A 53,844-nucleotide genomic window follows, 5' to 3' on the forward strand; every position below is an offset into this window, starting at 1 on the left:
CCGCAAACCCGCGGGCCGAGGCGAACACGCGCGGATCCGGCGTCTTGATCGTCAACAAGGCCGCGCCCACCGGTCCCACCGAAGGGATCGCCTTAAGCCGCCGGGCGAGGTCGTCGTCGCGCACGAACGCTTCGAGCTCCGCCTCGACCTTTGCAAGCGCCGGCGCCAGCGCGGCATATTGCTCGCCCTGCAGCGCGAACAGCTTGCGGGCGAGCGGCGGCAGGGCGGGGTCGCTCGCCACCTGCTCCAGCAGCGTCTCGATGCGGCACAGCCCCTTGGGCGCGATCAGCCCGAACTCGGCCGCATAGCCGCGGATCGCGTTGGCAACCTGGGTGCGCGCCCGGATCAGGCTGGCGCGCACGCCCATCAGCATCAGCCGGGCCTGTTGCTCGGGGCTCTTCTCCGGCACGAAGCGCATGCCAGGACGCCCGCCCGCCTCGCACAGTCCGGCCGCATCGGCCGCGTCGTTCTTGTTGCGCCCGACATAGGGCTTGGCGCGGTGCGGCGCGATCAGCCGGGGCTCATGGCCCCAGCTTCGCAGCCGGCGAGCCAGGTGGTGGGCGCCGGTGCAGGCCTCGATCACCACCCGCGCCGGCGGCAAGCTCGTGAAGAACGCTTCAAGCTGCCCGCAGCGCAGTTGCCTGCGCAGCACCGTCTCTCCGGCGGCATCAACCCCGTGGAGTTGGAAGAGATGCTTGGACGTGTCCATGCCGATGCGCGTAATCTCGTTCATTGGGCGGCTCCTTCGATGTGTTGGGACCATCATCTTGGCGCAAAACGACGCCGGATGGGGGCCGTCCACCCCAACGGAACCGGCGAGCCACGGCGGTTGCGGCATCTTTCGGGAGCGCGCCTCCTGCGCCCCCGGCCCGACCCCACATCTGCGCTCGCGCCGTCCGGGAGGGCGCCCCCCTCAGGCGGCGGCGAGCGCGGCGCGGGCGTCGGCGCGGATGCGTTCGACCATCGACTTGAGGCCGTTGGCGCGCTGCGCCGACAGGTGCTCCTTGAGGCCGATGCGGGAGAAGATCGCGTCGAGATCGGTCTCGGCGATCTCCGCGGCGCTGCGCCCGGAATAGGTGGCGAGCACGATGGCGACCAGCCCCTTGACGATATGGGCGTCGCTGTCGCCCTGGAACACCAGGCGCGGCGCACCGTCCGCGCCCTGCTCCACCGACTTGACCAGCCAGACCTGCGAGGCGCAGCCGCGCACCTTGTTGGCGTCGGTGCGCTCCTCTTCGGGGAATTCCGGCAGCATCCGCCCCAGCTCGATCACATAGCGGTAGCGGTCGTCCCAATCGTCGAGCAGGTCGAAATTCTCAAGGATGTCGTCGAGCGGCGGGATCATGGGCGGCCATCGGTCCTTGGGCGGTCTTTGGGCGGTCTTTGGGCTGTCTTCGAGCTGTCTTCGAGCGGAGCGCGAAGCGGAGCGCGAAGCGGAGCGCGAAGCGGAGCGGACTTTCGTGACCCGCTATATAGTCCCTGCGGCAAGAGATGGGAACCGGGGGGCAAGGGAAACCGATTTTGGGGACCAACCCCTCCGCGTCGGTGTGAGTATCGGAAGCAGCAGTCGCGCCACGAAGAACAGAGAGCCCTTCGTGGCGCAGCATTTGCCCGCCGAGTGCTGGTGATCTCACCTAAAAAGACGGGTATTGAGTTTGGCATAGGTTGGCAGAATTTCTCCGCCTCCACTCATTTCACGCAATCTCTTAACACCATCTTCGATCGATTCAACGCCAGCTTCGAACAGATATGGCATGATATCGACAAGCTTAGGCAAATCGAAAATCCGGTGTGTGGCCAGATAATCCAACGCCAATTCTCGCGCAGGCCCGCGGGACCAAACAACCGTCGCCGCCGAATTAGTGAAAAAGAACTGATCTGCTATGCCGTTTACCCAAATCCATGGGTTTAATCGCTCGACGATCCCCTCTTTGACTCGCCACATCGGAAGATAGTCGCGAGAGAAAATCACGACTGATCCGTCTTGCAGTGTCCAGAAGCCATAGGGAAGCCAGAGTCGAGACGGCACGAAATCCGCGAGCGGTGTGCCAGGCGTCACGACTTCATGATCAGCCCGTAAGCTCATTCCAGTATCGGATAATAGGTACGTGGGTTCGCCGGCTCGGCGAAGATAGGCAGGTGTATTCGCGCCGTTCGCCTTGTCTCTAACCACTGTTCCAGGTTTGCCGCTGCCTGGCGCCCCGAATACGCACTGGCGCCAGATTTTGGTGCAAAGGCTCAAATGGACTTCCAGCGGCCACGGCGCATCTTGAAGCAGGCGTGCCTTGGAGATCGCGTATTGAACATCGGCATAGGTCAGGCTCAAATCGTCGGCGAGGCCAACGATAATACGCACTGCATCGTCGATACTTGTCTCACGGAATACTGACGACGTAACCGGGTATGCGCTGATCGAAAGCTCATGCCAGTCGCGATAGCCGAGTACGCGCGCAAGCGCCTCATGCACGTCTGAGAGCTTAGGATTTGCTGACAAGCGGACGAGATTTTTTGCAGCCTGCTTGGGCCGCGCGAGGTCGGAAAATAGAACACGCATAGAACCACTCCACTCCGGCGGTGCTTTTGAGCAGGCGTGTCCACTAAGCCGCGCACCTGGAAGGGTTCCAATGCGGTGTTTTCAGTCTTCCTGCTCTTGAGCTTCGCCATTGTGGACGGCACGGCCGGATCAGCCATTGCCTTAGATATACGCGATTCGCGGGGGGGCAGGATATCAAGATTATCAATACAGCTTGCGGCCTTGATAACGAGGCGCATTCATAAAATTGAGCCGGCCAACCGGCGTCTTGATCGAAAGTTACTTTCGAGATCCTCTGACCCGATAGCAAAGTGATAGAATCCAGCCAGAACAAAAACCCCGCGGGTGAACAGGGCAGCAGTTCACCCGCGGGCGGCGGAAGGGTCCGCCTTCAGTTTGCGCAAAACGGCAAGAGACTTGCAGACAGTTCCGGACGGTGGGCGAGCCCGTCGGTCCGGGGATAAGTGGCCGGACAAGCGGTTCCGCCAATCCGGGGATATTCTCCGGGCGGCGGCGGCCGCACCGGCAATTTAGTCGGCCGGTCATCCGTCGGCCACCAGCCGGTCAGCGACGGAGCCGCCGGGACAGAGGCCGGCTCGTCTCAGCCCGGACCTGATCAGGCCGGGTGGTCGGCGCCCTTCGGCCGGGGCAGCGGCACCGGACCGTTGCCGGGAAGCTGACCCACAGACTGGCTCACCGGCTGACCCACAGACTGGCCCACAGACTGGCCCACAGACTGGCCGACGATCTGACCCGCAGCCGGACCGGTTGCCTGATTGCCGGTCTGTCCTGTTGCCTGATTGCCAGTCTGATTGGCTGCCTGATTGGCAGCCGGCTCGCCGGCGGCCGGGGCCGCGTTGCCCGTCCGGGCCGGGGCCGCGCCCTCGGCCAGGCTCCAGACCGGCTCCAGGTCGGCCGAGGTCAGCGTGCCGGTCGCGCCGGTGGTGAGTTCGCCGTTCTCGTCGAGGTACTCGTAGATCATCCGCGCGCTGACCTTGGCCTTGGCGCCGATCTGGGCGATCGCCTGGCCGCCGGTCTCACAGGTCTGCGGGTTGCGCTCGCAGAAGCCCGACAGGTCGCTGATCGTCGACTGGGCCGCGAAGAACGCGGCGACCGGGTTGATGCCGACGCCGTCCTTGCCGTCCTCGCCGGTGTCGATGGGCAGGATCAGCAGCACGAGCGCGATCCAGAATGCGCATCTGAGAAGAAAGAACATGGGTGCCGCCCTTGGCTGTCGTGTCATGTTCGGGAGCCGGTCGCCGAGATCGGTCGCCGGACCCGTTATGCCCGCAATCTAGCACGGACCCGCCAATGCCGGGTTGAGTCGCCGCTCTCAATTTTTCGCAATTTCGAGACGAGTTTTCGCAAAATTCGTCTCAAATTTTATCGAAATTCCCAAGCCCTGCCAAAGGCCCGCCAAGGGTCCGCCAGCGCGCCGAACCACCCTGCCGATCCACCGTGAAAACCTGAGGTTTCATGGTTCCTTAAACCGTTCCTGTGACCATTGCGGGCATGAGATCGACCCCCCGGCGCTCCGCCGGAAAGACAGGCCGGAAAAGGCAGGAATGATGCCAGTATTGCAGGATCGGCTGAGGCTTGCGGCAAGCCATGTCGATGCCCTGGTCCACCCGGACGCGGCCCGTCAGGCGGCCGCGCGCGCCAGCCATGGCGCCTTCATCCGCGGGCATCTGGCCTGCGGCGCGCTGGCGCTCGTCCTGCTGCCGCTGCTGCTCGCCTTCAATGGAATCACCACCCTTGCCGCCGCCCTGATTCTCGGCTGGCTGACGGCGCATCTGCCGCTCGCCATGTATGTCTCGCGCACCGGCGACCTGGCGCGGGGACAGATCGCCTCGGCAGTGCTGTTCGCGCTGAGCTTCGGCGCGCTCGCCGCGCTCACCGGCGGCGCCGCTTCGCCGGTGCTGCCGCTGCTGGTGCTGGCCCCGGTCGAAGCAGCGCTGTCCGGCCGCCGGCGCGCCGTCGTGCTCGTCGCCGCGCTGACACTGGCATTGGCGCTGGCATTGGCGCTCGGCCCCTCGCTGGCCGGCCTGACGCTGACTGAAGCGCCGGCCGAGATCGGCGGTTTTCTGCCGGTTTCCCTCGCCGTTGCGGCGGTTGCCGTGCTCTATGCGGGGTTGCTGGCGCTGCGTCTTGGCGCGGTGCTGCATCGCCGCGAGGCCGAGCTTCTCCAGCGCGAGGCATGGGCGTCGACGGGCGCGCGGCTTGGCGGCGAGGCGATGCTGCGGCATGGGCCCGGCGGGCGTGTGGAGGAGGTCGGCGAGGCCGCCGCGCGCCTCCTCGCCCTCGGCTCTGCGGCCGCCGCCGAGCGGGAGTTGACCGGCGACGGGCTGTTCGCCCGCATCCATGTCGGCGACCGGCCGGCCTATCTCAAGGCGTTGAGCGACACGGCGGCGGAGGGCCGGCCGCAGCACCTGCGCCTGCGGCTGCGCCGGGGCGCCAGCCGTCCGGGCGAGACCGGCCGCGCCGCCCATGCCGTCGTCGACATGACCGTCCACCCGGAGCCCGGCGGCGAGGCGGGCCTCGTCAGCGTGCTGCGCGACGTCACCGCCGAGGCGGCGCTGGCGGCCGAGCGCGACGCGGCGCTCGCCGAGGCCGAAAAGGCGCGGGAGGCGCATTCGCGCTTCCTCGCCATCGTCGGCCACGAGCTGCGCACGCCGCTGAACGCCATTCTCGGCTTCTCCGACCTGTTGCAAAGCGAGGCGCCGAACGCGGCCGCCGGTGACCCGCAGCGGGTGCGCGACTTTGCCGGAACCATCCACCAGTCGGGCAGCCACCTGCTGCATCTGGTCAACGACATGCTCAACATGGCGCGGATCGAGAGCGGCCATTTCGAGATCGCCGCCGAGCGCTTCGACCTGCGCACCTGCCTCGACACCTGCCGGCGGATGATGGAGCCGGAGGCGTCGCGGCTCGGCCTGCGGCTGTCGGCGGATCTGCCGCTGTCGCTCGGCGAGGTGCAGGCCGATCCGCGCGCCTGCCGCCAGATCGCGTTGAATCTGCTGTCGAATGCGCTGAAATTCACGCCGCGGGGCGGCCGCGTCGTGCTGTTTGCCAGATGCGAGCCGCAGGGCTTCGTCTTCGGCGTGCGCGACACCGGTATCGGCATCGCGCCGCAGGATCAGGAGCGGATTACCGAGCCCTTCGTGCAGGCCAGCGCCGGCCTTGCCCGGCTGCATGACGGCGCCGGCCTCGGCCTTGCCGTGGTCAAGGGCTTGACCAGCTTGAGCGGCGGGCGGATGACGCTGGACAGCCGCGAGGGCGAAGGCACCTGCGTCAGCATCGCCCTGCCGGCCACGCCGCCGGCGCCGCAAGCCTCAAGGGGGACAGTGGAGGAGGCGGCCGGGGGCGTCACAGGGAGAGCGACAGTTACGGACAGGCTCGCGGCAGCTCGGGGGGAGGCCGGCCGCGGCATCGGACATGACCTCAAGCGCAGCGCATGAGCGCAAGGAAGAAGACTGACAGCATGAGCCGTTCGCCCCGAAACCAGCCCGCCCCCGCCGCCCGGCGCGGGCGACGCCACGAACCGCTGGCCCCGCCCCGTCCCGCGACGTCGCAGGGGCTCGGCGCCGTGGCGCTCGACAATCCGGTGGCGGCCGGCGGCTGGCTGGTCATGGCGCTGACCGGCGGGCTGATCATCGCCAACGCGCTCGCCTTCCAGTCCGGCAGTCACCCAGCGCCGCTGTTCGCCACCCGCGAAAACCCGCAGACGGCGGCACCGTCGGAACCGGCCGTCACCCAGGCCCAGTTGGAGCGGGAACAACTGGTGCGCGACGTGCAGTTGGAGCTGCGCCGCCTCGGCATGTATGGCGGCTTGCTGGACGGGGTGAACGGGCCGGCGACCGAGCGCGGGGTGCGGGCCTATCAGCGCGCGCGCGGCCTTCCCGAGACCGGCGACATCAACACGGCGCTGCTGGCGCGCCTCGCCATGGACACGGGCGGGGCGAGCGACGGCCTGCCTCCCCTGCCCCCGCTGCCGCCGGAAACCGCACCCGGCCACTCGTCGAGCCAGCCTGCCCCTTCGCCGGCGTCCGACGCGGCCACCGGCACGGTTCGCACGGTCCGGGTAACGCCGCCGGTGCCGGCCCCGTCCGCGCCGCGCGCGCAGCCCGTCGCCACGCCCGCGGCTTCCGGACCGGTGCCACCGGCCCCGGTCGGCGGTCAGGCGCTCAGCGGCGAGCGCGCCCGCATCGCCCGGCTGCAGGCAGCCCTATCGGAAATGGGCTATGGTCCCCTCGATGTGGACGGCTTCGCCGGCGAGCAGACCGCCAATGCCATCCGCCGCTTCGAGCTCGACCGGGGCCTTGCCATCACCGGCCTGCTCGGCCCGGTGGTCGAGCAGGAGATCGGCAAGGTGCTCGGCCGGCCGCTTTAACGCCCCGTAGGGCCCCGATCGAAACCGGATGCCCCGCGCGAAAGGATCGCCATGCGACTGACTTCCGGTTTCTGGGTCTCCGCCCTGATCCGACGCTGCTTCGGCGAGAACGCCTTCGCCGGTGTCGTCTCGAAGGGCGCCGAGGAAGCCGGCGCCATCTACCTGGTGGTCGACCGGCGCGACGGCACCTGCGACCTCTACGGCCCTGCCCCGCAAAGCCTGTTCATGGACGCCCCCGTCGGCGACCGGCTGTTCGAGCGCCTCGCCGAGCGCGCCGAACGGGAGAGCGTCGAGGCCCGGCTCGCCTCCGAGCGGCGGATGGACCCGGACATCTGGGTGGTCGAGATCGAGGACCGCGAGGGCCGCACCTTCTGGGACGTCGCGTCCGATTGAGCGCCGATCCCTGGCCGCCGATCCCTGGCCGCTGGCCTCTATCCCCGCCCCTGCCTGCCCGCCGCATACTGCTTGCGACGGACGGGAGCGGGGCCGATGGGGAAGAAGTATACGGGCAGCAGCGGTGACGGGGACAAGCCGTTTTCGGACCTCCAGGCGCGGGTGGGCGCCCGGCTCGGCATGCCGGCGGGGATATCTCCCGCCGACGGGATCCGCTGGCTGGAGGGTGCGGCGGCGATGGAGCGGCAGCTCGGCCTTGCCCGCTCCTGGGCGCACGATCCCAACCGGCTGCTGGCCCTGCGGCAGGCCCTGGCCTTGAGCGCCGCGGCAGCCCGCCAGCACGGCCCCGGCGCCCCGCCGTGAGACCCGCGCTCGGCGTGGTCAGTCCTTCCAGGGGATGGCGCCGGCCGGCACATGGCGGGCGAGCGCGTTGACCGCCAGCATCACCAGCACCGTCGCCGCCACAGTGACGCTCGACATGGCGGCGGCAAGCGTCGTGTAGCCGCCGTCCTCATAGTTGAAGATCGTCGTGCCGATCGTCTCGTTTCCCGCCGACCACAGCAGCGCGGACACCGTCACCTCGTTGTAGGAGGTGAGGAAGACGAGGATAGCGCCGGAGGCCGCCGCCGGCGCGACCAGCGGGGCATGCACCCGGTAGAGCCGGCGGAAGAAGCCCGCCCCCGACACCCGCGCGGCATCGTCGAGGCTGGCATCCACCTGCATATAGGCGGCCATCACCGCGTTGAGGCCGATGGCGAGGAACACCGCCACATAGGCGACGAGGATGATCGCCATGGTGCCGTAGAGGCTGACGCCGAGCACCGGCAGCGGGCGCAGGAACATCAGGATGAAGGCGATGGACATGACCAGGCCCGGCACCGCATAGGCGACATCCGCCTGGGCGGCGGCAAGTCCGGCGATCCGGCGCGCCGCGCCCCGGCGCATGGCGAGGAAATAGCCGAGCAGGATTGACAGGGCGGCGATCAGCAGGGCGGCAAGCGCGGCCGCCGCCGTGGAATTGGCGAAGGCGCGCAGCGTCACCGCCTGGCGAAACAGGATCTCGGCATAGTTCTCCAGCGTCAGGCTGCTTGCGACCAGCGGCAGGCCGTAGGTGCGCATCAGGGACGTCGCGAACAGCGACAGCGCCGGCAGCAGCAAGGTGGCGGCAAGCAGCAGCCAGACCGTCGCCTCCACCGGCAGCCGGGCGCGGCCGAGATCGACGGCCAGCGGCTGTTGCGGCAGGCCGACCAGCGCGTTGCGCAGGCGCCGCTGCAGCAGCACCTGGATGCCGACAAGGCCGAGGGTAACGATGCCGAGCAGGATCGAGATCAGCGCCACATCGCCGAGCACCGAGGGGCCGTAGCCGGCGAGCCGGCGCCAGATCAGCACCGGCAGGGTGGTGTAGCGCGCCGGAATGCCGATCAGCGCATTGATGCCGAAATTGCCGAGCGCGCTGACGAAGGCCAGCACGAAGCCGGCCAGCAGCGAGGGCGCCAGCAGCGGCAGGGTGATGCGCCACAGCAGGCGCGGCGCGCGGGCACCGGAGACGCGGGCGGCATCGCTAAGCTCGCGCGGGAAGGCGCGCAGACCCGCCCGCACCACCAGGAAGACGATGGGCATGTGCTGGAACGAGAGCAGCGCGACGAGGCCGGTCAGCGAATAGACCGGATGCGGCGCGCCTGCCGCCGGGGCCAGTCCCAGCGCCTGCAGCACCGGGGATGCCGGCCCCAGCGCCTGGCTCCAGGCGATCGCCGTCACATGCGGCGGGATCATCATCGGCAGCAGGATAAGGAAGACCAGCGGCGCCTTCGCCCGCACATTGGTGAGGCCGAGGGCCAGCGCCAGCACGGTGCCGAGCGCCGTGGCAAGGCAGGCGGAGAGGAAGCTGCTTTCCAGCGAATTCCACAGCGCCCGCTGGACGGAGCGCGAGGCGAGCGTGTCGGCAAGGGGGCTGAGCGACAGTCCGCCGCCCTCCCCGGTCAGGCCGATGGCGAAGAGCAGCGCGAGCGGCACGCCGCACAGCAGCGTGACCAGAACGGCGACGGCGGCGAGGGAGAACCCCTCGCCGCCGGCGATCGCGAAGGCGGACGGACTGCGCAAGCCTGGATTACCCGCCGAAGATCTCTTCGAACTTCATCTTGTTGGCGGCATCGCCCTCGAGCGCGGCGGCCGGATCGAAGTCGAGCAGCTTGATCTTGTCGCGGGCCGGGAAGCCTTCCGGAGCGGGCACGCCCGGATGCGCCGGCAGGTAGCCCTGCGAGGCGGCAAGGGCCTGACCCTCTTCCGAGAGCAGGAAGTCGACAAAGGCCTTGGCGGCCTCGACATTCTTCGCGGTCTTGAGGATCGCGACCGGCTCGGTGACGGCGGAGACGCCCTCCTGCGGGAAGACGAAAGCCACCGGCGCGCCTTCCGCCGCGCCGCGGATCGCCATGAAGTCGACCAGGAAGCCGTAGAGCTTCTCGCCGCCGGCAACCGCCTTGTAGACGCCGCCATTGGCGCCCTGGGCGAGCGCGCCCTGCTCGGCGAGCCCCTCGTAGAAGGCCCAGCCGAGGTCCGGATGGCTGGTCACCGAGACCATGTGGATGGTCGCCGCGCCCGAGGTCAGCGGCGAGGGCATGACGAAGCTGTCCTTCGCCTCCGGCTTCAACAGGTCCTTGTAGGAGCTCGGCACCATCGCGGCGCCGGTGTTGTAGACGATGCCGGTGGTGATCAGCTTGGTGGAGAAATAGCTGCGGTCGGCATCCATGATCGCCGGATCGTAGGCCGAAACGTCGGCGCCCTCATGCGCCAGCAGGCGGCCTTCCTTCTTCAGGCTTTCCATCGTCACCGTGTCGGCGATCAGCAGCAGGTCCGGCTGCGGGTCGCCGGCGGCGAATTCGGCCTCGAGCTTGGCCATCACCTTGGGCGTGCCGTCGCGCACCCACTCGACCTCGACGCCCGGATGCTTCGCCTTGAAGGCATCGACCGTCTGCTGCGCGTCGGCGTTGGGCTGGGAGGTGTAGAGCACCAGCTTGCCGGACAGATCGGCGAAGGCAGGCGTTGCGAGCGAAACCGTCAGAACGGCCGCGAGCAGCTTGGTCTTGATCATGCGAAACCCCGTGACTGGCGTGGTGTCCCGTCCATCGAGAGCGGGCAAACAGGGGCCATAGCAGGTGCATGTAACAGTTTCTTGTGCGCCGGCCCAGAGGCCGGGAATTTTCGCAAGGGTCGCCCGGCCTCAGCCGGCATCGCGGCGCGACGGGGAGACGGCGGGAGAGGATGGCGGCGAGACCGTCCGTCCGCCCTCGCCGTCGTGGCGCTCTGCATGGGAGAGACCGCCATAGGGCGAGGCAAGGCCCGCCGCGCGGGCACGGCCGAGGACGGCGCGCGGCGCCTCCTTGCGGGTGGCGGCAAGCTGCGCCAGGGCGGCGGCGGGTCCGGCGCACAGCCCCTCCATCACCAACATCGCGGCGCGCGGCGTCACCCGGTCATGCAGGGCAATGAGGCCGCGCAGGTGCTCCAGCGGGGCGGTCTGGCCGAGCACCCGCACCAGGACACGGCCGCTTTCGCTGTCGCCGGTGCCGAGCGCCCTGAGCGCCAACACCAGGGCTTCGCCGCCCGGATCGTCGACGATGCGCGCGGCGGTCTCCGCCGGCAGCGCCAGCGCATGGGCAAGACGCGCCGCGAAGACGGCAACGCCGCCGGACAGCGCCGCCCCAACCAGGGCCTCCAGCACGGCGGGCTTGAAGGCGACGTTGAGAAGTTTGGGATCGCCCCGGCGGGCAAGCTCCGCCAGCGCCCGCGCCTCGGCGGCAGCGATCGCCTCCATGCGGCCCGTACGGTCGAGATCGAGGAACAGGGCGAAAAGCAGCGGCGCCGGCAGGGCATGGCGGCGGGCAAGGTCGGCGGCGAGCGCCCGCAGCATCTCCTCGCGCTCCGACAACAGCTCCAGCACCCGGTCGCCGGGAGGACAGTCGGGACGGGCCAGCAGCACCTTCAGCGTCGAGAGGTCCGCATGGCGCAGCAGCACATGGGCCACGGGTTCGGGCATCTGCGAGCGCGCGGCGATGGCCCGGTGCACGGCGGCATCGCCGCTGGCCGCACGGGCGATCAGGTCCGGCTCGGACAGGGCGCCCTCGCCCGCGAGCGCGGCGGCGGCGATGCCGTTGTCGGGATCGGCGGCAAGCAGGCTGAGACACTCCAGCGGCGCCGCCGGGGCGGCGGCGAGCAGGCGGGCGATGACGAGCCGCTGGCTGGCCGGCGTGTCAGGCAGGAGCTGGCGGAAGAGCTCGGCGAAGATGCGCCGTTCGGAGACGTCGTGCCCCTCGCGTGCGACATAGAGCTCGGTGGCGGCGAGCAGCAGCCCGGCCTTGCGGGCATCGCCCGGCTCCATTGCCAGATCGAGGACGCCGTCCATCGGACGGTGGTGCGCGCGGCGACGCTCGTCCGCGCTCTCGGAAAGAGCCGCGCCGGGAGGCGGAGACTTGCTGGAACCATCGAAGGATCTGGACACGGGCCGTGACTGCCTGCGCTACGCATCTACACGCGCCCGCCGCTGGATTTCGCCGAAGTGAACCTACCGGAAGCGGACTGCGTAAAACTGCCAGAAAAGCGTTAGCGAGTTGTTAACCCTGACTCGTTCCTACTCACCTTACGGCAGTTGGTATCGGGTGACCTGCCAGGGGTCTGGGGCCGGCGCGCCACCGCGCACCGGGTTGGCTCACGGAGGGTGCTATGGGCACCGTGCTGAACTTTCATTGCGGCTATCGGCCGGGACGTCCGATCCGTCGCGGCCTGCCGCGCGGCCGGACCGGGCCCGCCGAAATCGTCATCTTCCCCGGCGTGCGGATCGAACGTCGCGACGACGCCGGAACGCTTGATCTCGGCGCGCGAATCGGGCGCAAACAGGATAGCCTTGGGCATCCGGGTCTGGAGCGCGATCCCGGCAAGGCTCACTGAGCCGGATCGCCCGCCCCATGCGGGGCGCGGGGGCCGTGACGGGAAAGAGCGAAGTGACGATGCGCCGTCCGACAGCGCATGCGACCCTGGCCGAACGGCCTCCGGTCGCGGGGCGTCCGATGATCAGACACCGCGCGGGACGCGCTCTCGCGGGCGTGCTTCTGGTTGCCTGCATCGGGCTGACGCTCGCCGCCTGCCAGCGGCCGACCGGCGATTTCGGCCGTGCCGCGCCTTCGGTGATCCACGACCGGCTGATGCCGGAGGCCGGGGCGGAACTTGCCGTGTCGCGCGGCGAGCCGATGTCGCGCTTCAACCTGACCGATGACGAGCGCGAGCTGCGCGACCGCGGCTGGACGCTGATCCGCCCGCCGGCGAGCGAGGACTGGATCGAGGGCACGCGCGTCGAACTGATCCGCACCCGCATCCTGCCGGAGACCGCCAGCAAGCTCGACCCCGACCGCTACTACTCCTATCTGCGCTCCGACCGCTACCGCTCCAGCGAGGTGCGCTACGACAAGGTCGCCGCCGATGCCCGCGCCGACGCGGCCCTCGTTCCGCCGTTCTGCGAGGTGGCGACGCGAGTGATGAAGGCGGACGTGGAGCGGCTGCGCGCCCTCGGCCGGCGCGACATCTCCACCAAGGAGGAACTGGCCGGCGCCCAGGCGCGCGTTTGGGAGAACCGGCGCTATGTCGACTGGGCGAGCCAGGCGCTGCGCTACCGCCTCGTCTCCTATCGCACCGCCATCGACGCGCTGGAGATCGAAACGCCGTCCCATTCCAAGGTGTGGGACGCCAATGTCGCCTGGAAGAAGCTCGCCGCCGAGGTGGTGCTGCTGGAAAAGGGCTGCGAGGCGATCAACCGCTACGGCCAGGAGGCGGAGGCGCGGCGCTCGCGCATCTATTCCAACTGGGGCACGGAACGGCCGGCACCGAAGAAGTGAGCCGGCGGATCCGCTGTCATGCGATCCTCACACAGTCATGCGAAGGGGCTCGGTTGCGGGCGGCTCCCGCACCGCCGCGCCCCTCGTCAGGCCGCTTTCCCGATCCGAACACAGAACCGGAGTCCCATGTCGGTTTCCCTTCGCACGCTGACCAAGCGCTTCGGCCAGCAGACGGCCGTCCGCGACATCTCGCTGGACGTGGAGGCGGGCAGCTTCTTCGCCATTCTGGGTCCCTCCGGCTGCGGCAAGTCCACTTTGCTGCGGCTGATCGCCGGGCTTGAGACGCCGGACGGCGGCGAGATCGCCATCGGCGGCGAGACGGTCGCCTCCCGCTCCCGCCATGTGCCGCCGGAAGCGCGCAATGTCGGCGTCGTGTTCCAGTCCTATGCGCTGTGGCCGCATATGAGCGTGCGCGACAACGTCGCCTTTCCGGTCGAAAGCGCCGGCCTTGCCGCCGGCGACCGCAAGCAACGGGTCGAGGGCAGCCTCGACAAGGTCGGGCTCTCGGCCTTCGCGGCGCGCAGGCCCGCCTCGCTGTCGGGCGGCCAGCGCCAGCGCGTCGCCCTTGCCCGCTGCCTTGCCCAACAGGCCGGCACCATCCTGATGGACGAGCCGCTCGCCAATCTCGACCCGCATCTGCGCCAGTCGATGGAGGAGGAACTGGCGCTGTTCCACCGCCAGACCGGGGCGACGACGCTCTACATCACCCACGACCAGCGCGAGGCGATGGCGCTGGCCGACCGCATCGCCATCCTGTGGGAGGGGCGCCTGCTGCAGGCAGCGAGCCCCGAGACGGTCTATCTGCGCCCGGCGAGCGAATCGGTGGCGCGCTTCATCGGCCGCTCGGCGCTGACCCGTGTCGAGGTGGAGACGGTGGAGGCCGGATCGGCCCGGGTGCGCGCGGGCGCTCACGCTCTGGAGGTCCGCGCCGCGCCGCAGGCGCGCGCCGGCGCGGGCACGGTGATGCTGCGGCCGGAGGACGTCGAGATTGCCGGGGACGATGGCGCGCCGCGCGCAAGGGTGCTGCATGCAAGCTATCGCGGCGGTTTCTTCGAGGCGACGGCGACCCTTGCCGGCATCGACGAACCGCTGGTGCTGCACCTTGCCCGCAGGGTGGCGCCGGGAGAGGACGTGCCGGTGCGTCTCGCCGGCGGCTGGCTGCTGCCGCAGGACGGCTGAGCCCCAATCGCCGGGCCACAAGCGCCGGGCTAAAGTCGCCGGCCGGCACGCGCCCCCTTCAAAAGGGGCAAGCCCCTCAAAAGCAAAGACCGCCGCGGAGGGATCCGCGGCGGTCTTGCTTTATGGCCGAAATCTCAAGGTCGACGTTCCGGCCCTACAGCCGCGCCAGACCTTTCGGCAGGGCTTAGCGGCCGCGCTTGCGCTGCTGGCCGAGGCCCATCTTCTTGGCCAGTTCCGAACGGGCCGCCGCGTAGTTCGGCGCGACCATCGGATAGTCGCTCGGCAGGCCCCACTTCTCGCGGTACTCTTCCGGCGACATGTCGTAATGGGTGCGCAGGTGCCGCTTGAGCGACTTGAACTTCTTTCCGTCCTCAAGGCAGATGATGTAGTCGGGCGTCACCGACTTCTTCACCGGAACGGCCGGACGCAGCGGCTCCGGCTCGGGCTCGACGGTCGAGCCGCTGGTCCGCTGGAGCGCATTGTAAACCTCGTTGATCAGACCGGCGAGGTCGGACGAGGCAACGGTGTTGTTGGACACATAGGCCGAGACGATTTCGGCGGTCAGGTCGATGAGATTGTCGTCGGCGACCGTATCAGTCATTATTCCACCCATCAGTTTATTCGGAACTTTTGCGAAATAGACCGACAAAAGTACGGTCAGACAAGCTCAGCGTACTGTTTCGTTACTGACGCGAGGCAATATCTGACTACGATTCTGCCGACCGAAAGCCATGTGTGTCGTATATATCGACAAAAAGGCAATCACAAGAGAAATTTTTGAATGAAACCCATGTAGCCAGATCGCGTTGCCAATCGATTGCCAAGGACGAACTAGATTTCGCAAAAACAAGAAAAGCAGATTGCGAATAAAAAGGCGAAATCAGGGCAGTTTCCCGGCCCGCCGCGAACCCGCACCCGCACAGCGGCGCGGACGCGCGGCGGCTTCGCCGTTCAGGTGTCGCGCTTGCCCATCTCGTCGATATGGGTATCGGAGCAGGGCCGGTAGCCGACTTCGTAGGACGCCTTGGCCAGAAGATGCGCGGCGACGGGCGCCGTCAGCAGGAAGAACACCACGCCTGCGAGCGCCCGCGTCAGCACGTCCACCTCGCCGGTATGGACGGCCAGGGCGATCAGCATGAGGCCCGAGCCGAGCGTACCGGCCTTCGATCCGGCATGCATCCGCATGTAGACGTCCTTCAGCCGCAACAGGCCGAGCGTGGCGATCAGCGAGAAGGCCGACCCGATCACGAGGACCAGACCGACGGCAATTTCGAGAAACGGGGTCATCGTGCGCCCTCCCCTTGCGGTCCGGCAGAGCCGGCGACATTCGCTTTCGACCGCCCTTCGCGCAGTTCGGTCTCGCGGATCTCGTCGACGATCGTCGGATCGCGGGCAAGGCCGCGGTTGAGCACGAAACGGGCGAAGGCGACCGTCGCGAGGAACCCGACAAGGCCGAGCGCGATGGCGATGTCGACATAGAGGAAATAGTCCGTCTGCACGCCGATGGCGGCGATATAGCCGATGCCCACCGCCACCAGCATGTCGAGCGCGACAACCCGGTCCGGAAGGGTCGGCCCCCTGACGATGCGAAACACGATCAACACGAAGGCCACCGTCAGCACGGCGAGCGAGATGTTGACACAGACGGCCAGGAAAACGGCCGAGAGCTCGGCAAGGCCACTCATCGGAAGGCCTCCAGGATCTTGCGTTCGAAGCTGTTCTTGATGTCGTCGATGGTCGCCTGCTTGTCCGGCACGTCGATGCAGTGGATGTAGAGCGTGCTGCGGTCGTCGGACACGTCGACGGACAGGGTGCCCGGCGTCAGCGTGATCAGATTGGCGAGCATGGTGATCTCGAAATCCCGGTCGACGGTGAGCGGATAGGCAATGATGCCGGGCTTCAGCTCGATCTTCGGCCGCAGGACGATGGAGGCGACCCTCACCGCCGACAGCACCAATTCGTAGACGAATGTCATCGCCAGGACGAAAATCAGCCAGAACCGCCGCAGATAGCGATCGGACCCGGCCTGCTCGCGGATGAGGTAGAGCGCCATCGTGCCCAGCAGGAAGCCGAACAGCAGGTTGACTTCGGCAAAGCTGCCGGTGACCGCGCCCCAGGCAAGCGCCAGCAGGATGTTGATGAGGAAAAGGCCGGTCATTGGACGGTATCTCCGAAGACGGACCGCAGGTAGCCGAGCGGCTCGACAAGGGTCAAGGCACCGCGCTGCGCCACCTGCATCATGAACTCGGGCTGCAGGCCGATCAGCACCACCAGGCCGAGCAGCAGGCCGATGGGAAGCCAGACGCCGGGGCCGCGCACCTCGTCCGGGACGACAAGGGTCGCGGTCAACTGGCCGTCGGCGGTGCCTTCCGCGCCGCCGCGCCAGAACGCGTAGATCCAGACGCGGCCGACAGCGATGGTGGTCAGCAAGCCGGTGAGCAGGATGGCGCCGGCGATCCAGCCATGGCCGTCCTGCAGGGCCGCGTCGACCAGCAGCACCTTTGGCCAGAACCCGGAGAACGGCGGCAGGCCCGACACGGCGAAAGCCAGCATCAGAAAGACGGCGGCGAGCACCGGGCTCGCCCGGTAAAGGCCGCCGAGTTCGCGCATCGAATAGGAGCCGCCGAGCGCCCGCATGACGCCTGCCGCCATATATAGCGCCGTCATCACGAGGATCGAATGAACCGCGTAGAAGATCGCGCCGGCCATGGCCGGCGCGGTGCCAATGGCAAGGCCGGCCAGCATCGAGCCGATGCCGGAGATGACAAGAAAGCCAAGCAGGCGGCGCAGGTCCGTCTGCGCCAGCGCGCCGATGACACCGGTCAGCATCGTCGCAATGGCGACGACGGCGATCAGGTCGGACAGCACCAGCCGCGCATCCGGCAGCAGCACACCGAAGATCCGCAGCAGGGCATAGACGCCGACCTTGGTCAGCAGGCCGGCGAAAAGGGCCGCCACGACGATCCGCGGCGTATGGTAGGAAGCCGGCAGCCAGAAATTGATCGGGAAGGCCGCGGCCTTCATGGCGAAGGCCAGGAAATACAGCACCGCCACGGTCATCAGCGGCCCCTCGAAGCCGCCCGCCGCGGCCTTGCGCGCGATGTCGGCCATGTTCAGCGTGCCGAGGATGCCATAGAGCAGGCCGGTGGCGATCAGGAACAGGGTCGTGGCAACGATGTTGAGCAGGGCGTATTTCACCGCACCGTCGAGCTGCGCGCGCTCGTTGCCGAGCACCAGCATGCCGAAGGACGAGATCAGCAGAACCTCGAACCAGACATAGAGGTTGAAGATGTCGCCGGTCAGGAAGGCGCCGCAAACGCCGGTCATCAGCAACAACAGGAAAGGATAGAAGCCGTAGCGGCGGCCGGACTTGTCGATATCGTTGATGCCGAAGACGGCTGCGGCGAGCGCCACGATCGACGACACCAGCGCCAGCGTCGCCCCCATGGCATCGACCGTGAACGCAATGCCGAAGGGCGGAAGCCAGTTGCCTGCGACCATGGTCAACACACCCTTGTCGAGGACGCGGGCAAGCAGGCCGGCGCAGGACAGGACCAGCAGAGTCAGGAAGATGATCGCCACCTTCGGCTGCGCGTCGGTGTTCTTGCGCGTCATCAGGCAGAGCGCGCCGCCGAGGATGGTGATCAGCAGCGGCGCCACAATCAGCCAGTCGCCCGGCGGCACCGGATCCATCCGCATGGCCTGCGAGAGATCAACGGGGTAGTCGGAAGCGGCCATGCTCAGTATCCCTGCGGCGGGGCGGGTTCACCGGTGGGCTCGGCAACGCGCATTTCGACGACATTGTCGGTGCCCAGTTCCTGATAGGCGCGGTAGGCCAGCACCAGCAGGAAGGCGAAGAAGGAGAAGGAAATGACGATCGCCGTCAGGATCAGCGCCTGCGGCAGCGGGTTGGCGATCGCCACCTCCGGCACCTGCAGCGCTGCCGGAATGACCGGCGGCACCTCTCGCAGCAGCCGACCGGAGGTGAAGATCAGCAGGTTCACCGCATTGCCGAGAATCGCGACGCCGAGCAGCACGCGCACCAACTGGCGCGACATCAGCAGATAGACGGCGACCGAGAAGAACAGGCCGATCAGAATGGCAAAGGCGGGTTCCATCAGTCGCTCTCCCGCTCTTCCAGACCAAGCGCGATCGAGGTGATGGCCCCGACCACGACCAGATAGACGCCGATGTCGAAGAACAGCGGCGTCGACAACGGCACCTCGACACCAAGCATATGCACATACCACCACTGGCTGGTCATGAAGGGCTGGCCGGTGAACAGCGAGGGCAGGCCCGACACGCCGCCAAGGAACAGGCCGGCGGCGGCGATGCTCATCGGGTGGAAGGTGATGGCCCGGCGCACCGCGGCAACGCCGCAGCCGATGCCGTAGATGGCGAAGGCGGAGGCGGCGATCAGCCCGCCGATGAAACCGCCGCCCGGTTCGTTATGGCCGCGCAGCAGCACGAAGATCGAGAAAAGCACCATCAGCGCGGCCAGATAGGGGGCGATGGTGCGAAAGATGACCGTTCTCACAGGCGTGCCTCCCCGCTCTTCTGCAGCGCCTCGTCACCGGCGGCGCGGTCGAACGCCTCCTCCCTGGCATGTTTCGGCCGCACCCGGATCAGCGCCAGCACGCAGAGGCCGGCAAGCATGACCACGGCGATCTCGCCGAAGGTGTCGAAGCCGCGGAAGTCGACGAGGATCACGTTCACGATGTTGCGCCCGTGGGCGATGGTGCGGCTGTAGGTCTCGAAGAAGTCCGACAGCGTCCGGTCGAAGGGCAGTTCGGTGACGCGCATCAGCAGCGCCGCCAGCCCGACGCCGACGCCGAGCGCGATGCTGCCCTGCACCACGCGGGGTACCAGCGGGCGGTGGTCGCGCGGGCGCAGGTTGAGGCGCGTCATCACCAGCGCCAGGATCACCACCGACAGGGTCTCGACCATGAACTGGGTGAAGGACAGGTCGGGGGCGCCGAACAGCATGAAGATGACCGCGACGGCAAAGCCCTGGATACCGAGCGAGACGATGGCGGTCAGGCGGGTCTTGGCGATCAGGACGGCGATGAGACCGCTGACGGCGATCGCCAGGATGCCCCATTCGTAGAACCGCAGGTCCGGCATCGGCACGGCCGAGGGCCAGTTGCCGGTGAGGGTCAGGGGCACCAGCAGCGCCAGCGCCGTGACCAGGAAGGTCAGCGTCATGTAGACGTCCAGCCGGCCGCCCTGGATCAGCCGGGTGAAGCTTCCGGAGAACGAGACGAGGCCGGCGATGACCTGGTCGAAACCCTTGTCCGGCCCCCAGCCGATGGCCGCGAGCAGGCGCTGCATCTGCGCCCGCAGGACGTCGAGCTTGAGATAGAGGACAATGCCCAGCGCGACGGTGATCAGCGACAGGATGAGGGCCGCGCCGATATAGCGAGGCACGAGATGGACATCGACCACGGTCGCGGTGCCGAGCACCGAAGAGACCACCGGCGAGATGAAGTAGACGCCGGTCGCATGGGCCATCACGGCCGCCGCGAGGCCGGTGAGCGACAGCGCCACCGGCCCGGCATAGAGCAGCACCGGCCCCTCATGCGCGTGCTTGGGCGTCTCGACCTTCGGCCCGAGGAAGGGCTTCAGCGCCACCGCGGCGGCGATCACCAGCATCAACGCATTGCCGATCAGTGCGACGGCGGTGATCACATGGTTTGCGCTCGCCGGTCCCCAGATGCCGGCATAGAGATATTCCTTGGCGATGAAGCCGACGAAGGGCGGCAGGCCCGACATCGACAGCGCGGCAAGGCAGGCGGCGGCGAAGGTGATCGGCATCGCCCCGCGCAGGCCGCTGAGCCTGGTCACGTCGCGGGTGCCGGCCTCGTGATCGATGGTGCCGGCGACCATGAACAGCGCGCCCTTGAACAGCGAGTGGGCGAGCAGATAGAGCACCGCGCCCTCGATCGCCCTGTCCCAGCTCGTGCCGGTCAGCATCACCAGCAGGCCGAGCGAGGCGACCGTGGTATAGGCGAGCATCAGCTTCAGATCGGTCTGGCGCACGGCGAGCAGCGTGCCGACCAGCAGCGTGATGCCGCCGAAGATCGGCAGGATCGTCGTCCACAGCGCCGTGTCGCCGAGCACCGGATGCATGCGCATCAGCAGGTAGACGCCGGCCTTGACCATGGTCGCGGAGTGCAGGAAGGCGGAGACCGGGGTCGGCGCCTCCATCGCGTTCGGCAGCCAGAAATGGAACGGGAACTGCGCCGACTTGGTGAAGGCGCCGCCCAGCACCAGCAGCAGCACCAGCGGATAGAGCGCCTGTTCGCGCAGGATGTCGCCGCCGGCAAGCAGCGTCGCCATGTCGGTCACGCCGGTCAGCGCGATGATCATCAGGAAGCCGGCGAGAAGCAGCAGCCCGCCGCCGCCGGTCACCACCAGCGCCTGCAGCGCGGCACGGCGCGAGGCGGCGCGCAGGTGATCGAAGCCGATCAGCAGGAACGAGGTGATCGAGGTCAGTTCCCAGAAGATGAACAGCGTGATCAGGTCGTTGCCGAGCACCAGGCCGAGCATCGCGCCCATGAACAGGAACAGGAAGGAGAGGAACCGCCCCTGGTGCGGATGGCCCTTCAGATAGCCGCCGGCATAGAGGATGATGAAGGTACCGATGCCGGAAATGAGCAGCGCGAACAGCGTCGACAGGCCGTCGACATAGAAGGAGAAGCTGACCCCGTAGGCCGGCACCCAGTCCACCGCCGGCGCAAAACTGGCGCCGCCTGCGACCTCAGGCACGAGCCCTGCGAAGAACAGGAAGATCGCGGCCGGCACGAGGGCGAGCGGCCAGGCGGCATTGGCTCCCAGCAGCCGCGTCGCGAAGGGGGCGATCGCCGCCGCGGCAAAGGGAGCGAGGACGGCGGCGAAGGTCGCCTCGGGGCCTGTGATCGACATGTGCCTCCTCAAAAAGATGAAACGAACCGGACAGCCGGGCGATCTGACGAATCAGCCCACCCTACGGAGTGTTCATGAAGATTTGCCTCACATATAACCAGCACAACAGGCCGGGCAAGCGATTTAGGGCCGGCGCGTGACAGTTTTCGCCATCGCCCGCCAAGCCTATTGTCGCAGCGGCCACAGGTTCCTATTTCTGGCAGTCGGAGTTGTCACTTCACCACCGGAGTGCGGACATGACGAACGCGGACCAGCACAAGAAACTCATGAAGAGCGACGAGGAATGGCGCGCCGAACTGACGCCGGAGCAGTTCCACGTCTTGCGCCGGGCCGGCACGGAGCGCCCGTTCACCGGCCCCTACTGGAACGTCTTTCGCGGCGGTCTCTATTCCTGCGCCGGCTGCGGCACGCCGCTGTTCCGCTCGGACACCAAGTTCGACGCCGGCTGCGGCTGGCCGAGCTTCTTCGAGCCGGTGACGCCGGACGCGGTGAGCGAGCACGAGGACCGCTCGCATTTCATGGTGCGCACGGAGGTGCGCTGCGGCACCTGCGACGGCCATCTCGGCCACGTCTTTCCGGACGGCCCTCCGCCGACCGGCCTGCGCTATTGCATGAACGGCACGGCGCTCACCTTCGAGGAAGAGTGAGGGCAGCCCCTGGCCCTGGAGCATTTCCGGTTTCCCCCGAGCCACGGACATGCTCTATCCCTTTGTTTTTACGCAATTCCGGACGGAAAACCGGTTCCCACTTTTCCTGGAATTGCGCTAGTCATCGCGGCGGATGACGCCGGTGACCGCACCGGCGAAGATCGCCGCGACGATCCAGCCGAGGATCACGAACACCTTCTGGGCATGGTGGGCGAACCAGCCCAACAAGCCCCGCGCTGGCGATGGTGCCCAAGCCGCCTCCTGCCCGAGTTCGACCAGCGGCAAGACGACATCGACGGCATAGGACAAGGCGTTGAATGTCTCGTAGTCGCGACCAGGCCCCGTCTCGGAGGACCAGATTTCGGCGGCGTTGACCGAAAGGCCGTCCGGCGCATTGGCGATCTGCGTCCAGCCCTCCGACACCAGCACGATATCGGAGTTCGGCGCGAAGTCGCCGGCACGCCAGGTGTTTCGGGCAAGCTCCGCCTGAAGGGCGATCAGGATCAGAAGCGGCCAGATGATCCGCCAGGGCGCATAGCCATAGCCCGTGGCCCAGCCGATCAACCAGCTCCAGACCCGATGAGGCAGGTATCCGGCATGGACGAGGGCGCGTCCTGGAAAGCCGGACACACCGTCAAGAGCCCTCTCCCGCGCCGCACGCCGCTGGTCGCGCTCCTTCTCGATCAAAACCGCCCGCGCCTCGGCCCGGTGGCCGCTGGCGCGCAGCACCTTGGCGAGTTGCTGATATGGCTGGGGGTGAAAGGCACCCTCGGGCTTCGCGCCCTTGCGCAGCCAGGCGAGGCGCATCTCCTCGTCGAGCGGACCGACGAGGTTGTCATAGGTCAGGCCGACAAGATTGGGAGCGTCCGTCTTCTCCCAGCTCTCGCGGTCATCGACCAGGTCGGAAACATGAGCCGAGGCGAGATAGACCTCACCCGTCACCGAGGCCACACCGCGCCAGAGAAAATTCCCCTCCACGCGCAGGCGCTGCGCGTTCAGCGCATCGCCATCACCGCCGTCCAGTGTAGCGCCCGCACAGTCCAACTGACCAACGATGACGGCGCCCGCAAAGCTCACCTCCCCCTGTGAAATCAGCCCCTCCAGAAACACCCCGCCCGCAACTTGGGCACTTTGCGCATTGAGTGCCATACCTCCATCGCCGCCTAGTTCAGCATTGTTGCAGTAGAATTGACCGCCAATTTTTGCGCCAACGAGCCGGACTAGCCCTGACGTCTCGATCCTAGCCAGCCAGACATCCCCCTTGACGTGGCAATCGTCAGCCCAAAGCCGTTTCAGCCTGCACCCCTCGAGATCGAGCCTTTGCAGATGGGCTTGCGTGACGTCGATACCGTTCGAAACCACGCAATCCCTGAGAACCGTCGACCCGCGTGCGGTGGCGAAAGCGAGATCGAGACCACCGTCGATCCAGACGCCGTTTACCCGAATGCCCCGTTCATGGGTGCGGAAGGCCTCGCAGCCGCCGAGGATCAGGTAGCGCAACAGGTCGGCCCGGATCGTTCGCTCGGGCGAAGCGCGGTCGGGCCGGGTGCCGTCGCCCAGCACGACCGGCTTGCCGCTCCGGCATCCGGCGAGAAGCTGTTCCTCGGCCGGCGTCAATTCGCCGGCCCGGCGCCTCTCTTCAATCTGCGAATAGCTGCGGATAAGCGCCATCGGGTCCGGTCAATATCTGCCTGAAATGCAGCCGGAAGGATAGCAGGCCGGGCCGCCGCCACAAGCCGGGAAAGGGCGCGGCCGTGCAGGTCGGGGAGCAGGGCCGGGAGTAGGGAATGGAGAGCGGGCGCCCTCCCCTCACCAGACCGGCGGGGTGGTGATCCAGAGAATGCGGGTCCTGCCGTTCGCGATGTTGCGGAACTTGTGCGGCAGCGTGCTCTCGAAATAGAACGAGTCGCCCTCCGCCAGCCGGTAGACCGCACCGTCGACATAGAGCTCCAGCCGCCCCTCCAGGACGACGCCGCATTCCTCGCCCTCGTGATTGTAAGGGTCCTCGCCCGACCCGCCGTCAACCTCCAGCGCGATCTCCATCACCTGCAAGGCGCCCTCGTTGCGCGCGGTGAGGAACTCCTTGACCATGCCGCGGTCGCCGAAGTCGGCGCGGCGGCGCTGGTTCACGCGCACGATCCGGCGGCTCTCCTGCTCGAGCGCCGCCTCGGCATCGCCGAACAGCGCGTGCACGGGGATGTCCAGCGCGCTACAGACGGCGCGCAGGGCCCGGATCGACGGCGAGGAGATGCCGCGCTCGATCTGGCTGAGCAGACCGACCGAGACATTGGCCGCCTCCGCGACACGCTGCAGGGACAGGCCGCGCGCCTGCCGCGCCCGCCGCACAGCCAGGCCCAAGGTGCGATCGTCGTCCGTCGTTTCATCGCCGATCTCGGCGATCCCGGGACCCGGCGATCCGGAATTCATCATACGCTCAAACGCCTCCAGGTTCACCTTGGTGAAAAAATCCGAACCCCTCACCAAGCCGAGAAATCATGCGGCTTCGCCCAGAAGTCTAAGCTGTATCAGCCGTATGGGCAATTCAAAACCTCCACGCTGCGGCCCTGCGGCAAGCCAAATTCACGACCGTGAACGATTTCAGCAGACTCCGATTGAAACCTTGTCCGTTTTCATTATGGTGAAAAGTCGGATAGCCGAGCGGATATCCGCCCATCGACGCCCGTCCGCCCGCGCGGCATGTGGCCGATGCAGCCAAACACCAGAGGAAACCGCAATGATAAAGAAGCTTGCAGCCACACTGATCCTGTCGGTCGGACTGACCCTGCCGTCGCTGGCCAAGGACCTCACCGTCGGCGTGACCACAACCGGCGTGCCCTTCACCTTCGTCGACACCGCCACCCAGAAGCCGACTGGCGCCATGGTCGACATCGCCGAGGCCATCGCCGCCGAGGCCGGTCTGACCGTCAAGTTCGAGCTCTCCGCCTTCTCCGCGCTCATCCCGGCGCTGACGACGGGCAAGATCGACCTGATCTCGGCCGGCATGTTCGCCTCCGAAAAGCGCATGGAAGTCGTGGACTTCTCGACCGGCGTCTACACCTATGGCGATGCCATGTTCGTCGCGGCCGCGGACGACACCGCCTACACGCTCGACATGCTGAAGGGCGAGACCGTCGGCGCGCAGGTCGGCACCGTCTTCGCCGACAAGCTGAACAGCCTCGGCATCTTCAGCGAGGTGAAACAATACGACTCCCTCGCCGACATCATGCGCGAGGTGAAGCTCGGCCGCATCAAGGCCGGCTTCGGCGACAAGCCGATCGTCGCCTATCAGATCGCCCAGAACCCGGATTTCGGCGTGCGTCTCGTCGAGGGCTACGCGCCGATGAGCGAGGGAACGGTGGCGCTGGCGGTGGCCAAGGACAATCCCGAGCTGCTCGAGACGGTCAACGCCGCCCTCGCCAAACTGTCGGACAGCGGCGAACTCGCCAAGATCTTTGCCAAATACGGCCTCTGAGACGGTCCTCGCCTTCCGATACGGGGTGAACCGGCCGCCGGCTCACCCCACCTCGCTTTCCGTCACAGGCAGGCCCTTCGATGAACAAGTTCCTCTCTCAGTCCGCCGAGTATCTTCCCTTCCTCCTGTCCGGCGTCTGGCTGACGATCGCCGTCACCGTGCTGTCGCTGACGCTGGCGACCGGGCTCGGCCTATTCTGGGCGCTGTGCCGGACATCGGGGATCCGGGCGCTGGCAACGCCGGTGCGCCTGCTTGTGGAGTTCATCCGCGGCATCCCGATCCTCGTCATCCTGTTCTACATCTATTTCGTGATGCCTGAGGTCGGCCTCGATCTCACCGCCTTCCAGGCCGGCGTCATCGGCCTTGCCCTGACCTATTCCTGCTATATCGGCGAGACGTTCCGTGCCGGCATCGAGGCGGTCGACCGGGGCCAGGTCGAGGCGGCCAAGTCGATCGGCATGCGCCAGGGCCTGATGATGCGCCGGGTGGTGCTGCCGCAGGCCTTCCGCATCGTCGTCCCGCCCTACACCAACAACATCGTGATGCTGCTGAAGGACTCCTCGCAGGTCTCCGTCATCTCGGTCGCCGAACTCACCATGCAGGGCAAGATGCTGGCCTCCTCGACCTTCAACAACCTGACGGTCTTCACGCTGGTCGCCCTGCTCTACCTGTGCCTGACGCTGCCGCTGAACTTCGTCATGCGCCGGGTGGAAGTGGCAATGGGGAAAGCCCGATGATCACCTTCGAGAACGTTCACAAGGCCTATGGCTCCCACGAGGTGCTGAAGGGCATCGACGCCGAGATCGGCAAGGGCAAGGTGGTCTGCCTGATCGGCCCCTCCGGTTCGGGCAAGTCCACCCTGCTTCGCTGCGTCAACGGGCTGGAGACCTACCAGCAGGGCCGCATTGCCATCAACGGCGAGCTTGTCGACGCGACCAGCTCGACGATCCACGCGATCCGCACCAGGGTCTCGATGGTGTTCCAGCGGTTCAACCTGTTTCCCCACCGCACCGCGCTGGAAAACGTCATGGAGGGGCCGATCCACGTGCTGCGCGAGGATCGCCAAGTGGCGCGGCAACGCGCCGAGGACCTGCTGACGCGGGTGGGCCTGGCCGAGAAGATCGACGCCTATCCGGCCTCCCTGTCGGGCGGCCAGCAGCAGCGCGTGGCGATTGCCCGGGCGCTGGCCATGCGGCCGGAGGCGATCCTCTTTGACGAGCCGACCTCCGCCCTCGATCCGGAAATGGTGGGCGAGGTGCTGCAGGTGATGCGTTCGCTCGCCGAGGAGCACATGACGATGCTCGTCGTCACCCACGAGATCCAGTTCGCGCGCGAGGTCGCCGACAACGTGCTCTTCCTCGACGGCGGGCGCATCGTCGAGCAGGGGCCGGCCGCCGAGGTGCTGCGAAACCCGCAGCATGAACGCACCCAGGACTTCCTGCGCAGGGTCACCCATCCCGTCTGAGGCCGCCGACCATGTCCCACACCATTCCCTCGCTCTGGGCCGCGACCGCCCGCCCGCCGCTGACCCTGCCGCCGCCCGAAGGCGATATGCGGGCCGATGTGGCGATCATCGGCGCCGGCTATACCGGCCTTGCCGCGGCGCTCAGCCTGTGCCGCGGCGGCGCCTCCGTCATCGTGCTCGACACGCAGGCGCCGGGCTTCGGCGCCTCGGGCCGCAATGGCGGTCAGGTCATTCCGGGCATCAAGATCGATCCGGACGAGATCGACACGGTCTTCGGCGAGGCGACCACCGAGTTCGTCGGCAAGACCGCCGAGACGACCTTCGCGCTGATCGAGGCAGAGGGAATCGATTGCGAGGCAAGCCGCGACGGCTGGGTGCAGGGCAGCGTCAAGCGGGCACATCTCGGCCTGCTCGAGCGGCGGGTCAGGCAGTGGCAGACCCGAGGTGCCGATGTCGACCTGCTCACCCGCGACGAGGTCCGCGCCCACACGGGAACGGCGATCTTCGAAGGCGGCTGGCTCGACCGGCGGGCCGGCAGGCTCCACCCGCTGAACTATGCCACGGGCCTTGCGCAGGCCGCGCTCGCGCAAGGGGCGGACATCCGCGTCGGGGCGGCGGCAACCCTGCTGGCGCGGGAGGGACAAGGCTGGCGCGTGAGCCTTGCCAATGGCGCCAGCGTGCTCGCCGGCCAGGTGATCGTCGCGACCAACGGCTATAGCGGGGCGCTGTTTCCCAAGCTGAGGGCAAGCCTCGTGCCGGCGGGAAGCTTCCAGGTCGCGACCGCGCCGCTGCCGGACGCACTTCTGCAGCAGATCCTGCCCGGACGCTGCGTCGTCTCGGACACCCGCCGCGTTGGCAACTACTTCCGGATCGGGCCGGAAAACCGCTTGATGATGGGCGGGCGCGGCACCTTCTCCGACACCCCGGCGGACGCGGCCTACGCCCGGCTGATCGGCAACCTGCACCGGATCTTCCCGGAAACCCGCGGCCTGCCGATCACCTATCGCTGGACCGGCCGGGTCGCCATGACGGCCGACCACCTGCCGCATGTCCACCAGCCCCTGCCGGGGCTTACCATGGCGGCGGGGTATAACGGGCGCGGCGTGGCGCTGTCCAGCGCGCTTGGCACGGCGATCGGCGGCCACCTTCTCGACGGTGCGCAGCCCCTGCCGTTCCGCTTCACGGACATCCGCCCGCTTCCCGTCCACGCCCTGCACCCGGTCTATGCGACGCTGGCGATCTGGTACTATCGCCTGTGCGACGCATTGGAGACTTGAAGGCGAGGCGCAGCCCCTTTCAGGCGACCGGCACCTGTCGCAGCATCGCCGCGACAATGGCTTCCGGGCAGTCCTCCTGCACCAGATGGCCGGCCTCGGGAATCGCGATCAGAGGCCGGTCGGAGATGCGTTCGGCAAGGTCGCGGCCCTTTTCCAGCGGGATCCAGTCGTCCTTCTCGCCCCACAGCACCGTGACCGGGCAATCCATCCGGCGATAGAGCCTCTCGATCTCGTCGGTGTAGCGCTGATCCATCTGGGCGATCTGCCGGTAGAAAGCGCGCTGCCCCACGTCGCCCGTCCAGGGGGCGGCATAGACGCGCAGCGCCTCGTCATCGAGCACCCGGGCGGCCGAGGTCCGCAGATAGGCGGTCACAAGGGCCTCGTGCATATAGGCCGGCATGCCGGCGAAGGCCGCCTCATGCTGACGCACGTGGCGGACCAGGGGCGAGCCCCAGGGCGCCAGCGCCACCGCGTCGAAGATCGTCAGCGACCCATAGGCAAGGCCATCGAGGAAGTGACCGCGCAGCGCCGTCGCGCCGCCGAAGTCGTGGGCCAGCACATGCGGCCGCTTCAGCCCCCACTCCTGAAGGAGCGCGGCGAGAACCCGGTTCTGCACGCCGAGCGAGACATCCTGCCCCTCCCGCATCTCCGATTGGCCATAGCCGGCAAGATCGAACCAGTACACCGTCCAGTGCGGCGCCAGATGCGGCACGATCCGTCGCCAGACCTGAGAGGAGAACGGCGTCCCATGGATGGCAACCAGCGGCGGACCATTGCCTGCGCGCCCCCAGCGGATGGCGGATCCGTCGACGACGGTGGTGTACGGCAGGTCGAGAAGCATCCTTCGGCCCTCCCTGGCCTCGTCTTCATATTTACATTTAGCGAAATGACTATATGAATAAGCGCATGAGCGATGCAACCCCTGCCCCGGCAAATGCCCTGCGCGAGGCGCAACTGCGGGCGATTTCCAGCGATGTGCGGATGACGATCCTGCGCCTGCTCCGCGATCCGGCGGAGCATTTCTCCGGACAGGTTTCGGCGGACCCGGTCGCCTTCGGCGTCTGCATGACACTGATCGCCGAAGCTCTCGGGATCGCCCAGCCGACGGCGAGCCGCCATCTCGACCTGTTGCGGCAGGCGGGTTTTCTGACCGTCCGGCGGCAGGGAAAATGGTCCTATTGCCGCCGTGACGAAACCGCGATCCAGGACTTCCTTGCGTGGCTGGGGCAGGACCTCGGCGCATAAGGCGCGCAAGAAAGAACAAGCGCTCCCGTGTCCTTATTCTGCGGCGTCCTGCCTGTCGCGACGATGGCGCATGATCTCAGGCATGCTGATCTCGATCCAGTCGGCAAGGGCGGCAACCCGCTGACCGGCCTCCCGGCCGAGGTCCGTCAGGCTGTATTCCACATGCGGCGGCACCACCGGCCGGGCGTGCCGAATGACCAGGCCGTCGGCCTCCAGCATCTGCAGCGTCTGGGCCAGCATCTTCTCGCTGACCCCGCCAATCCGGCGGCGCAGTTCGGCAAAGCGATGGGTGCCCTGCAGCAGGGCGAGCAAGACCAGCACGCCCCAGCGGCTGGTCACATGCTTCAGCACATCGCGCGAGGGGCAGGCGACGTCAAAAAGCGCGCCGCGTCGCATTCGCTCAGAAAGCGTCTCGACGCTCGACTCCGCTGCCGCTACCGCACCAATCTTCGCAGCATCCCTGTGCATCGCCACCCGTGCCTCGTTCGGCGCCAATGCGCCGGCTCCCTCCCTCTCAAGCTAACCTTTATGTACGTACTTACATTTCGAAAGTACACCCTGCATATGGATGTCATCCGATCCGAAAGATCGTCCCTGTGACCCCACACGGAGTGACCCATGACCAGATTTGCAGTGACCGGTGCCAGCGGCGCCCTTGGCCGCCTCGTCATCGACGAGCTTGCGAAGAGCGAGGCGCCGCAGACGGTCCGCGCCCTTGTCCGCTCGCCGGAAAAGGCGGCCGATCTCGCCGCGCGCGGCATCGAGGTGGTGCGCGGAGATTACGACGCGCCCGAAACACTGGCGGCGGCGCTTGCCGGCGTCGACCGGCTGCTGCTCGTCTCTTCCAGCGAAGTCGGCAAGCGCGCGCCGCAGCACGCGGCAGTGATCGAGGCGGCAAAGGCGGCCGGCGTCAAGCTTCTCGCCTATACCAGCATCCTGCATGCGGACAGCTCGCCGATGCTGCTGGCGAACGAGCACAAGGCAACGGAAGCGCTGCTTGCCGACTACCCCGGCACGGTCGCTTTGCTGCGCAACGGCTGGTATTTCGAGAATTACTTCGGCGATGTCGCTGCCGCTCTCGCCCATGGCGCGGTGGCGGGGGCGTCTGGCGAAGGACGGATTTCGGCCGCCGCGCGGGCGGACTATGCGGCGGCCGCTGCCGCGGTCCTGCGCGATCCGCCGGCCTCCTCGACGACCTATGAGCTGGCCGGCGACAGCGCCTTCACCCGCGCCGAGCTTGCCGCCGAGATCGCCCGCCAGAGCGGCAAGCCGGTGAGTTTCGCCGGCATGAGCGAGGCTGATTTCTCTGCACTGCTGGTTCAGGCCGGACTGCCGGAAGGCTTCGCCGGTGTGGTGGCCGATGCCGATGCGGCGGCGGGGAAGGGCGCGCTCCACGACGACAGCCGCACCCTCTCCCGCTTGACCGGCCGTCCGACGGAAACGCTGGCCAGTGCCGTCGCGCGGGCACTTGCAGCGCAAGGGTAAATCTGCCACCGACCGGACCGGCGACCTTCGTCGCCGGTCCGGCTTTCCTCAGTTCTGATGGTCAGCCCGGACCGCCGGGCGCGCGGCGCGCCTCGAAGACCTCGCGGGCCGCGTTCAGCCCGTTGATCGCCGCCGGCAGCCCGCCATAGACCGCCATCTGCCAAATCGCCTCGAGGATTTCGGTCTCGCTGGCTCCGGCCGCAAGCGTATGCTCGATGTTCACCTTGAGCTGCGGGGCGGTCTGGCCGCCGAGCACCGTCAGCGCCGCGACCGTGCAGAGCTGCCGCGTCCTGAGGTCGAGCCCCTCCCGCGCATAGTGGCGGCCATAGGCCCATTCGACCAGGCTTTCCGAAAAGCCCGGCAGCAGCGCGTCGTAGCGCTCGGCCAGCGCCTCCTCCAGCTCGGGATTGAGCCGGGCGACGATCTGTCTCCCCTTATCCAGCGCCGTCGGGATCATGCGACCTCCTTCCGGCGACGGGCCGCGCTGCGGCCGATGGCAGCCTCCGCCATCGGCGCGACCGGGTCAGCCACCTCGCCGCTCTCGATCCGGCGGTAGAGCGCCACCTTGTCGTCCAGCAGCGCAAGGGTGTCGGTAAGGCGTCGCAGATCCGCCGCCACCTTGTCGCGATGCTGCTCCAGCATCTCGCGACGCTCGCGCACAGAGGCAACGCCAGGGCGCACGCGCAATTCCGCATAGCGAATCCGCTCGCGCATGCCGAGACCGGTCGCCTTGAGCCGCTCCAGAAAGCCGAGCCAGCGGAGCGCCGCCGCATCATAGACGCGCCGGCCGCCGGCATCCCGCAAGGGCGGCGGGACCAGCCCGATCTTCTCGTAATAGCGCAGCGTATCGACACTGAGGCCGCTGTGCCGCGCGAGTTCACCGATCATCATATGGCTGTCTCCTGTGTCAACGGCTTCGCATCCTGGGAGCTGGAGCGCGCTCCAGGTCAACAGGGTATCTCGGTTTTTCCGCTCGGCATCGCAAGGCTTGCTCCGGCGCCGCTCAGGGCGATAATGGCGCCAGCCAGAGCCGGCGGCCGCAGGGACCGCCGCACGAGCAAGCGGACCGGACGCGCCCGCCCCTCCCCCATCCCTGACCTTCAGCCGAAAGCCCATGACCGACACGCAAAAGCCCGCCCTGACGATCACCTATTGCCGCCAGTGCAACTGGATGCTGCGCGCCGCCTGGATGGCGCAGGAACTGCTCTCGACGTTTTCCGAGGAGATCGGCTCCGTCACCTTGGTGCCCGGCACCGGCGGCACCTTCACCATCACCTGCGACGGGGCGACCATTTGGGACCGCAAGGCGGACGGCGGCTTTCCCGAGGCGAAGGTGCTGAAGGCGCGCGTGCGCGACCTCGTCTGGCCGGACATGAGCCTCGGCCACAATGACGGGCACAAGGGAGAGGGGTGAGCGTGAAACGCTCACCCTAACAAGCCACACGTCAAGATGTCGCCAGGCGGCCTATCCGCCGCGGTCCGCCGCCTGAAAGACCTCCTGTGCTGCATTGAGGCCGTTGATGGAGGCGGGCAGTCCGCCGTAGACGGCCATCTGCCAGATCGCCTTGATGATCTCCGTTCGGCTGGCGCCGGCGGCGATCATATGCTCGATGTTGATCTTGAGTTGCGGGCCCGTCTGGCCGCCCAGAACCGTCAGCGCCGCGACCGTGCTGTGAACCGGCGTGCAAAGCTGTCGCGTCTTCAGATCGAGCTCTCCGAGCGCAGCGGTGCGGGAATAAGCCGATCGTCTCGTAGTGGCGCAGGGTATCGGCTCTCAGGCCGGTCCGCTGCGGCGGGTCGCCTATCATCATCACACAGCCTCGGCCGTCGACACCCCGAAGGCCGCTTCCAGTCGGGCCGTGTCCTCGAAAAACAGATAGTGCTCGATCTTCCCGTCGCACAGCTTCGCTCGCAAGGCCCAAGTGGACACGAACAGGCGCCCGGTGTGGCGGACGCGGTGCCGGAAGTGCCCCGATGCGAAGCCGAGCTTCGGGCTTTCCAGAGAATCCTCGACCTCGAAGGCCTCCGTTTCGAAGGCCGCGCGCAGCTCTCCAAGGAAGGCCCGCATCCCCTCCTGTCCGTGATAGGTGCCGTAGATCGGCAGGCGCGGGTCGGATGTCGCGCGAACCCCGACGATGATCGCGTCCGCTGCGATGAAGGGCAGAACCCTCTCCACATCGCCGCTCGTCAGGGCCGAGAAAAACGCTTCAATAACGCTCATGGAGCTGTCTCCTGTTGGAACCAGCCTCGGACCCTGGGAGCTGGGGTGCGCTCCAGGTCAAGAGGAAAATCTCAATCCGCCCCCTCCTGACACCGTTGTGTCAGCATGGTGCGGGTTTCCGGCGGACAAAGCCGGAACACGGGGTTTCCCAAACGCGGCTTTGGGACCATATTGCCGCCATGGCCAAGCGACCCCCGTCCCCCTCCCCGTCTTCCGCGTCGTCCTCCGGCAGAACGGGCAAGCCCCGCCCCGCCGAAGACCGTGACGATACCCTGCCGCAAGGGTTCGGCGAGGCGCCGCAGGCTGCCTTCGAGGGAGCACCACTCAGCGGCCCGGTGTCCGATTGGGCGCGGCAGCTTACCGAAGACGAGCCGGCACCCGCGGAGAAAAGCAAGGAGCGCCCTGCCGCGAAGCAGGCCAGGCCGGCGCGCACGGCGCGCGGCACCTCGATGGGCGTCGCCAGCACCCCGCGGGAGCGCGCGGCCGGCGGGCTCAACCCGGTCGCCGGGCTGGACATGAGCCTGGAAGACGCCGAAGCCCTGCTGGCGAAGCAGGTGGCGGAGACGAAGAAGGCGCGCAAGGGCCAGAAGGGGAGCAAGAAGCCGGCGCCGGAAATGTCGGACGGCACCACCGGCCACACAGCGACGGTGCAGGCGCTCACCGACCTGATCACCTCCGGCAATCCGCTGCACAAGAACGGCGTCGCCTGGGTGCCGCACCGTCCGGAGCGGCCGGCGAAGTCGGAAGGCGGCGTTCCGATCAAGCTCGTCTCCGAGTACGAGCCGCGCGGCGACCAGCCCACCGCCATCGCCGACCTGGTCGAGGGGCTGGAGAATGCCGACAAGACGCAGGTGCTGCTCGGCGTCACCGGCTCGGGCAAGACCTACACGATGGCGCAGGTGATCGCCCGCACCCAGCGTCCGGCGCTGATCCTGGCGCCGAACAAGACGCTGGCGGCCCAGCTCTACGGCGAGTTCAAGTCGTTCTTCCCGGACAACGCGGTCGAGTATTTCGTCTCCTATTACGACTATTACCAGCCGGAGGCCTACGTCCCGCGCACCGACACCTATATCGAGAAGGAAAGCTCGGTGAACGAGCAGATCGACCGGATGCGCCACTCGGCCACCCGGGCGCTGCTGGAGCGCGACGACGTGATTATCGTCGCCTCGGTATCCTGCATCTACGGTATCGGCTCGGTCGAGACCTATACGGCGATGACCTTCGCCATCGAGGTCGGCGAGAGGATGGACCAGCGCCAGTTGCTCGCCGATCTGGTGGCGCTGCAATACAAGCGCAACGACGCGGCGTTCCAGCGCGGCGCCTTCCGGGTGCGCGGCGACACGGTCGAGATCTTCCCGGCGCACTACGAGGACCGGGCCTGGCGCATCTCGATGTTCGGCGACGAGATCGAGGCGATCACCGAATTCGACCCGCTGACCGGGCAGAAGTCGGCGGAGATGAAGAGCGTCAAGATCTACGCCAATTCGCATTATGTGACGCCGAAGCCGACGCTGGCCCAGGCGGTCAAGTCGATCAAGGCGGAGCTGGTGCAGCGGCTGGAGGAGTTGAACGCCCATGGCCGGCTGCTGGAAGCGCAGCGGCTGGAGCAGCGCACCCTGTTCGACCTGGAAATGCTGGAGGCGACCGGCTCCTGCGCCGGCATCGAGAACTATTCGCGCTACTTGACGGGGCGCAATCCCGGCGAACCGCCGCCGACCCTGTTCGAATACCTGCCGGACAACGCACTGGTCTTCGCCGACGAGAGCCACGTCACCATTCCGCAGATCGGCGCCATGTATCGCGGCGACTTCCGCCGCAAGGCGACGCTGGCAGAATACGGCTTCCGCCTGCCGTCCTGCATGGACAACCGGCCGCTGCGCTTCGAGGAATGGGATGCGATGCGGCCGCAGACGGTCTGCGTGTCGGCGACGCCCGGCTCCTGGGAGATGGAGGAGGCCGGCGGAGTCTTCGCCGAACAGGTCATTCGCCCGACCGGCCTCGTCGATCCGCAGATCGACATCCGCCCCGCCTCCTCGCAGGTCGACGACCTCCTAGGCGAGGTGCGTGCGGTGGCGGCCAAGGGCTACCGCACGCTCGTCACCGTGCTGACCAAGCGGATGGCCGAGGACCTGACCGAATATCTGCACGAGAACGGCGTGCGCGTGCGCTACATGCATTCCGACATCGACACGCTGGAGCGCATCGAGATCATCCGCGACCTGCGGCTCGGCGCCTTCGACGTGCTGGTCGGCATCAACCTGCTGCGCGAGGGCCTCGACATCCCGGAATGCGGGCTGGTCGCCATTCTCGACGCCGACAAGGAAGGCTTCCTGCGCTCCGAGACGTCGCTGATCCAGACCATCGGCCGTGCGGCGCGAAACGTCGACGGCCGGGTGGTGCTCTATGCCGACCGGATGACCGGGTCGATGGAACGGGCGATCGCCGAGACCAACCGCCGCCGCGAGAAGCAGGAGGCCTACAACGCTGAGAACGGCATCACGCCGGAGAGCGTGCGCCGGTCCATCGGCGACATCCTGCAGTCGGTCTACGAGCAGGACCACGTCACGGTCGATGCCGGCTTCGCCGAGAGCGGCAACCTGGTCGGCCACAATCTCAAGGCGCATATCGAGGATCTCGAGAAGCAGATGCGCGAGGCGGCCGCGGACCTCGAGTTCGAGACCGCAGCGCGCCTGCGCGACGAGATCAAGCGGCTGCAGGAAACGGAGCTGGCGCTGGCCGACGATCCGCTGGCCCGCCAGTCGGCGGTGGAAGATCGCAGCGGCGGTTTCCGGGGCGAGAAGAAATACGGCGCCAGCGCCAACTTGCCGAATGCCTCGAAAGTGCGGAAGAATACGCTCGACGAGATGACCGTCGGACGTACCGAGGTGCCGTTGTCCAGGGGGCCGCTGCCGAAGAAGCCCGGCAGTTCTCCAGAAGACGACGTCAGGCCGGTCATGCGCGGCAAGATAGGGGCGGGATCCTATGAGGACCCGGCGGAAGAGCGCCAGCGCCGCGGCCGCCCCAAGAAGAGCGGCCGTCCGGGAAGGTAGGTTGAATCGCCTCCCTCAAGGCCGCTCAGCGAGCGCAGCGACGCCCGTTGGCTGACCCGGCAGCAGATGATGGAGACACGCCCCATCATCTGAGGCGCCGATCGCAGCACAAGGAACCGGCTTCCTACCTCGTCCGCAACCAGCACACGAGCTTTTCCGCGTTGTCCCGCATCATCTGCTCGATCGGAGGATTGTGGCACTGACAGGCGGCCATCTTTTCGACCGCTTCGATGAAGTCACCTTTCTTCGCATCGAGTATTGCAAGTCTCAGCAACTCGTTCTGATGGATGCCTCCATACGTCGCCGTATATTTTGTGCACCCTTGGTTCACCAGCTTCCCTTTGTTGTATTGATTCTGGGTGACAGTACGGGTTGCACCGCCGCCACCGCACCAAATCGCATCGCTGATGGGACTGGCGCCCGCATCAATCGCGATGGAGCCGCATTTGCCCGTGTCGAACGCAGCAATATCCTGTGCCGCCCCATTCGATGCGGTGAATGTGAGCCCGATCAGGCAGGCCGCTGCCATGGTGAGAGTCTTCATCTCTGAACTCCTCCGTTCTCGAAGCCTCCGCTTCTGCTCATCTGCCTCGGCAATAGACTGCCGGGAAGATAGCAGGCTGCCTCTCACTACCTGAAGTTGTCATGATGCAAATGAACCATACCGGGCTCCATGGCAGCCCGCCCCCGACGTAGGCAACCAATCCCACCAGCGGTCAGCGGATACCCACTTCTGTCGTTCGCGAAACCTACCGGCCGCCGAAACGCTCCAGCAGTCTGACCAACTCGCTCTGGCGAGACGTGGCGGTCTTCGAGAACACGGACTGGAGCTGGTTACGCACGGTGTGAATGCTGAGCGAACGCTGCTCGGCATAGGCTTTGAGGGAGAGCCCGTCGGCAAGCGCGGTCGCCAGGACAGTTTCCGCAGGTGTCAGTCCGAATAGCGAAGCCAGCAGATGTGCGCCCGCAAGCGACCTTCGCGACGGATCTTTGACGATAAGCATCGCAGCGGCCATCGCGTTGTCGCGCAGGCCGGAGAGCTCGCCCGTTGTCTCACTGCCGGACGGAAAGGGTAAGATCATCGCCACATGCGGCTGCCGATGCTCCTTGTCGCAAATTGGGAAGACATCCGGCACACGCCCCGCGAGCCCTGCGCGCAGGGCAGCCAACACACCCACGATCATCTCGTTGGCTCGCGGATCGAAGGTTCTCAAACTGCGGAATGCATCGAGATGAAACAGATCACCTCCTGCGGACAGCTTTTCGGCAGACCTGTTGCTGTGCAGTACGCGGCCGTCGCTGGATAGCAGGAAAACAGCATAACCGGACCGATCCAGTGCCTCTTGATAGCCTTGACCGACGAGGTGCGCGTCGGCGAGCGCACGCCAGGACTGGAATGCCCGGCGCAGATGCGGCGCCAGCATGTCGAGCAGTTCGATCCACTGCCGTTCCTTTCGGTCACGATCACGGAAGCGTATGTTGCCGCCAAGCACGACGAATCGGCTGCCGTCGTTGAACAGGACGATGCCGCCGCCGCCACCGATTTCCTCCTGCGGGCGTATCCAGTCGTTGAAGAACTCGGTCTTGATGAGTTCCTCTGTCAAACAATAGCTCTCGCTATAGTTGGCCTTGCCGATCTGCGAGCGCGAGATGCCAGGCAACCAGGCGTTTTTGTCATAATAGTGGGCGGCGTACACTTCCGTCATGGCAGGATCGTACCTTTCGCACTGAAGCGAGACCTGCCTCTGTGCAACCATGTCGTACCCGAAGAACTGCGTGTGGATTCCCCCCATCGCCTCCGACAGAACCTCGATGAGAGCCTGCCAGTCGTCGGTTATCGGCGCGTTGTAGATTGCCTCAATAATGCGATTATATTGCTCCAGAGAAATGTCGACCATCGCTCCCCTCGACATAACCGACGTTTTCGCGCTGCTTTTACTGCCAATATCAATCAATAAATTATCCAACAAAGCTAAAATTATTTTATATAAATACTTTCGAATAACGAAGAATAATTATGCCAAAGTAACCTCTACAACTGATGGACGATAATGGCATCTAGACGACCATCGTCACCCATTCGGCTCAACTCTGCCAGCGAGTACTGGCCTTGCTTCAGACCGTTGACCTCGCTGCGATATCCCCTTGTCTGAGCCTCGCCCCTTGCCGCGGGGGATTGTTAACATATCGAGAGAGTTGTTGGAATATCACCCAAGAATCGCGTGACCTGAACAGCATCTGGAAACGGAATGATGTTGATTGGATAATCCTCTCAAGATAGTCGAGAAATGACTGCATTAGGGTCAGGACCCATTGATATGGCCGTACCTTCCAAGGCTCGGGCGATGCGGCCCCATGCGGTCACGGGAGCGGCGCTTTCCGGGCGATCTGTCCGGATCTCTCTCGCGCTCCTCCTCCCCCTCTCCTCCATGCCGGCGGCGGCGCAGGACCTGCCGGCCTGTGCGGTCACGGGCGCTGCCTCGGTGATGATCAACGGCCGACCCGCCTTGCGCCTGTCGGATGTGGCGGCGTGCCCGCCGGGCCTGTTCGAGACAGTGCCGGGCGTCTTCGTCGAAGGCGAGCCGGCCGTGCGCTCCGCCACGCCGGCGCAAGGATGCGTCGCGGCGGGCTCCGCCAACGTGACCATCGACGGGACGGGCGCGGCGCGCGCCGGCGACGTCGCCTGCCCGGCCAAGTGATCCGCAAGCCCCGAGCCCGGGCTAAAAAGACGCAGCGTTATTCCGTGATTCCAGCCCCCCTCCAGGCACTTCCCCATGTCGCGCCACGGCGGCTTGCGCTATAGAATTCGGAAGGTCCCGGCCCGGAGTCCGCTGCGTGAGCTTTCGCAAACTCGCCAATCGTTTTCGCGCCCGCCGCGCCGGGCTGGTCTCGCCTCCCCTTGCCGACGGGCATGACGAGGTGATCACCGTCGGGGGGCCGCGGAAGCTCTACCACTCGCGGTTCAACCCGGCCTGGTTCGGCGAACTCGGCATCGCGCCGAAGGTGATCGTCGACCTCGGCTCCTTCGACGGCGGCGACGCCCTGCGCTTCGCCCGCGCCTTTCCCGATTGCCGCGTGGTGACGGTGGAGGCCGATCCGCAGCGCTTCGCGCTGGTCAGCGGCAATCTGGCCGGCGAGCGGGTGGAGGTGCTGAACTGTGCCGCCTGCGCCAAGGATGGACCGGTCGACTGGCATCCCGCCACCATCGACGGCGAGGTGTATGGCCAGGGGTCGCTCTACGCCCATACCGACACCTATCGCAGCCGCTTCTCGCATGTGGCGCAGCAGGCAGCGACCCAGGTAGAGGGGCGGCGCTTCGACACGCTGTGCGCCCGGCTCGGCATCACCGCCATCGACCTGCTGCACATGGATATCGAGGGGGCTGAGGCCGCGGTCCTGTCGAGCCTCGGGTCGGTACGGCCGACACTGATCTACATGGAGTTCAGCAAGGGCTATTTCGCCGGCGCCCCGGACGGGCGCGCGACCCATCGCCGGCTGGAGGAACTGGGCTACCGGATGGTGCTCGACCTGTCCAGCGACCGGCTGTACCTGCGCGCCCGCTAAGGGATGAGGAGTCAGGTCTCCGGCTCGGTCTCGAAGCGCAGCGGAAAGCCGTTGGCGCGCCCGGCCTCGGTCGCGCGGGTCGCCTTGGTCTCGGCGACGTCGCGCGGAAAGACGGCAACGACGCACACGCCCTGTTGATGGGCGGTGAGCATCACCCGCACGGCCTCGTCCTCGCTCATGCGGAATTCCGCCGCGAGCACCGCCACCACGAATTCGCGCGGCGTGAAGTCGTCGTTGAGAAGCAGCACCTTGTAGAGGCGCGGACGCTCCGTCCGCGTCCTCGCGGAGGGTTGCAGCGTCGTGGACCTGTCGCTCATGGCCGCGCTTTTACCACACACCGGCGCGCTTGTGCACCGCTGCGCCGAACATTGGTCGCCGTGCTCCATTCCGCCATCCGCCCATTCATCCGGCCCTTGCCAAGCCCCGCGAAAGCGCCTACCTCCGCTCCATGTTGAAGACACCCAATAGCCCCCTTTCCGATGCCGCGGCCGCGCCGGCGCCGCGGGCGGAACAGCGCCCCCTCACCCTGACCGCCCATGGCACCACCCGTGAGGATCCTTATCACTGGCTCCGCGCGGAAAACTGGCAGGAGGTGATGCGGGCGCCCGACACGCTCGACCCGGCCATCCGCGCCTATCTGGAGGCGGAGAACGCCCATCTGGAAGCCGGCATGGCCGACACGAAGGGCCTGCAGGACACGCTGTTTTCCGAGATGAAGGGGCGGATCAAGGAAGACGACAGCAGCGTGCCGGCGGCCGACGGGCCCTATGCCTATGGCTTTTCCTATGTCGCCGGCGGCCAGCACCCGCGCCTCATCCGCATGGCTCGGGAGACGGCCGAGCGCGGCGGCGCGGCCGAGGAAATCCTGATCGACGGCGACCGCGAAGCGGAAGGCAAGGCCTATTTCCGCCTCGGCGGCGCCATGCACTCGCCCGACCATTCGCGCCTCGCCTGGGCCTTCGACGACACCGGCTCGGAGTTCTACACCCTCCTGGTGCGGGACCTTGCCAGCGGGCGCGACCTCGACCAGCGAATCGAGGACACAGGCGGCGGCGGCGTCTGGTCCGCCTGCGGTCGTTATCTCTTCTATGTGCGGCTCGACGCCAACCACCGGCCCTCGAAGCTGTTCCGTCATGAGGTCGGCACCGACCCGGCCGGCGACGTGCTGGTCTACGAGGAGGCCGATCCGGGCTTCTTCATGAGCATCGGCAAGACCCAGTCCGGCCGCTTGCTGACCATCGACATCCACGACCACGAGACCTCCGAGGTCCGCCTGATCCCGGCCGATGCGCCGCTTGACGCCCCCGTCACGGTGGCGGAGCGCATCACCGGCACCGAGTATTCGGTGGAGGACGACGGCGGCGACACGCTGCTGATCCTGACCAATCACGGCGGGGCGGAGGACTTCCGCATCATGAGTCTGCCGCTCGCCGCTCTGCGCGCGGGCGCCGGCCCGGAGGCCTGGCGGGACGTGGTGCCGCATCGCGAGGGGCGGCTGATCCTCTCCTTCACCTGTTACGCCAAGCATATGGTGCGGCTGGAGCGCGAGGACGGGCTGCCGCGCATCGTCGTGCGCCGCATCGCCGACGGGCTGGAACATGCCATCGCCTTCGACGAGGAGGCTTATTCGCTCGGGCTTTCCGACGGCTACGAGTTCAACACCAACCGGATCCGCTTCTCCTACTCGTCGATGACGACGCCGGCCCAGGTGTTCGACTACGACATGGAGACGCGCGCGCGCACCCTGCGCAAGACGCAGGAGGTTCCGTCCGGCCACGATCCGCAGGCCTATGTGACGCGGCGGCTCCAGGTGCCGGCCGGCGACGGCGAGACGGTGCCGGTGTCGCTGCTCTACCGCAAGGACACGCCGCTGGACGGCAGCGCGCCCTGCCTGCTCTACGGTTACGGCTCCTACGGCATCACCATCCCGGCGAGCTTCAACACCAATTGCCTGTCGCTCGTCGACCGCGGCTTTGTCTATGCCATCGCGCATGTCCGCGGCGGCAAGGACAAGGGGTTCCGCTGGTACAGGGACGGTCGCCGGCAGGCGAAGATGAACACGTTCACCGACTTCATCGCCGCCGCCCGATATCTGGCGGACGAGGGCTTCACCTCGTCCGACCGCATCATCGCGCAGGGCGGCTCGGCCGGCGGCATGCTGATGGGCGCGGTGGCCAACATGGCGCCGGAAGCCTTCGGCGGCATCATCGCCGAGGTGCCCTTCGTCGACGTGCTCAACACCATGCTCGACGACACGCTGCCGCTGACCCCGCCCGAGTGGCCGGAATGGGGCAATCCGGTCGCCTCGCAGGACGACTACCGGACGATCGCGGCTTACTCGCCTTACGACAATGTCGCGGCGCAGGCCTATCCGCCGATCCTGGCGGTCGGTGGGCTGACCGATCCGCGCGTCACCTATTGGGAGCCGGCCAAGTGGGTCGCGCGCCTGCGCGAGCGGCGCAGCAACGAGGCGGCGCTCTTCCTCAAGACCAACATGGAAGCCGGCCATGGCGGCGCCTCGGGTCGCTTCGACCGGCTCAAGGAAGTGGCCTTGGTCTATGCCTTCGCGCTGAAGGTGGCCGGCGCCACGGACTGAGAAGCGATCCGGCGCGGGCCAGCCGCCGTAAACGGCATCAAGGGCAGCGGCAGGCTGCCCAGGCCGGTTACGGAGGTTACCATGCCCGCGCTGATCTTCTGCCGCGAGGCGGCCCGCGCCAACATTCCCGCTCTGGCGGCCGTGCTCGCGTTTCTCCTCCTGCTCCCGGTGCTCGCTGCCGGCTCTGCCCATGCAGACGGCAAGCCGCTGGTGCTGGAGCACTATTTCCGGGGACGCACTGTCGGGGAAGGCGTGTTCGAGAGCCGGATCGCCGGCATCCGCCGCCCCTTCACCGTGGTCACTCATGGCACCTGGAACCCGAAGACCTTCACGCTCCGGCTTCGCGAGGACTTTCGGTTCGCGGACGGCGAGCGCGACACCAAGGTCTGGTTCTTCCAGAAGGTGGCGGAGAACCGCTATATCGCCACCCGTTCAGACGTGCTCAACCCGGTGACGATCACCACCGGCGGGGCGAGCATCCGCTTCGACTATGCGGCCAGGCTGGAGACCGAGAGCGGCCCGGTGGCGGTGCGCTTCTTCGACACGCTGACCCGCGTCGACGCCCGCACCTTGCGCAACACGGCAGAGGTGCGGAAATACGGCATCACGGTCGGCACCGTCGATCTGACTTTCCGCAGATAACGCGTTCCCGAGCAAGACGCGTCACGTTGCTGTCACGAAAGGGGGGAAGGATTCTTTTCCCGAATCCGACCTGCCTTTCGCCAATGCCATCTTTCCAGTCCTACATTCTCTGCACCTCACCGCGCAGCGGCAGCACACTGCTGTGCCGGCTTCTGGCCGCGACCGGCGTCGCCGGCAGGCCGGCATCCCTGTTTCATGAGCCGTCGCTGGACGACTGGCGCGAGCGCTTCGGTCTTTCCGGCGAAAAGGAACGCGGCGAGCGCGACATGCTCGCCCAGATCTTCACCTCTGCCCTCGAGCGTGGGCGCGGCGGCACCGGCCTGTTCGGCCTGCGCCTGCAGCGGCACAGCTTCGCCTTCTTCAGCGAGAAACTCGCGGTTCTCCACCCGGACCGACCGGACGATGCCGCGCGCCTTGAAGCGGCCTTCGGCCCGACACTGTTCATTCACCTGACACGCCTCGACAAGATTGGCCAGGCGGTTTCCTATGTGAAGGCGCAACAGAGCGGGCTGTGGCACAGGGCCTCGGATGGCACGGAGCTGGAGCGGTTGTCGCCGCCGCGCGAGCCGGTCTACGACGCCGCGCTGCTGCGCAGCACCCACGACACGATGGTGACCGCCGACCGGGATTGGGAAGCCTGGTTCACGGGCCATGGCATCGCCCCGCTGCGCCTCACCTATGAGGCGCTTTCGGCCGATCCGCGAGGGACGCTGCGCCATGTTCTTGAAGCGCTCGGTCTCGATCCGGCAACAGCGGACACCGTCACGCCGGACGTCGCCAAGCTCGCCGACGCAACGAGCCGGGAGTGGGCGGAGCGGCTGCGCACGGATCTCGGGTTCGCGTGGCGAGACGGTTTCAGCCGTCGGTGCAGCCGTGCTAAATCTGAGGTGGCAGGTGGAGGGTTTCCCTCGGAAGTCGGGTGGTTGCAAGATCAGGCAGGAGTCGCCATGCCCCTGAACATCGTCCGCCGCCTCATTCCCGACTGGGGCACGACCTATGGCCCGCCGGGCGATGGACCGTTTCCTGCCGTCATGATCCTGCATGGGTCGGAAGGCGCCTGGTCGGGCTGGAGCCATCGCAATGCGGTCCTGCTCGCCGCCCATGGCTTCCTGGCCTTTCCCTTCCCCTATTCGAAAGGCGGCAACGCGTGGAACGCCGGCAGCATCGCCGACGTGTCGCTGGACCGGACCGCCGAGGCCCTGGCGGCGCTTCGGGGATTTGCCCCATCGGGCGGCAAGGTCGGCATCTACGGCGTGTCACGCGGGGCGGAACATGCCTTGCTGCTTGCATCGCTGATGCTGCGGGACGGCGTTGCCGGCGTGCCGGATGCCATCGCCGTGCACAGCGCGCCGGATGTCATTTGCGGTGCCTTCGATGCCCGCCGCTGGCGGGATGCGGGCGACCCCGGCTGGCAGGTCTGGGACCCTGGCGAGCGCGCCTGGTCCTGGCGCGGATCGAGCGACGACCTTCTGCCCACAATGGCGATCGAGATCGAGCGCTATGGCGGACCGCTGTTTCTCAGCCATGGCACGGCGGACAAGGTCTGGTCGGTCGAAACGACCAGACGGCTCGCCGAGCGGCTGCGGCGCCACGGCCGCACGCCTGAGGTTCACTATTATCAAGACGAAGACCACCTGCCGCGGAGCGAGGCGGAAAACCGGCACCACGAGAAGCTGATCGCGTTCCTGGAGCGCAATCTGACCTCTTGCGACTGACCCGGCCCTCGTCTGGCCTTCCTACTTGCCGCAGGTATTGATGCCGAGCAGCGTGTAGGCCGGACACCATTTCAGGAAGGCGGTCAGCAGCGGCACGACGCCGATCCAGCCGACCCATTTCCAGGTGATGTCCGCCGGCCCGAACAGGGCGAAGGCGATCAGCGCCAGCCCTACGACGATGCGGGCGATCCGGTCGGCACTGCCGACATTGGTGGTGATCATCGACATATCAGCTACTCCTTCGGGGGCTGCGGCAGGAGGCGCCTCGCGCTTTCCCGCAGCGTTCCCCTGCCCCACTTCCTGTCCGGCGGTCCAAGTGCGGCACGCCGGGCAGATCCGAAATTTTCTATTATTCGAATATACTTGAAGCCCCTACCCGCCCGCAAGCCACCCTGCTGCGGCAGGTTGGCGCGCGATCTCGCCGAGGGGCGGCCGGCGGCAATGGACAGGAGCATCATGCCTCGGCTATGCGGAGGCATGCAATGCTCGCCTCCTTCGACACGTCCCACCGCGATGCCCGCCGTGACCGATCCAGTACCCACCCACGACCTGCGGATCGAGACCGGCCGGGGCGCACTGTTCGTGCGACTCTGGTGGCATGAGCCATCCCTGAGGGACGCGCCGCCGCCGGTGGTGCTGTTTCACGACTCGCTGGGTGCCGTCGAGCTCTGGCGCAGCTTCCCCCAAGCACTTTGCGAGGCGACCGGCCGGCCGGTGATCGCCTATGATCGGCTCGGCTTCGGCCGCTCGGATGCCTTTCCCGGCGCGCTGCCTGCGGATTTCATCGCGGCGGAAGGGCGGGACACGCTGCCGCTGCTGCGCGATGCCTTGGGCTTCACGCAGTTCATCGCCTGCGGCCATAGTGTCGGCGGCGGCATGGCGGTGGAAACGGCTGCAAACCACCAAGCGACCTGCCTTGCGGTCATCACGATGGGCGCGCAGGCGTTCATCGAGGAGCACACGCTGGCCGGAATCCGCGCGGCGCAAGCGGTCTTCGAGCGGCCGCAGGACCTGGCGCGGCTCGCCCGATATCACGGCGACAAGGCGCGCTGGGTGGTCGACGCCTGGACCGGGACCTGGCTCTCCCCCGCCTTTGCCGGCTGGGCGCTCGATGACGCGCTGGCGGGCGTCACCTGCCCGCTTCTGGCAATTCATGGCGAGGCGGACGAGTTCGGCTCGCCCGAACACCCCCGCCGGATTGCCGGAGCGCAGGGGCGTTTCGTGCTGCTGCCGGCGATCGGTCACAATCCCCATCGCGAGGCGGAAGCGGAGGCGGCCGGGCTGATTGGATCGTTCCTCGCCGAACGCCTCTGATCTAAGTGCGAGGATGCTGCCCCACATATGCCAGTGTCGCGTAACCGGCCTTAAACGAAAGACGATTACACAATGGAGTGACCCGCCGCCGGTACCGGCGCATCACCATCATTCCGCCCCAGTCCTTGCGCCAGATGGCAAGGATGAGGGACCGCAGGGCACAGCTTGCAGGACCGGTTACCTGACATTGCCGCCCCCAGAAGACAGTCGAGGATCGTCATGCCCGCTTCCAGCCTCTCCTTCCGCAAGACCGGAACCAAGCCCGGCCGCGCCGTGGCCCTCGCTCTGGCAGTCACGCTTTGCCTGTCCCAGGCGGGCCCCGCGCAGGCAAGCTTCCTCGGCGACCTGCTGTTCGCGCCGACCTATAACGAGGAATATGTTCCGGGCACCTACGGTACGCGGGCCGACTGCCGCAACCCGAATTCCGGCCCCTGGCGCGGCATTGTCGGCGGACGCAAGAGCGTCGACCTGCGCACCGTGCAGTTCTCGCGCGAAGGCTGCTTCCAGACCGAAGCCGAGTGCCGCGCATTTCTCAACTATATTTCCGCGTACCTCACCCTGGTCTTCACTGCCCAGTGCAGCCGGCGCTGACGAGGACATCACGCGCGCAGGAATTGAAAAAGGCGGGCCCGCGCGGACCCGCCTTTTCCGTTTGATGCGTTGCGCCAAAGCTTACGAGGCAGCCTGGAACAACTCGTCGACATAGTCCCAGTTGATCAGGTTGTCGACGAAGGCCTCCAGATACTTCGGGCGGGCGTTGCGGTAGTCGATGTAGTAGGAGTGCTCCCACACGTCGACGCCGAGCAGCGGCGTTGCGCCGTGCACCAAGGGGCTCTCCCCGTTCGGGGTCTTCATGACGGCCAGCTTGCCGTCCTTCAGCGCCAGCCAGGCCCAGCCGGAGCCGAACTGCGTGGTGCCGGCGGCGATGAAGTCGGCGCGGAACTTGTCGAAACCGCCGAGATCGGAGTCGATGCGCGAAGCCAGGCCGCCCGGCAGCTTGTTGCCGCCGCCATTCGGCTTCATCCACTTCCAGAAATGGATGTGGTTGTAGTGCTGACCCGCATTGTTGAAGAGACCGGCGTTCTTGCCGAAGCTCTCCTTGACCACGTCCTCCAGCGACTTGCCCTCAAGGCCGGAATCCTTCAGCAGATTGTTGCCGTTGGTGACATAGGCCTGGTGGTGCTTGTCGTGGTGATACTCCAGCGTCTCGGCCGACATATAGGGTCCGAGCGCATCGTAGGCATAGGGCAGGTCCGGGAGTTCGAAAGCCATGAAAACCTCCTCAGGGCGGAACGAGAGATCAATGCCGTCCGGGCGGACAGCACCCGCAGGCGGAAGCCGGAGCGCCTTTGCCACGGCGGCCTTGCACGGGTTGTAAGCCATTCGGTCCGACAGCCGGATGACGGCCGGGCCGGGATGTCGACATCTTCCGCGAAACGCGGTTGCTGCCTGTCACACAAGGCAAAATAGGCACGTGACCGGCAATCGGCAACGGGCTTATACTCCTTTTTCCCAAGGCCCCGATCCGGCCCCGCCGACCATGGCCAGTTCTCTCGATCCCCCGCCGGTTACCATCCGCTCACCGCTTTCTTGGGCTCCGAGGCGATTTTTCCTCTCGGCGATCTACCACCCACGCTAGATTTGCCTGCCCGCCTTTCGCGCCACGTTCCCAAGGCCGTCTCCGCATGCCCGCCAAGCCTCGCCCTGCCTCCGCCTCCCCCGTGCTGCTCGCCTTCGGAGGCTTCTGCGCCTTGGCCGCAGCCATGGGCATCGGCCGCTTCGCGCTGACGCCGGTGCTGCCGTTCATGAGCGAGGCCATTCCGCTCTCCGCCTATGAGGCCGGCCTCATCGCCTCGTCCAACTATCTCGGCTACCTGATCGGCGCGCTGGCGGTCATGGCCGTCGACAAGGAGCGGATCGGTCTCGGCTTCCTGTTGAGCCTTGCCGGCAGCGTCGCAACATCCGCCCTGATGGCGATCGACGGCGGCCTCGTCTGGCTGGCTCTGGTGCGCTTTCTCGGCGGCATCGCCAGCGCGGGCGTGTTGGTGTTCTGCTCGGTGCTGGTGCTCGACCGGCTCGCCGCCGCCGGGCGCGGCGACCTTTCCCAACTCTACTTTTCAGGCGTCGGCATCGGCATCGCGCTCTCCGCCGTCACCGTCGGCTGGCTGGCCCGCGAAGGCGCCGGCTGGCAGGGCCTGTGGGCGGCCTGCGGCCTCGTCTCGGCCGTCCTGTGCACGGGGGCGGCCACCTTCGTGGTCACGCGGGCGCCGCGTGGCGCGGCGGCTCCGGCCTCAAGCCCGCCCCCGCCCCGCGCCCACATATCGCCGGCGCTTGTGCGCCTCGCCACCGCCTATGCGCTGTTCGGGATCGGCTATGTGGTGACCGTCACTTTCCTAACCTCCATCCTGCGCCAGTCGGAAACCCTGGCGCCGTTCGAGGCGCCGGCCTGGGCGGCGGTGGGACTGGCGGCGGCCGGTTCCGTCTGGGTCTGGGGACGGGTGTCGGCCTGGATCGGAGGAGCCTGGGCCTTCTCGCTCGCCTGCCTCGCTGAGGCCATCGGCGTTGCCGCCAGCGTCCTGTTTTCCAGCATGGCCGGCATGGCGCTCGCCGCCGTTCTGCTTGGCGGCACCTTCATGGGCATCACGTCGCTGGGGCTGATCGAGGGGCGGCGCCTGGCCGGCGGCGATCCGCGCAAGGTGATGGCGCTGATGACCGCCTGCTTCGGCACCGGCCAGATGGTCGGCCCGACCCTTGCCGGGCTGATCGCCGATGCAACCGGCAGCTTCTACTGGCCGTCGATGGCGGCGGCGACCCTACTGATTGTCGCCGCTGCGCTGGTCGGCCCGCTGTCGGGCCCGCGGCCGGCGCGCCCTTCGTGAAATGAAAGCGGCGGCGCAGCCCATGCTGCACCGCCGCTTCGATCGTCCGTCCGGTTCGCCCGACCCGTTCAACCGTGGGCGAACTCCCAATAGAGGTCGCGGGCGCGCTGCGCCACCGGGCCCGGCTGCAGCTCGCGATCCTCGATCCGCTTGACCGGCACCACCTTGTTGTAGTTGCCGGTCGAGAAGATCTCGTCGGCATCCAGGAAGTCGCCATAGCCGAGCGTGCGCTCATAGACCTCGGTGCCGGCATCGCGCAGCAGCTTGATGATCCGCTGGCGGGTGATACCGTTGAGGAACGTTCCGTTCCAGGCCGGGGTATGGACCGCGCCGTCCTTGACCATGAAGACGTTGGCGGTGGTCAGTTCCGCGACATTGCCGAGCATGTCGAGCACGATGGCATTGTCGAAGCCGCGCGACTTGGCCTCGACGATCGCCCTCGCATTGTTGGGATAGAGGCAGCCGGCCTTGGCGTTGACCGGCATGGTCTCCAGCGTCGGCCGGCGGAACGGCGAGAGCGTCAGGGTGATCGCCGCATCCTTCGGCGCCAGCGCCGCCTCGAACAGGCAGAGCGCGAAACGGGTCGAATCGGCGTCGCCGGCGATGGTGCCGATGCCATCGCCCTCGGCCCAGTACATCGGCTTCACATAGACCGGCGTGTTGGGAGCAAAGCGCGACAAGCCGTCCTTGGTGAGTTCCATCATCTCGCCCGCCTTCATCACCGGCTTGAGGCCGAGGGCGCGGGCGGAATCGTTGAGCCGCTGGCAATGCAGGTCGAGGTCCGGCGTCACTCCCTCGAAGGCGCGCGCACCGTCGAACACCGACGAACCGAGCCAGGCCGCGTGGGTGCGCGTCCCCATGATCGGAGCATTGCCCTCGATCCAGTTTCCGTCGATCCAGTTCCAGGTCTGCGACCACTCGCTCATCTTGTGCTCCCGATCCGTTTTCTCGCGATTGGAGGGGGATCGAACGCCCTTCGCCGGCGAAGGTCAAGGCCTCGCCTCGGTGTCTCCGGAAAAGGACAGATTTGTTCCACCGGTCCGGCGCTCCCTTTCAGATCAATCCGGATTCAGCAGATTTTCGGAATGTTGTTGCGCCCCCTTCCGCTTCATCACCAGGCCACCACACGCAGCCTCTGGAATTATCGTTCTCGATATGTTCTAAATTCACTGCAACACACGCAAAAGGCCCAGAACTCATGGAACAGCGACTGACCCTGGTAACACTCGGCGTCGATGACGTCGCCGAAGCGCGGCGCTTCTTCGAGGAGGGGCTCGGATGGCGGGCGGCAGCCGTTGACAGCGACGAGGTCGCCTTTTTCGACTGCGGCACCTGCGCGCTCGCCCTGTTCGGTCGCGGCTCTCTGGCGCATGACGCTACGGTCACGGATGACGGCGGTCGCTTCATACCGGTCTCTATCGCCTGGAACGGACGCAGCCGAGCCGAAGTGGATGCCGCCTTTGCCAAGGCGGTTGCGGCGGGCGGCGACCCGGTCAAGGCGCCGGAGGAGGTCTTCTGGGGCGGTTACTCGGGCTATGTGCGCATCCCGGGAGGCCATCTGCTGGAGCTTGCCCATAACCCGGACTGGTCTCTCGACGAGACCGGGCGCATGCAGCTTCCTGAGCCGGCTTCTTGTGCGCCGCACAAGAAGCCTTGACCTGCGGGCGGGATGGCTGTTTGCTTGGCAGGTGAACAAAATTGCGGCACCGCCGCCGCAGAGCTCCCGCCATCGGGCGCTCGTCCCGCCAAGGCCCCGACCTCATGTCCCGTTCTGCGACCCGCCCCGTCTCCGCCTATGTCTTCGATGCCTATGGCACGCTGTTCGATGTGCATGCGGCAGTGCGCCGTCATGCCGGCGACCTCGGGCCCGAGGCGGTGCACCTGTCGACCCTGTGGCGGCAGAAACAGCTCGAATATTCCTGGACCCGGGCGCTGATGGGCCGCTACCTGGATTTCTGGACCCTCACCGAGCAGGCCCTCGATACGGCGATGGCGATGACAGGCAAGAGCGATGCCGACCTGCGCCAGAGGCTGCTCGACGCCTATTGGAAGCTCGATTGCTACCAGGAAGTTCCGACCGTGCTGAAGCGTCTCAAGGACGACGGCAACCGGCTGGCAATCCTGTCGAATGGCTCCCCCGCGATGCTGGAGGCGGCCGCGCGCGCGGCCGGCATCGAAGACCTGCTCGACGAGGTTTTTTCCACCGATCTGCTGAAGACCTACAAGACCCGGCAGGATGTCTACGAACTGGTGACCAACCACTTCCGCATCTATCCCGAAGCGGTGTCGTTCCAGTCGTCCAACCGCTGGGACATTGCAGGTGCCACCGCCTTCGGCTTCCGGGGCGTGTGGATCAACCGCATCGGCGCGGCAGACGAATACGCCGATCTGCCGCCGGTCGCGGTGCTGGCGGATCTGGACGGCCTGCTGGCACTCGCGTGAGTGGGACGCCCCCCGGCAACGCGCGGCACCGGCAACCGCGCGGCAAGCGCAAGCCGCCCCGGCCCTGATTGAGCCGGAGCGCGCGATGCACACGGGTCGCTGCCCGTCAGCAGGTCCCGTCGGTACGTCCGTCCGTCAATAGGTCATGGTCGGGGGCAGGCTCTTGGCCTGCTCCACCCATTTCTCCACCGCCGACTCGCTCGGAAGCTGACGAACGAGCTTCTTGGCCTCGTTCACTTCCTTCATCTTCGCGTGGAGGTTGGCCGGAACCCGGTGCTTGAGTTCCTTGACCGTGTCGACGCCGGCAGCCTCGAGCAGCTCGGAATACTCCTCGCCAACGCCGCTGATGCGCATCAGGTCGGCCATGTTGGCCCATTTGAGGATGCGCTTGTCGTCGATGCCAGTCTCCTCGGCCAGCGCCTTGCGCCCCTTCGGATCCTTCGCCCGCTCCAGATAGGCGTCCGTGGTCCTGATGCCGATGGCCTGAAGCTTGCCGGCATAGACCGGGCCGATACCCTCGATCTCGTCAATGGAATAAGACATCACCACCTCCACATTGCCCCGGCACTGATCGCCGAGCTTGACTCCGAGCCGCGCGGGGACCGCGAACCTCTCACAGAACCTGGCCGAGCCCCGGGATCGAGGCGACCACCCGGTCGACCACATCGGCCCCCACATGTTCGCGTGCCGCCTGGATCAGTTCCCGCGTGACGGCCTGAACCTCCCCCATGTCGAGGCCGGCGTCGGTCAGTTCGTTGAGGGCGGCCATGGCTCCCATGCCACCGCCAATGCTGCCGCCGAGCTTGCCGGCAAGACTGCCGAGCAACCCGCCACCGCCACCCTGCTCCGCCATCAGAGCAGATGCTCCCGGCAGCGCCGCAACGATACGGGCGACCGCGTCCTGCGGCCCATCTCGATTGAGAAAATTGAGGATGATGCCAATGGCCTGGCGCGCGAGGTCCTCGCTGATGCCGGCAGCCGAGGCAATGCGGCCAATAAGCTCGTCCATCTGTCCTCTCCCCCTTGAGGAATCATCGAGCGTCTGCCTGCCAATCTGGCACGAGAGCGCGCGCCGCGACAACCGCTATACACAGGTCCGTCCGCGGGTTACATGAGATTTCGGGCGCGCTGCCAGGGTTGGCGGTGCGCACGCCACGCAACGCAGCGGAGACGGCAAGGTGCAGCAGGACGCAGACAGGATCTTCATCGGCGCTTCGGACAAGCCGGAATATCTGACGCTGAAGCTCGCCAACCGGCACGGACTGATCACCGGCGCCACCGGCACCGGCAAGACCGTGTCGCTGCAGATCCTCGCGGAAGGCTTCTCCAATGCCGGCGTGCCGGTCTTCTGCGCCGATGTGAAAGGCGATCTCGCCGGCATCGCCGCGGCCGGCGACCCCAAGGACTTCCTCGAAAAACGCGCCGCCCAGATCGGCTTTCTGGAAGATTACATCTACGAAGACTTCCCCACCCTGTTCTGGGACCTGTTCGGCGAGCAGGGCCACCCGATCCGTGCCACGGTCTCCGAAATGGGCCCGCTGCTGCTGTCGCGTCTGATGGACCTCAATCCGACGCAGGAAGGTGTCCTCAACATCGCCTTCAAGCTGGCCGACGACGAAGGGCTGCTACTGCTCGACCTGAAGGACCTGCAGGCGCTGCTCGCCCATGTGGCCGAGCGCTCGTCCGAACTCTCCGGCCTCTACGGCAATGTCACCAAGGCCTCGGTCGGCGCCATCCAGCGCCAGTTGCTGGTGCTGGAACGCCAGGGCGGCAACGCCTTCTTCGGCGAACCGGCCCTCGACATCCGCGACATGATGCGCACCACCCGCGACGGGCGCGGCGTCGTGTCGGTGCTGGCCGCCGACAAGCTGATGGGCGCACCGCGCCTCTACGCCACCTTCCTGTTGTGGCTCCTGTCGGAACTGTTTGAAGAGTTGCCCGAGATCGGCGACCCAGAGAAGCCGAAGCTCGTCTTCTTTTTCGACGAGGCGCACCTGCTGTTCTCGGAAGCCCCCAAGGCGCTGCTGGAGAAGGTCGAGCGGGTGGTCCGCCTGATCCGCTCCAAAGGCGTCGGCGTCTATTTCGTCACCCAGAACCCGCTTGACGTGCCGGACACGGTGCTGGCCCAGCTCGGCAACCGGGTGCAGCATGCCCTGCGCGCCTACACACCGCGCGAGCAGAAGGCCGTGAAGGCGGCGGCGCAAACCTTCCGCCCCAATCCGGACCTCGACACCGAGCGCACGATCATGGAGCTCGGCGTCGGCGAGGCGCTGGTCTCCATGCTGGAAGGCAAGGGCGTACCCTCCATCGTGCAACGGACCCTGATCCGCCCGCCCTCCTCGCGGCTCGGTGTGCTGAGCGCCGAGGAGCGGGCCGAGATGCTCAAGGCAAGCCCGCTTGCCGGCGTCTATGACGAGACGATCGACCGACATTCCGCTTTCGAGATGCTGCAGCAACGGGCGGAGGAATCGGTGATGCTGGAGGAGCGCCAGCGCATGCGCGAGGAACAGGAAGCGGCACGTCGCGGCGGCG

At 66.8% G+C, this 53,844-nt stretch carries 57 protein-coding genes and 2 pseudogenes (1 of these 59 only partly in view); 28 read left to right on the plus strand and 31 right to left on the minus strand.

The features are described 5' to 3' along the window. The 4 genes from TSB10GB4_RS00730 to TSB10GB4_RS00745 all read right to left on the minus strand — a co-directional run. On the minus strand, window positions 1–838 hold an 838-nt coding region (locus tag TSB10GB4_RS00730), incomplete at its 3' end, for an IS110 family transposase (protein ID WP_371328838.1). Window positions 839–913: 75 nt separating this feature from the next. Continuing rightward, window positions 914–1,345: a SufE family protein gene (locus TSB10GB4_RS00735; protein ID WP_186394168.1), complete on the minus strand. Its 432-nt coding sequence runs from the start codon at window positions 1,343–1,345 to the stop codon at window positions 914–916. Between the two features lie 285 nt (window positions 1,346–1,630). Next, window positions 1,631–2,554 carry a hypothetical protein gene (locus TSB10GB4_RS00740; protein ID WP_186394169.1) on the minus strand — a complete coding sequence of 308 codons (924 nt, stop codon included), beginning with the start codon at window positions 2,552–2,554 and terminating at the stop codon, window positions 1,631–1,633. 595 nt (window positions 2,555–3,149) lie between these two features. Next, the gene (locus TSB10GB4_RS00745) at window positions 3,150–3,749 is read right to left on the minus strand and encodes a DUF5330 domain-containing protein (RefSeq protein ID WP_186394170.1); all 600 of its coding nucleotides are present in this window, start codon (window positions 3,747–3,749) and stop codon (window positions 3,150–3,152) included. Window positions 3,750–4,098: 349 nt separating this feature from the next. Here TSB10GB4_RS00745 and TSB10GB4_RS00750 point away from each other — a divergent pair, with 349 nt between their 5' ends. The 4 genes from TSB10GB4_RS00750 (at window position 4,099) to TSB10GB4_RS00765 (ending at window position 7,679) form a co-directional block, all read left to right on the plus strand. After that, window positions 4,099–5,991, plus strand: coding sequence for a HAMP domain-containing sensor histidine kinase (locus TSB10GB4_RS00750; RefSeq protein ID WP_186394171.1), 1,893 nt, complete (start codon window positions 4,099–4,101; stop codon window positions 5,989–5,991). 23 nt (window positions 5,992–6,014) lie between these two features. Further along, a complete protein-coding gene (locus tag TSB10GB4_RS00755; protein ID WP_208984313.1) occupies window positions 6,015–6,923 on the plus strand; it encodes a peptidoglycan-binding protein in 909 nt (302 codons plus the stop codon). A gap of 51 nt (window positions 6,924–6,974) precedes the next feature. Beyond that, window positions 6,975–7,316, plus strand: coding sequence for a DUF1491 family protein (locus TSB10GB4_RS00760; RefSeq protein ID WP_186394172.1), 342 nt, complete (start codon window positions 6,975–6,977; stop codon window positions 7,314–7,316). 96 nt (window positions 7,317–7,412) lie between these two features. After that, a complete protein-coding gene (locus TSB10GB4_RS00765; protein ID WP_186394173.1) occupies window positions 7,413–7,679 on the plus strand; it encodes a hypothetical protein in 267 nt (88 codons plus the stop codon). Window positions 7,680–7,697: 18 nt separating this feature from the next. On the opposite strand, the gene TSB10GB4_RS00770 is transcribed toward TSB10GB4_RS00765, so the two are convergent. The 3 genes from TSB10GB4_RS00770 to TSB10GB4_RS00780 form a co-directional block, all read right to left on the minus strand. Next, entirely contained in the window at window positions 7,698–9,416 is a 1,719-nt protein-coding gene (locus TSB10GB4_RS00770) for an iron ABC transporter permease (RefSeq protein WP_208984314.1), read from the minus strand. Between the two features lie 7 nt (window positions 9,417–9,423). After that, window positions 9,424–10,401: an ABC transporter substrate-binding protein gene (locus TSB10GB4_RS00775; protein WP_371328840.1), complete on the minus strand. Its 978-nt coding sequence runs from the start codon at window positions 10,399–10,401 to the stop codon at window positions 9,424–9,426. A gap of 132 nt (window positions 10,402–10,533) precedes the next feature. Further along, window positions 10,534–11,808, minus strand: a complete 1,275-nt coding sequence (locus TSB10GB4_RS00780) for a DUF2336 domain-containing protein (protein ID WP_208984316.1) — start codon at window positions 11,806–11,808, stop codon at window positions 10,534–10,536. A gap of 221 nt (window positions 11,809–12,029) precedes the next feature. Between TSB10GB4_RS00780 and TSB10GB4_RS00785 the strand changes: the two genes are divergently transcribed. From TSB10GB4_RS00785 to TSB10GB4_RS00795, 3 genes are all read left to right on the plus strand, one after another. Then, the gene (locus TSB10GB4_RS00785) at window positions 12,030–12,254 is read left to right on the plus strand and encodes a hypothetical protein (protein WP_186394176.1); all 225 of its coding nucleotides are present in this window, start codon (window positions 12,030–12,032) and stop codon (window positions 12,252–12,254) included. A gap of 119 nt (window positions 12,255–12,373) precedes the next feature. Beyond that, window positions 12,374–13,195 carry a hypothetical protein gene (locus tag TSB10GB4_RS00790; protein WP_208984318.1) on the plus strand — a complete coding sequence of 274 codons (822 nt, stop codon included), beginning with the start codon at window positions 12,374–12,376 and terminating at the stop codon, window positions 13,193–13,195. A 126-nt stretch (window positions 13,196–13,321) separates the two neighbouring features. Then, window positions 13,322–14,374, plus strand: a complete 1,053-nt coding sequence (locus tag TSB10GB4_RS00795) for an ABC transporter ATP-binding protein (protein ID WP_186394177.1) — start codon at window positions 13,322–13,324, stop codon at window positions 14,372–14,374. 184 nt (window positions 14,375–14,558) lie between these two features. Here the strand turns inward: TSB10GB4_RS00795 and TSB10GB4_RS00800 are convergent, their stop codons facing one another. From TSB10GB4_RS00800 to TSB10GB4_RS00835, 8 genes are all read right to left on the minus strand, one after another. Beyond that, complete coding sequence (locus TSB10GB4_RS00800; protein WP_186390005.1) at window positions 14,559–14,975, minus strand: MucR family transcriptional regulator; 417 nt, start codon at window positions 14,973–14,975, stop codon at window positions 14,559–14,561. Window positions 14,976–15,325: 350 nt separating this feature from the next. Beyond that, on the minus strand, window positions 15,326–15,661 hold the full coding sequence (mnhG, locus tag TSB10GB4_RS00805; protein ID WP_186390006.1) for a monovalent cation/H(+) antiporter subunit G: 336 nt from the start codon (window positions 15,659–15,661) through the stop codon (window positions 15,326–15,328). After that, window positions 15,658–16,059 carry a cation:proton antiporter gene (locus TSB10GB4_RS00810; protein WP_186394178.1) on the minus strand — a complete coding sequence of 134 codons (402 nt, stop codon included), beginning with the start codon at window positions 16,057–16,059 and terminating at the stop codon, window positions 15,658–15,660. Before TSB10GB4_RS00810 ends, mnhG begins: the two co-directional genes overlap by 4 nt. Further along, the gene (locus TSB10GB4_RS00815) at window positions 16,056–16,532 is read right to left on the minus strand and encodes a Na+/H+ antiporter subunit E (protein WP_186390008.1); all 477 of its coding nucleotides are present in this window, start codon (window positions 16,530–16,532) and stop codon (window positions 16,056–16,058) included. The genes TSB10GB4_RS00810 and TSB10GB4_RS00815 overlap by 4 nt, the downstream gene beginning before the upstream one ends. Further along, window positions 16,529–18,112, minus strand: coding sequence for a Na+/H+ antiporter subunit D (locus TSB10GB4_RS00820; RefSeq protein WP_186394179.1), 1,584 nt, complete (start codon window positions 18,110–18,112; stop codon window positions 16,529–16,531). The genes TSB10GB4_RS00815 and TSB10GB4_RS00820 overlap by 4 nt, the downstream gene beginning before the upstream one ends. 2 nt (window positions 18,113–18,114) lie before the next feature. Continuing rightward, the gene (locus TSB10GB4_RS00825) at window positions 18,115–18,492 is read right to left on the minus strand and encodes a Na+/H+ antiporter subunit C (RefSeq protein ID WP_186394180.1); all 378 of its coding nucleotides are present in this window, start codon (window positions 18,490–18,492) and stop codon (window positions 18,115–18,117) included. Continuing rightward, complete coding sequence (locus TSB10GB4_RS00830) at window positions 18,492–18,911, minus strand: Na+/H+ antiporter subunit B (RefSeq protein WP_186390011.1); 420 nt, start codon at window positions 18,909–18,911, stop codon at window positions 18,492–18,494. The genes TSB10GB4_RS00825 and TSB10GB4_RS00830 overlap by 1 nt, the downstream gene beginning before the upstream one ends. Further along, window positions 18,908–21,298, minus strand: coding sequence for a putative monovalent cation/H+ antiporter subunit A (locus TSB10GB4_RS00835; RefSeq protein ID WP_186394181.1), 2,391 nt, complete (start codon window positions 21,296–21,298; stop codon window positions 18,908–18,910). The genes TSB10GB4_RS00830 and TSB10GB4_RS00835 overlap by 4 nt, the downstream gene beginning before the upstream one ends. Window positions 21,299–21,534: 236 nt before the next feature. On the opposite strand from TSB10GB4_RS00835, the gene msrB reads away from it, so the two are divergent. Further along, the gene (gene msrB, locus TSB10GB4_RS00840; RefSeq protein WP_186394182.1) at window positions 21,535–21,945 is read left to right on the plus strand and encodes a peptide-methionine (R)-S-oxide reductase MsrB; all 411 of its coding nucleotides are present in this window, start codon (window positions 21,535–21,537) and stop codon (window positions 21,943–21,945) included. 117 nt (window positions 21,946–22,062) lie between these two features. Here the strand turns inward: msrB and TSB10GB4_RS00845 are convergent, their stop codons facing one another. Together TSB10GB4_RS00845 and TSB10GB4_RS00850 are read right to left on the minus strand one after the other, a co-directional pair. Further along, the gene (locus TSB10GB4_RS00845; protein WP_186394183.1) at window positions 22,063–23,616 is read right to left on the minus strand and encodes a hypothetical protein; all 1,554 of its coding nucleotides are present in this window, start codon (window positions 23,614–23,616) and stop codon (window positions 22,063–22,065) included. 138 nt (window positions 23,617–23,754) lie between these two features. Further along, window positions 23,755–24,375, minus strand: a complete 621-nt coding sequence (locus TSB10GB4_RS00850; protein ID WP_208984320.1) for a cupin domain-containing protein — start codon at window positions 24,373–24,375, stop codon at window positions 23,755–23,757. 304 nt (window positions 24,376–24,679) lie between these two features. On the opposite strand from TSB10GB4_RS00850, the gene TSB10GB4_RS00855 reads away from it, so the two are divergent. The 4 genes from TSB10GB4_RS00855 (at window position 24,680) to TSB10GB4_RS00870 (ending at window position 28,159) form a co-directional block, all read left to right on the plus strand. Further along, entirely contained in the window at window positions 24,680–25,417 is a 738-nt protein-coding gene (locus TSB10GB4_RS00855) for an ABC transporter substrate-binding protein (RefSeq protein WP_186394184.1), read from the plus strand. 80 nt (window positions 25,418–25,497) lie between these two features. Then, window positions 25,498–26,154, plus strand: a complete 657-nt coding sequence (locus TSB10GB4_RS00860) for an amino acid ABC transporter permease (protein WP_186390016.1) — start codon at window positions 25,498–25,500, stop codon at window positions 26,152–26,154. Continuing rightward, complete coding sequence (locus tag TSB10GB4_RS00865; protein ID WP_186394185.1) at window positions 26,151–26,882, plus strand: amino acid ABC transporter ATP-binding protein; 732 nt, start codon at window positions 26,151–26,153, stop codon at window positions 26,880–26,882. The genes TSB10GB4_RS00860 and TSB10GB4_RS00865 overlap by 4 nt, the downstream gene beginning before the upstream one ends. Window positions 26,883–26,893: 11 nt before the next feature. After that, window positions 26,894–28,159 (plus strand): FAD-binding oxidoreductase, encoded by a 1,266-nt coding sequence (locus TSB10GB4_RS00870; RefSeq protein WP_186394186.1) that lies wholly within the window; start codon window positions 26,894–26,896, stop codon window positions 28,157–28,159. A 19-nt stretch (window positions 28,160–28,178) separates the two neighbouring features. On the opposite strand, the gene TSB10GB4_RS00875 is transcribed toward TSB10GB4_RS00870, so the two are convergent. Next, window positions 28,179–29,000 carry an alpha/beta fold hydrolase gene (locus TSB10GB4_RS00875; RefSeq protein WP_186394187.1) on the minus strand — a complete coding sequence of 274 codons (822 nt, stop codon included), beginning with the start codon at window positions 28,998–29,000 and terminating at the stop codon, window positions 28,179–28,181. 65 nt (window positions 29,001–29,065) lie between these two features. Between TSB10GB4_RS00875 and TSB10GB4_RS00880 the strand changes: the two genes are divergently transcribed. Further along, a complete protein-coding gene (locus TSB10GB4_RS00880) occupies window positions 29,066–29,404 on the plus strand; it encodes a helix-turn-helix transcriptional regulator (RefSeq protein WP_186394188.1) in 339 nt (112 codons plus the stop codon). A gap of 33 nt (window positions 29,405–29,437) precedes the next feature. On the opposite strand, the gene TSB10GB4_RS00885 is transcribed toward TSB10GB4_RS00880, so the two are convergent. Beyond that, complete coding sequence (locus TSB10GB4_RS00885; RefSeq protein WP_186394222.1) at window positions 29,438–29,872, minus strand: helix-turn-helix domain-containing protein; 435 nt, start codon at window positions 29,870–29,872, stop codon at window positions 29,438–29,440. 150 nt (window positions 29,873–30,022) lie between these two features. On the opposite strand from TSB10GB4_RS00885, the gene TSB10GB4_RS00890 reads away from it, so the two are divergent. Beyond that, window positions 30,023–30,889: an NAD(P)H-binding protein gene (locus tag TSB10GB4_RS00890; RefSeq protein WP_186394189.1), complete on the plus strand. Its 867-nt coding sequence runs from the start codon at window positions 30,023–30,025 to the stop codon at window positions 30,887–30,889. A 61-nt stretch (window positions 30,890–30,950) separates the two neighbouring features. Here the strand turns inward: TSB10GB4_RS00890 and TSB10GB4_RS00895 are convergent, their stop codons facing one another. Both TSB10GB4_RS00895 and TSB10GB4_RS00900 read right to left on the minus strand, forming a co-directional pair. Beyond that, complete coding sequence (locus TSB10GB4_RS00895) at window positions 30,951–31,346, minus strand: carboxymuconolactone decarboxylase family protein (protein WP_186394190.1); 396 nt, start codon at window positions 31,344–31,346, stop codon at window positions 30,951–30,953. Beyond that, complete coding sequence (locus TSB10GB4_RS00900; protein ID WP_186394191.1) at window positions 31,343–31,780, minus strand: MerR family transcriptional regulator; 438 nt, start codon at window positions 31,778–31,780, stop codon at window positions 31,343–31,345. Before TSB10GB4_RS00900 ends, TSB10GB4_RS00895 begins: the two co-directional genes overlap by 4 nt. Before the next feature lie 223 nt (window positions 31,781–32,003). Here TSB10GB4_RS00900 and TSB10GB4_RS00905 point away from each other — a divergent pair, with 223 nt between their 5' ends. Continuing rightward, on the plus strand, window positions 32,004–32,303 hold the full coding sequence (locus tag TSB10GB4_RS00905) for a SelT/SelW/SelH family protein (protein ID WP_186390024.1): 300 nt from the start codon (window positions 32,004–32,006) through the stop codon (window positions 32,301–32,303). A gap of 51 nt (window positions 32,304–32,354) precedes the next feature. On the opposite strand, the gene TSB10GB4_RS00910 is transcribed toward TSB10GB4_RS00905, so the two are convergent. Both TSB10GB4_RS00910 and TSB10GB4_RS00915 read right to left on the minus strand, forming a co-directional pair. After that, entirely contained in the window at window positions 32,355–32,657 is a 303-nt protein-coding gene (locus TSB10GB4_RS00910) for a carboxymuconolactone decarboxylase family protein (RefSeq protein ID WP_186394223.1), read from the minus strand. 42 nt (window positions 32,658–32,699) lie between these two features. Then, window positions 32,700–33,110, minus strand: coding sequence for a nuclear transport factor 2 family protein (locus TSB10GB4_RS00915; RefSeq protein ID WP_186390025.1), 411 nt, complete (start codon window positions 33,108–33,110; stop codon window positions 32,700–32,702). Between the two features lie 272 nt (window positions 33,111–33,382). Between TSB10GB4_RS00915 and TSB10GB4_RS24005 the strand changes: the two are divergent. Both TSB10GB4_RS24005 and uvrB read left to right on the plus strand, forming a co-directional pair. Then, window positions 33,383–33,647 (plus strand): annotated as a pseudogene (locus TSB10GB4_RS24005) (hypothetical protein); the annotation flags it as partial. Between the two features lie 92 nt (window positions 33,648–33,739). Next, window positions 33,740–36,160, plus strand: a pseudogene (gene uvrB, locus TSB10GB4_RS00920) (excinuclease ABC subunit UvrB); the annotation flags it as partial. Between the two features lie 124 nt (window positions 36,161–36,284). Here uvrB and TSB10GB4_RS00925 read toward each other — a convergent pair. Next, complete coding sequence (locus TSB10GB4_RS00925) at window positions 36,285–36,704, minus strand: hypothetical protein (RefSeq protein WP_186394193.1); 420 nt, start codon at window positions 36,702–36,704, stop codon at window positions 36,285–36,287. 205 nt (window positions 36,705–36,909) lie between these two features. Next, entirely contained in the window at window positions 36,910–38,115 is a 1,206-nt protein-coding gene (locus tag TSB10GB4_RS00930) for a helix-turn-helix transcriptional regulator (RefSeq protein WP_186394194.1), read from the minus strand. A 363-nt stretch (window positions 38,116–38,478) separates the two neighbouring features. Here TSB10GB4_RS00930 and TSB10GB4_RS00935 point away from each other — a divergent pair, with 363 nt between their 5' ends. Further along, a complete protein-coding gene (locus tag TSB10GB4_RS00935) occupies window positions 38,479–38,859 on the plus strand; it encodes a PAAR domain-containing protein (protein ID WP_186394195.1) in 381 nt (126 codons plus the stop codon). A gap of 136 nt (window positions 38,860–38,995) precedes the next feature. Beyond that, window positions 38,996–39,724 carry an FkbM family methyltransferase gene (locus tag TSB10GB4_RS00940; RefSeq protein WP_186394196.1) on the plus strand — a complete coding sequence of 243 codons (729 nt, stop codon included), beginning with the start codon at window positions 38,996–38,998 and terminating at the stop codon, window positions 39,722–39,724. Window positions 39,725–39,735: 11 nt separating this feature from the next. Here the strand turns inward: TSB10GB4_RS00940 and clpS are convergent, their stop codons facing one another. Then, the gene (clpS, locus tag TSB10GB4_RS00945) at window positions 39,736–40,041 is read right to left on the minus strand and encodes an ATP-dependent Clp protease adapter ClpS (protein ID WP_186394197.1); all 306 of its coding nucleotides are present in this window, start codon (window positions 40,039–40,041) and stop codon (window positions 39,736–39,738) included. A 131-nt stretch (window positions 40,042–40,172) separates the two neighbouring features. Here clpS and TSB10GB4_RS00950 point away from each other — a divergent pair, with 131 nt between their 5' ends. From TSB10GB4_RS00950 to TSB10GB4_RS23740, 3 genes are all read left to right on the plus strand, one after another. Further along, window positions 40,173–42,320: a S9 family peptidase gene (locus TSB10GB4_RS00950; protein ID WP_186394198.1), complete on the plus strand. Its 2,148-nt coding sequence runs from the start codon at window positions 40,173–40,175 to the stop codon at window positions 42,318–42,320. An 81-nt stretch (window positions 42,321–42,401) separates the two neighbouring features. Beyond that, window positions 42,402–42,962, plus strand: coding sequence for a DUF3833 family protein (locus TSB10GB4_RS00955; RefSeq protein WP_186394199.1), 561 nt, complete (start codon window positions 42,402–42,404; stop codon window positions 42,960–42,962). A gap of 83 nt (window positions 42,963–43,045) precedes the next feature. Further along, entirely contained in the window at window positions 43,046–44,677 is a 1,632-nt protein-coding gene (locus TSB10GB4_RS23740; protein ID WP_244296396.1) for a Stf0 family sulfotransferase, read from the plus strand. 21 nt (window positions 44,678–44,698) lie between these two features. Here TSB10GB4_RS23740 and TSB10GB4_RS00970 read toward each other — a convergent pair whose 3' ends face one another. Continuing rightward, entirely contained in the window at window positions 44,699–44,905 is a 207-nt protein-coding gene (locus tag TSB10GB4_RS00970; protein ID WP_371328839.1) for a DUF2892 domain-containing protein, read from the minus strand. A gap of 294 nt (window positions 44,906–45,199) precedes the next feature. Here TSB10GB4_RS00970 and TSB10GB4_RS00975 point away from each other — a divergent pair, with 294 nt between their 5' ends. Both TSB10GB4_RS00975 and TSB10GB4_RS00980 read left to right on the plus strand, forming a co-directional pair. Further along, window positions 45,200–45,991, plus strand: coding sequence for an alpha/beta fold hydrolase (locus tag TSB10GB4_RS00975; RefSeq protein WP_208984323.1), 792 nt, complete (start codon window positions 45,200–45,202; stop codon window positions 45,989–45,991). Between the two features lie 219 nt (window positions 45,992–46,210). Then, window positions 46,211–46,582, plus strand: coding sequence for a hypothetical protein (locus TSB10GB4_RS00980; RefSeq protein WP_186394201.1), 372 nt, complete (start codon window positions 46,211–46,213; stop codon window positions 46,580–46,582). A gap of 81 nt (window positions 46,583–46,663) precedes the next feature. On the opposite strand, the gene TSB10GB4_RS00985 is transcribed toward TSB10GB4_RS00980, so the two are convergent. Beyond that, window positions 46,664–47,263 (minus strand): superoxide dismutase, encoded by a 600-nt coding sequence (locus TSB10GB4_RS00985; protein WP_186390036.1) that lies wholly within the window; start codon window positions 47,261–47,263, stop codon window positions 46,664–46,666. Between the two features lie 413 nt (window positions 47,264–47,676). Between TSB10GB4_RS00985 and TSB10GB4_RS00990 the strand changes: the two genes are divergently transcribed. Further along, window positions 47,677–48,870 (plus strand): YbfB/YjiJ family MFS transporter, encoded by a 1,194-nt coding sequence (locus tag TSB10GB4_RS00990; RefSeq protein ID WP_208984325.1) that lies wholly within the window; start codon window positions 47,677–47,679, stop codon window positions 48,868–48,870. Between the two features lie 68 nt (window positions 48,871–48,938). Here TSB10GB4_RS00990 and TSB10GB4_RS00995 read toward each other — a convergent pair whose 3' ends face one another. Continuing rightward, complete coding sequence (locus TSB10GB4_RS00995; RefSeq protein ID WP_186390037.1) at window positions 48,939–49,796, minus strand: branched-chain amino acid aminotransferase; 858 nt, start codon at window positions 49,794–49,796, stop codon at window positions 48,939–48,941. A gap of 272 nt (window positions 49,797–50,068) precedes the next feature. Here TSB10GB4_RS00995 and TSB10GB4_RS01000 point away from each other — a divergent pair, with 272 nt between their 5' ends. Both TSB10GB4_RS01000 and TSB10GB4_RS01005 read left to right on the plus strand, forming a co-directional pair. Continuing rightward, window positions 50,069–50,527: a VOC family protein gene (locus TSB10GB4_RS01000; protein ID WP_186394202.1), complete on the plus strand. Its 459-nt coding sequence runs from the start codon at window positions 50,069–50,071 to the stop codon at window positions 50,525–50,527. Window positions 50,528–50,631: 104 nt separating this feature from the next. Further along, window positions 50,632–51,312, plus strand: a complete 681-nt coding sequence (locus tag TSB10GB4_RS01005) for a haloacid dehalogenase type II (RefSeq protein WP_186394203.1) — start codon at window positions 50,632–50,634, stop codon at window positions 51,310–51,312. Window positions 51,313–51,447: 135 nt separating this feature from the next. On the opposite strand, the gene TSB10GB4_RS01010 is transcribed toward TSB10GB4_RS01005, so the two are convergent. Next, the gene (locus TSB10GB4_RS01010) at window positions 51,448–51,855 is read right to left on the minus strand and encodes a DUF4332 domain-containing protein (protein WP_186390040.1); all 408 of its coding nucleotides are present in this window, start codon (window positions 51,853–51,855) and stop codon (window positions 51,448–51,450) included. 70 nt (window positions 51,856–51,925) lie between these two features. Further along, entirely contained in the window at window positions 51,926–52,321 is a 396-nt protein-coding gene (locus TSB10GB4_RS01015; protein ID WP_186390041.1) for a DUF2267 domain-containing protein, read from the minus strand. 169 nt (window positions 52,322–52,490) lie between these two features. Between TSB10GB4_RS01015 and TSB10GB4_RS01020 the strand changes: the two genes are divergently transcribed. Next, a protein-coding gene (locus TSB10GB4_RS01020; RefSeq protein WP_186394204.1) for a helicase HerA-like domain-containing protein crosses the window boundary here: on the plus strand, window positions 52,491–53,844 show its 5' portion. 251 nt of this gene lie beyond the right edge of the window; only the first 1,354 of its 1,605 coding nucleotides appear in the window; it begins with the start codon at window positions 52,491–52,493; the stop codon falls past the right edge of the window.

Source organism: Stappia sp. TSB10GB4 (assembly GCF_900185745.1).
Lineage (GTDB): Bacteria > Pseudomonadota > Alphaproteobacteria > Rhizobiales > Stappiaceae > Stappia.

What these genes read in the sequence shown, in the direction of transcription:
- TSB10GB4_RS00735 (WP_186394168.1), bottom strand. Translation starts at nt 1,345, where the DNA reads ATGATCCCGCCGCTCGACGACATCCTTGAGAATTTCGACCTGCTCGAC.
- TSB10GB4_RS00740 (WP_186394169.1), bottom strand. Translation starts at nt 2,554, where the DNA reads ATGCGTGTTCTATTTTCCGACCTCGCGCGGCCCAAGCAGGCTGCAAAA.
- TSB10GB4_RS00745 (WP_186394170.1), bottom strand. Translation starts at nt 3,749, where the DNA reads ATGTTCTTTCTTCTCAGATGCGCATTCTGGATCGCGCTCGTGCTGCTG.
- TSB10GB4_RS00750 (WP_186394171.1), top strand. Translation starts at nt 4,099, where the DNA reads ATGATGCCAGTATTGCAGGATCGGCTGAGGCTTGCGGCAAGCCATGTC.
- TSB10GB4_RS00755 (WP_208984313.1), top strand. Translation starts at nt 6,015, where the DNA reads ATGAGCCGTTCGCCCCGAAACCAGCCCGCCCCCGCCGCCCGGCGCGGG.
- TSB10GB4_RS00760 (WP_186394172.1), top strand. Translation starts at nt 6,975, where the DNA reads ATGCGACTGACTTCCGGTTTCTGGGTCTCCGCCCTGATCCGACGCTGC.
- TSB10GB4_RS00765 (WP_186394173.1), top strand. Translation starts at nt 7,413, where the DNA reads ATGGGGAAGAAGTATACGGGCAGCAGCGGTGACGGGGACAAGCCGTTT.
- TSB10GB4_RS00785 (WP_186394176.1), top strand. Translation starts at nt 12,030, where the DNA reads ATGGGCACCGTGCTGAACTTTCATTGCGGCTATCGGCCGGGACGTCCG.
- TSB10GB4_RS00790 (WP_208984318.1), top strand. Translation starts at nt 12,374, where the DNA reads ATGATCAGACACCGCGCGGGACGCGCTCTCGCGGGCGTGCTTCTGGTT.
- TSB10GB4_RS00795 (WP_186394177.1), top strand. Translation starts at nt 13,322, where the DNA reads ATGTCGGTTTCCCTTCGCACGCTGACCAAGCGCTTCGGCCAGCAGACG.
- TSB10GB4_RS00800 (WP_186390005.1), bottom strand. Translation starts at nt 14,975, where the DNA reads ATGACTGATACGGTCGCCGACGACAATCTCATCGACCTGACCGCCGAA.
- mnhG (WP_186390006.1), bottom strand. Translation starts at nt 15,661, where the DNA reads ATGACCCCGTTTCTCGAAATTGCCGTCGGTCTGGTCCTCGTGATCGGG.
- TSB10GB4_RS00810 (WP_186394178.1), bottom strand. Translation starts at nt 16,059, where the DNA reads ATGAGTGGCCTTGCCGAGCTCTCGGCCGTTTTCCTGGCCGTCTGTGTC.
- TSB10GB4_RS00815 (WP_186390008.1), bottom strand. Translation starts at nt 16,532, where the DNA reads ATGACCGGCCTTTTCCTCATCAACATCCTGCTGGCGCTTGCCTGGGGC.
- TSB10GB4_RS00820 (WP_186394179.1), bottom strand. Translation starts at nt 18,112, where the DNA reads ATGGCCGCTTCCGACTACCCCGTTGATCTCTCGCAGGCCATGCGGATG.
- TSB10GB4_RS00825 (WP_186394180.1), bottom strand. Translation starts at nt 18,492, where the DNA reads ATGGAACCCGCCTTTGCCATTCTGATCGGCCTGTTCTTCTCGGTCGCC.
- TSB10GB4_RS00835 (WP_186394181.1), bottom strand. Translation starts at nt 21,298, where the DNA reads ATGTCGATCACAGGCCCCGAGGCGACCTTCGCCGCCGTCCTCGCTCCC.
- msrB (WP_186394182.1), top strand. Translation starts at nt 21,535, where the DNA reads ATGACGAACGCGGACCAGCACAAGAAACTCATGAAGAGCGACGAGGAA.
- TSB10GB4_RS00845 (WP_186394183.1), bottom strand. Translation starts at nt 23,616, where the DNA reads ATGGCGCTTATCCGCAGCTATTCGCAGATTGAAGAGAGGCGCCGGGCC.
- TSB10GB4_RS00850 (WP_208984320.1), bottom strand. Translation starts at nt 24,375, where the DNA reads ATGATGAATTCCGGATCGCCGGGTCCCGGGATCGCCGAGATCGGCGAT.
- TSB10GB4_RS00855 (WP_186394184.1), top strand. Translation starts at nt 24,680, where the DNA reads ATGATAAAGAAGCTTGCAGCCACACTGATCCTGTCGGTCGGACTGACC.
- TSB10GB4_RS00860 (WP_186390016.1), top strand. Translation starts at nt 25,498, where the DNA reads ATGAACAAGTTCCTCTCTCAGTCCGCCGAGTATCTTCCCTTCCTCCTG.
- TSB10GB4_RS00865 (WP_186394185.1), top strand. Translation starts at nt 26,151, where the DNA reads ATGATCACCTTCGAGAACGTTCACAAGGCCTATGGCTCCCACGAGGTG.
- TSB10GB4_RS00870 (WP_186394186.1), top strand. Translation starts at nt 26,894, where the DNA reads ATGTCCCACACCATTCCCTCGCTCTGGGCCGCGACCGCCCGCCCGCCG.
- TSB10GB4_RS00875 (WP_186394187.1), bottom strand. Translation starts at nt 29,000, where the DNA reads ATGCTTCTCGACCTGCCGTACACCACCGTCGTCGACGGATCCGCCATC.
- TSB10GB4_RS00880 (WP_186394188.1), top strand. Translation starts at nt 29,066, where the DNA reads ATGAGCGATGCAACCCCTGCCCCGGCAAATGCCCTGCGCGAGGCGCAA.
- TSB10GB4_RS00885 (WP_186394222.1), bottom strand. Translation starts at nt 29,872, where the DNA reads ATGCACAGGGATGCTGCGAAGATTGGTGCGGTAGCGGCAGCGGAGTCG.
- TSB10GB4_RS00890 (WP_186394189.1), top strand. Translation starts at nt 30,023, where the DNA reads ATGACCAGATTTGCAGTGACCGGTGCCAGCGGCGCCCTTGGCCGCCTC.
- TSB10GB4_RS00895 (WP_186394190.1), bottom strand. Translation starts at nt 31,346, where the DNA reads ATGATCCCGACGGCGCTGGATAAGGGGAGACAGATCGTCGCCCGGCTC.
- TSB10GB4_RS00900 (WP_186394191.1), bottom strand. Translation starts at nt 31,780, where the DNA reads ATGATGATCGGTGAACTCGCGCGGCACAGCGGCCTCAGTGTCGATACG.
- TSB10GB4_RS00905 (WP_186390024.1), top strand. Translation starts at nt 32,004, where the DNA reads ATGACCGACACGCAAAAGCCCGCCCTGACGATCACCTATTGCCGCCAG.
- TSB10GB4_RS00915 (WP_186390025.1), bottom strand. Translation starts at nt 33,110, where the DNA reads ATGAGCGTTATTGAAGCGTTTTTCTCGGCCCTGACGAGCGGCGATGTG.
- TSB10GB4_RS00925 (WP_186394193.1), bottom strand. Translation starts at nt 36,704, where the DNA reads ATGAAGACTCTCACCATGGCAGCGGCCTGCCTGATCGGGCTCACATTC.
- TSB10GB4_RS00935 (WP_186394195.1), top strand. Translation starts at nt 38,479, where the DNA reads ATGGCCGTACCTTCCAAGGCTCGGGCGATGCGGCCCCATGCGGTCACG.
- clpS (WP_186394197.1), bottom strand. Translation starts at nt 40,041, where the DNA reads ATGAGCGACAGGTCCACGACGCTGCAACCCTCCGCGAGGACGCGGACG.
- TSB10GB4_RS00950 (WP_186394198.1), top strand. Translation starts at nt 40,173, where the DNA reads ATGTTGAAGACACCCAATAGCCCCCTTTCCGATGCCGCGGCCGCGCCG.
- TSB10GB4_RS00955 (WP_186394199.1), top strand. Translation starts at nt 42,402, where the DNA reads ATGCCCGCGCTGATCTTCTGCCGCGAGGCGGCCCGCGCCAACATTCCC.
- TSB10GB4_RS23740 (WP_244296396.1), top strand. Translation starts at nt 43,046, where the DNA reads ATGCCATCTTTCCAGTCCTACATTCTCTGCACCTCACCGCGCAGCGGC.
- TSB10GB4_RS00970 (WP_371328839.1), bottom strand. Translation starts at nt 44,905, where the DNA reads ATGTCGATGATCACCACCAATGTCGGCAGTGCCGACCGGATCGCCCGC.
- TSB10GB4_RS00980 (WP_186394201.1), top strand. Translation starts at nt 46,211, where the DNA reads ATGCCCGCTTCCAGCCTCTCCTTCCGCAAGACCGGAACCAAGCCCGGC.
- TSB10GB4_RS00985 (WP_186390036.1), bottom strand. Translation starts at nt 47,263, where the DNA reads ATGGCTTTCGAACTCCCGGACCTGCCCTATGCCTACGATGCGCTCGGA.
- TSB10GB4_RS00990 (WP_208984325.1), top strand. Translation starts at nt 47,677, where the DNA reads ATGCCCGCCAAGCCTCGCCCTGCCTCCGCCTCCCCCGTGCTGCTCGCC.
- TSB10GB4_RS00995 (WP_186390037.1), bottom strand. Translation starts at nt 49,796, where the DNA reads ATGAGCGAGTGGTCGCAGACCTGGAACTGGATCGACGGAAACTGGATC.
- TSB10GB4_RS01000 (WP_186394202.1), top strand. Translation starts at nt 50,069, where the DNA reads ATGGAACAGCGACTGACCCTGGTAACACTCGGCGTCGATGACGTCGCC.
- TSB10GB4_RS01005 (WP_186394203.1), top strand. Translation starts at nt 50,632, where the DNA reads ATGTCCCGTTCTGCGACCCGCCCCGTCTCCGCCTATGTCTTCGATGCC.
- TSB10GB4_RS01010 (WP_186390040.1), bottom strand. Translation starts at nt 51,855, where the DNA reads ATGTCTTATTCCATTGACGAGATCGAGGGTATCGGCCCGGTCTATGCC.
- TSB10GB4_RS01015 (WP_186390041.1), bottom strand. Translation starts at nt 52,321, where the DNA reads ATGGACGAGCTTATTGGCCGCATTGCCTCGGCTGCCGGCATCAGCGAG.